The sequence below is a fragment of the Halorubellus litoreus genome, assembly GCF_055378595.1.
The window spans coordinates 288,358-346,028 of sequence record NZ_AP043835.1 but is presented as its reverse complement, the minus strand read 5'-3'; the positions used below and the strand labels follow the sequence as shown (position 1 = coordinate 346,028).

48 protein-coding genes (2 of these 48 only partly in view) are annotated in these 57,671 nt (G+C 66.4%); 24 read left to right on the top strand and 24 right to left on the bottom strand.

The window, feature by feature from the left end; genetic code table 11:
- Positions 1-1,107, top strand: the 3' end of a protein-coding gene (locus ACZ48X_RS04165; RefSeq protein ID WP_336351937.1) for an FAD-binding and (Fe-S)-binding domain-containing protein. The gene continues 2,097 nt to the left of window position 1, outside the view; the window shows 1,107 of its 3,204 coding nt (coding positions 2,098-3,204); its start codon lies beyond the left edge, outside the window; it ends in the stop codon at positions 1,105-1,107.
- 43 nt (positions 1,108-1,150) lie between these two features.
- Here ACZ48X_RS04165 and gdhB read toward each other — a convergent pair whose 3' ends face one another.
- Positions 1,151-2,449, bottom strand: a complete 1,299-nt coding sequence (gene gdhB, locus ACZ48X_RS04160; protein WP_336351938.1) for a glutamate dehydrogenase GdhB — start codon at positions 2,447-2,449, stop codon at positions 1,151-1,153.
- Positions 2,450-2,475: 26 nt separating this feature from the next.
- Complete coding sequence (locus tag ACZ48X_RS04155; RefSeq protein WP_336351939.1) at positions 2,476-3,654, bottom strand: M24 family metallopeptidase; 1,179 nt, start codon at positions 3,652-3,654, stop codon at positions 2,476-2,478.
- A 541-nt stretch (positions 3,655-4,195) separates the two neighbouring features.
- Here ACZ48X_RS04155 and ACZ48X_RS04150 point away from each other — a divergent pair.
- From ACZ48X_RS04150 to ACZ48X_RS04135, 4 genes are all read left to right on the top strand, one after another.
- Positions 4,196-5,578 carry an NAD-dependent succinate-semialdehyde dehydrogenase gene (locus ACZ48X_RS04150; protein ID WP_336351940.1) on the top strand — a complete coding sequence of 461 codons (1,383 nt, stop codon included), beginning with the start codon at positions 4,196-4,198 and terminating at the stop codon, positions 5,576-5,578.
- 1,243 nt (positions 5,579-6,821) lie between these two features.
- The gene (locus ACZ48X_RS04145) at positions 6,822-8,270 is read left to right on the top strand and encodes a cytochrome ubiquinol oxidase subunit I (RefSeq protein WP_336351941.1); all 1,449 of its coding nucleotides are present in this window, start codon (positions 6,822-6,824) and stop codon (positions 8,268-8,270) included.
- Entirely contained in the window at positions 8,263-9,258 is a 996-nt protein-coding gene (locus ACZ48X_RS04140; RefSeq protein WP_336351942.1) for a cytochrome d ubiquinol oxidase subunit II, read from the top strand. The genes ACZ48X_RS04145 and ACZ48X_RS04140 overlap by 8 nt, the downstream gene beginning before the upstream one ends.
- A 126-nt stretch (positions 9,259-9,384) precedes the next feature.
- The gene (locus tag ACZ48X_RS04135) at positions 9,385-10,077 is read left to right on the top strand and encodes a metallophosphoesterase family protein (protein ID WP_336351943.1); all 693 of its coding nucleotides are present in this window, start codon (positions 9,385-9,387) and stop codon (positions 10,075-10,077) included.
- A 118-nt stretch (positions 10,078-10,195) separates the two neighbouring features.
- Here ACZ48X_RS04135 and ACZ48X_RS04130 read toward each other — a convergent pair whose 3' ends face one another.
- The 4 genes from ACZ48X_RS04130 to ACZ48X_RS04115 all read right to left on the bottom strand — a co-directional run bounded on the left by ACZ48X_RS04130 (position 10,196) and on the right by ACZ48X_RS04115 (position 12,886).
- The gene (locus ACZ48X_RS04130) at positions 10,196-10,999 is read right to left on the bottom strand and encodes an energy-coupling factor ABC transporter ATP-binding protein (protein WP_379762818.1); all 804 of its coding nucleotides are present in this window, start codon (positions 10,997-10,999) and stop codon (positions 10,196-10,198) included.
- A 68-nt stretch (positions 11,000-11,067) separates the two neighbouring features.
- Positions 11,068-11,880 (bottom strand): cobalt ECF transporter T component CbiQ, encoded by an 813-nt coding sequence (cbiQ, locus tag ACZ48X_RS04125; RefSeq protein WP_336351945.1) that lies wholly within the window; start codon positions 11,878-11,880, stop codon positions 11,068-11,070.
- Positions 11,881-11,882: 2 nt separating this feature from the next.
- The gene (locus tag ACZ48X_RS04120; protein WP_336351946.1) at positions 11,883-12,206 is read right to left on the bottom strand and encodes a cobalamin transport operon protein; all 324 of its coding nucleotides are present in this window, start codon (positions 12,204-12,206) and stop codon (positions 11,883-11,885) included.
- Positions 12,206-12,886, bottom strand: a complete 681-nt coding sequence (locus ACZ48X_RS04115; RefSeq protein WP_336351947.1) for an energy-coupling factor ABC transporter permease — start codon at positions 12,884-12,886, stop codon at positions 12,206-12,208. Before ACZ48X_RS04115 ends, ACZ48X_RS04120 begins: the two co-directional genes overlap by 1 nt.
- A 195-nt stretch (positions 12,887-13,081) precedes the next feature.
- Here ACZ48X_RS04115 and ACZ48X_RS04110 point away from each other — a divergent pair, with 195 nt between their 5' ends.
- The 6 genes from ACZ48X_RS04110 to ACZ48X_RS04085 all read left to right on the top strand — a co-directional run bounded on the left by ACZ48X_RS04110 (position 13,082) and on the right by ACZ48X_RS04085 (position 24,256).
- Entirely contained in the window at positions 13,082-14,503 is a 1,422-nt protein-coding gene (locus ACZ48X_RS04110; RefSeq protein ID WP_336351948.1) for a PAS domain S-box protein, read from the top strand.
- A gap of 157 nt (positions 14,504-14,660) precedes the next feature.
- On the top strand, positions 14,661-15,872 hold the full coding sequence (locus ACZ48X_RS04105) for a CBS domain-containing protein (RefSeq protein ID WP_336351949.1): 1,212 nt from the start codon (positions 14,661-14,663) through the stop codon (positions 15,870-15,872).
- Positions 15,873-16,065: 193 nt separating this feature from the next.
- Positions 16,066-16,854: an HpcH/HpaI aldolase family protein gene (locus ACZ48X_RS04100; protein ID WP_336351950.1), complete on the top strand. Its 789-nt coding sequence runs from the start codon at positions 16,066-16,068 to the stop codon at positions 16,852-16,854.
- A 193-nt stretch (positions 16,855-17,047) separates the two neighbouring features.
- Positions 17,048-17,287, top strand: coding sequence for a PRC-barrel domain containing protein (locus ACZ48X_RS04095; RefSeq protein ID WP_336351951.1), 240 nt, complete (start codon positions 17,048-17,050; stop codon positions 17,285-17,287).
- A gap of 270 nt (positions 17,288-17,557) precedes the next feature.
- Entirely contained in the window at positions 17,558-20,077 is a 2,520-nt protein-coding gene (locus ACZ48X_RS04090) for an efflux RND transporter permease subunit (protein WP_336351952.1), read from the top strand.
- A 90-nt stretch (positions 20,078-20,167) separates the two neighbouring features.
- Positions 20,168-24,256: a PAS domain S-box protein gene (locus tag ACZ48X_RS04085; protein ID WP_336351953.1), complete on the top strand. Its 4,089-nt coding sequence runs from the start codon at positions 20,168-20,170 to the stop codon at positions 24,254-24,256.
- A 1-nt stretch (position 24,257) separates the two neighbouring features.
- Here ACZ48X_RS04085 and ACZ48X_RS04080 read toward each other — a convergent pair whose 3' ends face one another.
- Positions 24,258-25,415, bottom strand: coding sequence for an FAD-dependent oxidoreductase (locus ACZ48X_RS04080; RefSeq protein ID WP_336351954.1), 1,158 nt, complete (start codon positions 25,413-25,415; stop codon positions 24,258-24,260).
- 494 nt (positions 25,416-25,909) lie between these two features.
- Between ACZ48X_RS04080 and ACZ48X_RS04075 the strand changes: the two genes are divergently transcribed.
- Positions 25,910-26,293: an ArsR/SmtB family transcription factor gene (locus ACZ48X_RS04075; RefSeq protein ID WP_336351955.1), complete on the top strand. Its 384-nt coding sequence runs from the start codon at positions 25,910-25,912 to the stop codon at positions 26,291-26,293.
- Positions 26,294-26,374: 81 nt separating this feature from the next.
- Positions 26,375-26,599 (top strand): DUF7511 domain-containing protein, encoded by a 225-nt coding sequence (locus ACZ48X_RS04070; RefSeq protein ID WP_336351956.1) that lies wholly within the window; start codon positions 26,375-26,377, stop codon positions 26,597-26,599.
- A gap of 402 nt (positions 26,600-27,001) precedes the next feature.
- On the opposite strand, the gene ACZ48X_RS04065 is transcribed toward ACZ48X_RS04070, so the two are convergent.
- Positions 27,002-27,412: an ArsR/SmtB family transcription factor gene (locus ACZ48X_RS04065; protein WP_336351667.1), complete on the bottom strand. Its 411-nt coding sequence runs from the start codon at positions 27,410-27,412 to the stop codon at positions 27,002-27,004.
- A 219-nt stretch (positions 27,413-27,631) separates the two neighbouring features.
- On the opposite strand from ACZ48X_RS04065, the gene ACZ48X_RS04060 reads away from it, so the two are divergent.
- From ACZ48X_RS04060 to ACZ48X_RS04050, 3 genes are all read left to right on the top strand, one after another.
- A complete protein-coding gene (locus tag ACZ48X_RS04060) occupies positions 27,632-28,528 on the top strand; it encodes a metallophosphoesterase family protein (RefSeq protein WP_336351668.1) in 897 nt (298 codons plus the stop codon).
- Between the two features lie 556 nt (positions 28,529-29,084).
- The gene (locus ACZ48X_RS04055; protein ID WP_336351669.1) at positions 29,085-29,978 is read left to right on the top strand and encodes a ParA family protein; all 894 of its coding nucleotides are present in this window, start codon (positions 29,085-29,087) and stop codon (positions 29,976-29,978) included.
- Positions 29,979-29,980: 2 nt separating this feature from the next.
- Positions 29,981-30,583 carry a DUF7970 domain-containing protein gene (locus ACZ48X_RS04050; RefSeq protein ID WP_336351670.1) on the top strand — a complete coding sequence of 201 codons (603 nt, stop codon included), beginning with the start codon at positions 29,981-29,983 and terminating at the stop codon, positions 30,581-30,583.
- A gap of 142 nt (positions 30,584-30,725) precedes the next feature.
- On the opposite strand, the gene ACZ48X_RS04045 is transcribed toward ACZ48X_RS04050, so the two are convergent.
- The gene (locus ACZ48X_RS04045) at positions 30,726-31,490 is read right to left on the bottom strand and encodes a pirin family protein (RefSeq protein ID WP_336351671.1); all 765 of its coding nucleotides are present in this window, start codon (positions 31,488-31,490) and stop codon (positions 30,726-30,728) included.
- 176 nt (positions 31,491-31,666) lie between these two features.
- Between ACZ48X_RS04045 and ACZ48X_RS04040 the strand changes: the two genes are divergently transcribed.
- Positions 31,667-32,812 carry an oxidoreductase gene (locus ACZ48X_RS04040; RefSeq protein ID WP_379762807.1) on the top strand — a complete coding sequence of 382 codons (1,146 nt, stop codon included), beginning with the start codon at positions 31,667-31,669 and terminating at the stop codon, positions 32,810-32,812.
- Between the two features lie 701 nt (positions 32,813-33,513).
- On the opposite strand, the gene ACZ48X_RS04035 is transcribed toward ACZ48X_RS04040, so the two are convergent.
- From ACZ48X_RS04035 to ACZ48X_RS04015, 5 genes are all read right to left on the bottom strand, one after another.
- Positions 33,514-35,181 carry a thiamine pyrophosphate-binding protein gene (locus ACZ48X_RS04035; RefSeq protein ID WP_336351673.1) on the bottom strand — a complete coding sequence of 556 codons (1,668 nt, stop codon included), beginning with the start codon at positions 35,179-35,181 and terminating at the stop codon, positions 33,514-33,516.
- A gap of 137 nt (positions 35,182-35,318) precedes the next feature.
- On the bottom strand, positions 35,319-35,801 hold the full coding sequence (locus ACZ48X_RS04030) for a metal-sulfur cluster assembly factor (RefSeq protein ID WP_336351674.1): 483 nt from the start codon (positions 35,799-35,801) through the stop codon (positions 35,319-35,321).
- Positions 35,798-36,871, bottom strand: a complete 1,074-nt coding sequence (locus tag ACZ48X_RS04025; protein WP_336351675.1) for an amidohydrolase family protein — start codon at positions 36,869-36,871, stop codon at positions 35,798-35,800. Before ACZ48X_RS04025 ends, ACZ48X_RS04030 begins: the two co-directional genes overlap by 4 nt.
- 137 nt (positions 36,872-37,008) lie before the next feature.
- On the bottom strand, positions 37,009-37,830 hold the full coding sequence (locus ACZ48X_RS04020) for an enoyl-CoA hydratase/isomerase family protein (RefSeq protein WP_336351676.1): 822 nt from the start codon (positions 37,828-37,830) through the stop codon (positions 37,009-37,011).
- 60 nt (positions 37,831-37,890) lie between these two features.
- Complete coding sequence (locus ACZ48X_RS04015; protein ID WP_336351677.1) at positions 37,891-39,174, bottom strand: MFS transporter; 1,284 nt, start codon at positions 39,172-39,174, stop codon at positions 37,891-37,893.
- A 221-nt stretch (positions 39,175-39,395) separates the two neighbouring features.
- On the opposite strand from ACZ48X_RS04015, the gene ACZ48X_RS04010 reads away from it, so the two are divergent.
- Positions 39,396-40,181 (top strand): IclR family transcriptional regulator, encoded by a 786-nt coding sequence (locus ACZ48X_RS04010; RefSeq protein ID WP_336351678.1) that lies wholly within the window; start codon positions 39,396-39,398, stop codon positions 40,179-40,181.
- A 36-nt stretch (positions 40,182-40,217) separates the two neighbouring features.
- Here the strand turns inward: ACZ48X_RS04010 and ACZ48X_RS04005 are convergent, their stop codons facing one another.
- The 5 genes from ACZ48X_RS04005 to ACZ48X_RS03985 form a co-directional block, all read right to left on the bottom strand.
- A complete protein-coding gene (locus ACZ48X_RS04005) occupies positions 40,218-40,943 on the bottom strand; it encodes an ABC transporter ATP-binding protein (RefSeq protein WP_336351679.1) in 726 nt (241 codons plus the stop codon).
- Complete coding sequence (locus tag ACZ48X_RS04000; protein ID WP_336351680.1) at positions 40,943-41,650, bottom strand: ABC transporter ATP-binding protein; 708 nt, start codon at positions 41,648-41,650, stop codon at positions 40,943-40,945. The genes ACZ48X_RS04005 and ACZ48X_RS04000 overlap by 1 nt, the downstream gene beginning before the upstream one ends.
- A 238-nt stretch (positions 41,651-41,888) precedes the next feature.
- Complete coding sequence (locus ACZ48X_RS03995; RefSeq protein WP_336351681.1) at positions 41,889-42,860, bottom strand: branched-chain amino acid ABC transporter permease; 972 nt, start codon at positions 42,858-42,860, stop codon at positions 41,889-41,891.
- Entirely contained in the window at positions 42,853-43,731 is an 879-nt protein-coding gene (locus tag ACZ48X_RS03990; protein ID WP_336351682.1) for a branched-chain amino acid ABC transporter permease, read from the bottom strand. Before ACZ48X_RS03990 ends, ACZ48X_RS03995 begins: the two co-directional genes overlap by 8 nt.
- A 10-nt stretch (positions 43,732-43,741) precedes the next feature.
- A complete protein-coding gene (locus ACZ48X_RS03985) occupies positions 43,742-45,052 on the bottom strand; it encodes an ABC transporter substrate-binding protein (protein WP_336351683.1) in 1,311 nt (436 codons plus the stop codon).
- A 927-nt stretch (positions 45,053-45,979) separates the two neighbouring features.
- On the opposite strand from ACZ48X_RS03985, the gene ACZ48X_RS03980 reads away from it, so the two are divergent.
- From ACZ48X_RS03980 to ACZ48X_RS03955, 6 genes are all read left to right on the top strand, one after another.
- Positions 45,980-47,011 (top strand): NAD(P)-dependent oxidoreductase, encoded by a 1,032-nt coding sequence (locus tag ACZ48X_RS03980; protein ID WP_336351684.1) that lies wholly within the window; start codon positions 45,980-45,982, stop codon positions 47,009-47,011.
- 57 nt (positions 47,012-47,068) lie between these two features.
- Positions 47,069-48,772, top strand: a complete 1,704-nt coding sequence (locus ACZ48X_RS03975; protein WP_336351685.1) for an AMP-binding protein — start codon at positions 47,069-47,071, stop codon at positions 48,770-48,772.
- Positions 48,773-48,973: 201 nt separating this feature from the next.
- Positions 48,974-50,227, top strand: coding sequence for an acyl-CoA dehydrogenase family protein (locus tag ACZ48X_RS03970; RefSeq protein WP_336351686.1), 1,254 nt, complete (start codon positions 48,974-48,976; stop codon positions 50,225-50,227).
- A gap of 134 nt (positions 50,228-50,361) precedes the next feature.
- Complete coding sequence (locus ACZ48X_RS03965; RefSeq protein ID WP_336351687.1) at positions 50,362-51,156, top strand: electron transfer flavoprotein subunit beta/FixA family protein; 795 nt, start codon at positions 50,362-50,364, stop codon at positions 51,154-51,156.
- On the top strand, positions 51,153-52,109 hold the full coding sequence (locus tag ACZ48X_RS03960) for an electron transfer flavoprotein subunit alpha/FixB family protein (RefSeq protein WP_336351688.1): 957 nt from the start codon (positions 51,153-51,155) through the stop codon (positions 52,107-52,109). The genes ACZ48X_RS03965 and ACZ48X_RS03960 overlap by 4 nt, the downstream gene beginning before the upstream one ends.
- A gap of 78 nt (positions 52,110-52,187) precedes the next feature.
- Entirely contained in the window at positions 52,188-52,601 is a 414-nt protein-coding gene (locus tag ACZ48X_RS03955) for an acyl-CoA thioesterase (RefSeq protein WP_336351689.1), read from the top strand.
- Positions 52,602-52,619: 18 nt separating this feature from the next.
- On the opposite strand, the gene ACZ48X_RS03950 is transcribed toward ACZ48X_RS03955, so the two are convergent.
- The 5 genes from ACZ48X_RS03950 to ACZ48X_RS03930 all read right to left on the bottom strand — a co-directional run.
- Positions 52,620-53,399, bottom strand: coding sequence for an enoyl-CoA hydratase/isomerase family protein (locus ACZ48X_RS03950; RefSeq protein WP_336351690.1), 780 nt, complete (start codon positions 53,397-53,399; stop codon positions 52,620-52,622).
- Between the two features lie 66 nt (positions 53,400-53,465).
- Positions 53,466-53,825, bottom strand: coding sequence for a nuclear transport factor 2 family protein (locus ACZ48X_RS03945; RefSeq protein ID WP_336351691.1), 360 nt, complete (start codon positions 53,823-53,825; stop codon positions 53,466-53,468).
- Positions 53,826-54,602: 777 nt separating this feature from the next.
- Positions 54,603-55,250 (bottom strand): helix-turn-helix domain-containing protein, encoded by a 648-nt coding sequence (locus tag ACZ48X_RS03940; RefSeq protein ID WP_336351692.1) that lies wholly within the window; start codon positions 55,248-55,250, stop codon positions 54,603-54,605.
- Positions 55,251-55,335: 85 nt separating this feature from the next.
- Positions 55,336-55,590: a hypothetical protein gene (locus ACZ48X_RS03935; RefSeq protein ID WP_336351693.1), complete on the bottom strand. Its 255-nt coding sequence runs from the start codon at positions 55,588-55,590 to the stop codon at positions 55,336-55,338.
- Between the two features lie 338 nt (positions 55,591-55,928).
- Positions 55,929-57,671, bottom strand: the end of a protein-coding gene (locus ACZ48X_RS03930) for a 3-keto-alpha-glucoside-1,2-lyase-like domain-containing protein (protein ID WP_336351694.1). The gene runs 5,322 nt beyond the window's last position; only the last 1,743 of its 7,065 coding nucleotides appear in the window; its start codon lies off the right edge, out of view — the gene reads right to left on this strand; it ends in the stop codon at positions 55,929-55,931.

Genomic DNA, 57,671 nt, shown 5'->3' with positions numbered 1-57,671 from the left:
TGCAAGCACGACTGCCCGAGCGAGGTCGACATGGCGAAGCTCAAGGCCGAGGTCGAACACGCCCACCACCAGCAAGAGGGTGCGAGCCTCCGCGACCGGCTCTTCGCGGAGGTCGACCGCCTCAACGCGGTCGGCTCCGCGCTGGCCCCGTTCTCGAACTGGGCGGCGCAGGTGCCGGGGGCCGACCTCGTCACCGAGACGGTCCTCGGCATCGCCGGCGAGCGCGACCTGCCCGACTTCCACCGGGAGTCGCTGGAGGACTGGTTCGAGTCCCGCGGTGGCTGTCGCGTCTCGGCGTCCGAAGCCGAGGGGAAGGTGCTGCTGTTCCCCGACACGTACACGAACTACAACCACCCGGACGCTGGCAAGGCCGCGGTCAGGGTCCTCGAAGCCGCCCAGATCCACGTCGCCATCCCCGACGACGTCACCTCGACCGGCCGCCCCGCTCACTCGAAGGGATTCCTCGACCGCTCTCGCGAGCGCGCCGCGACGAACGTCGACACGCTGGCGCCGCGCGTCGACGCCGGCTGGGACGTCGTCCTGGTCGAACCCTCCGACGCGGTGATGCTCCAGTCCGATTACCTCGACCTGCTCGGTGACGGCGACCACGGCGTCACCGCCCGGGCAGCCGAGGCCGTCGCGGCGAACACCTACGGCGTCATGGAGTACCTCGACAGCGAGCGACTCGTCGCCGACCTCCCGACCGACGCGACCGACGCGACCGACGCGACCGACGCGACCGACGCGACCGATGCGACCGATGCGACCGATGCGACCGACGAGCACCTCACGTACCACGGCCACTGCCACCAGAAGGCGACGCGGAAGGACCATCACGCGGTCGGCGTGCTGCGCCGGGCGGGCTACCGGGTCGACCCGCTGGACTCCGGCTGCTGCGGGATGGCCGGGAGCTTCGGCTACGAGGCAGAGCACTACTCGATGAGCAAGGCCATCGGTGACATCCTCTTCGAACAGGTCGACGAGAGCGAGGGCGACACCGTGGTCGCCCCCGGTGCCTCCTGTCGGACCCAGCTCGGCGACCGCGACGGGGACGCCCCGGAGCCGCCCCATCCAGTCGAGAAGCTCGACGCTGCTCTCGAGCACTGAGCGGTCCGTCGAAACAGAAACTCCCCGCGGTCGAACCCCGGCCTCAGGGCCAGAGCCCGCGGGTCTCCTTCGCGTTGCCGATTCGCGACAGTGCGACCGTCAGCGCGGCGTCGCGCCACGTCAGGTCCTGTTCGTCGACCTGCGTCCGCACCGCCTCCCACGCCTCCAGCATCTCCTGCTCGAGCTCCTCGTGGACGCGCTCCAGCGACCACTTGCGCCGATTGATGTCCTGCAGCCACTCGAAGTACGAGACGGTGACGCCGCCCGCGTTCGCGAGCACGTCCGGGATGACCGGGACGCCCTTCTCACCGAGGACGGTGTCGGCCGCGAAGGTGGTCGGGCCGTTCGCGCCCTCGACGATCATGTCCGCCTGGATGGCGTCGACGTTGTCGGTCGTGATGACCTCGCCGACGGCGGCCGGGATGAGCACGTCGACGTCGAGTTCGAGGAGGTCCGCGTTCGAGAGCGTTTCCGGCGCGTCGTAGCCCGAGACCATCCCGGGCCGTTCGTCGTGGCCCTCGACGTCCTGGGTGTCGAGGCCATCGGGGTCGTAGATGGCGCCGTCGACGTCGGAGACGGCGACGACGTCCGCACCCCAGTCGTCGAGCAGGCGCGCCGCGTTGGCCCCGACCGATCCGAAGCCCTGTACGGCGACCGTGGTGTCCTCGATGTCCCAGTCGTAGTAGTCGATCGCCTCGCGCGTGACGATCGCGACGGAGCGCCCGGGTGCCTCCTCGCGACCGTACGACCCGCCGATGACCGGCGGTTTCCCCGTGACCACACCGGGCGTCGTCTCGCCCTCCTGCATCGAGTAGGCGTCCATGAACCACGCCATCTCCTGCGGGCCGGTACCCATGTCCGGCGCCGGGACGTCCTGGGTCGGTCCCACGACGTCGCGCAGCTCCTCGGCGAAGCGACGGGTGAGGCGCTCGCGCTCGTCCTCCGAGAGGTCCTTCGGGTCGACCGCGATGCCACCCTTGCCGCCACCGAAGGGCAGGTCCATGACGGCGCACTTCCAGGTCATCCACATCGAGAGCCCGATGCACTCGTCCGCGTTCACCTCCGGATGGTAGCGCAGGCCGCCCTTGTACGGGCCGCGGACGTCGTCGTGCTGGGCCCGGTACCCCGTGAAGACCTCCAGCGACCCGTCGTCGCGGCGAAGCGGGACGGACACCTGCTGGAGCTTGGTCGGGTGCCGCAATCGCGTGATGACGCCGGCGTCGACGTCGACGTTGGCGGCGGCCCGCTCAAGCTGTCGGCGGGCGGTCGCCAGCGCGGTCTCCGGTTCGGTCCCCTCGCCGTCGGGAACCGCTTCACCGTTCGATTCGTCCGGTCCGTCCATGTCGTCGTGTGTCGTCTTCGACATCGTCAGGCTTTGAAGAGGCGGCGAGGGAAGTCCGCCAGCGTTTCGGCGCCGTCCGAGGTGACGACGAAGGTCTCGCTCAGTTCGACGCCGAAGTCGTCGAACCAGAGTCCCGGAATCATGTGGAAGGTCATGTTCTCCTCCAGGACCGTCTCGTCGCCCGGCCGCAGGCTCGCGGTGTGCTCACCCCAGTCCGGCGGGTAGCCCAGGCCCATGGAGTAGCCGATGCGGTCCTCCTTCTCGAGGTCGTACTTCGCGATGGTGTCGCGCCACGCCTTCTCGACCGACTCGGCGGTCACGCCCGGCTCGGCCGCGTCCAGCGCCGCCTCGATCCCCTCGACGACGATCTCGGCGCGGTCCTGCATCTCCTGGGGCGGCTCGCCCACGTACGTGGTCCGGGCGAGCGGCGAGTGGTAGCGGTGTCGACAACCCGACAGCTCGATGATGACCGGGTCGCCGTCCCGGAACTCCTCGTCCGTCCAGGTGAGATGGGGGGTCCCGGTGTGGTCGCCCGAGGGCATCAGCGGGACGATGGAGGGGTAGTCTCCCCCGTAGTCAGCCGTCCCATTGATGAGTTGCGAGTAGATGGCCTCGGCGGCCTCGTACTCGGGGACGCCCTCCTCGATGGCGTCGAGCCCGGCCTGCATCGCGTTCTCGGAGATGCGAGCCGCCTCGCGCATGTACTCGAGTTCCGCGTCGGACTTCTTGATGCGGACCCAGTTGACGAGGAGCGTCGTGTCTTCGAACGACGCCTCGGGGAGGTTCTGCTGGAGGCGCGTGTAGGACTTCGCCGTGAAGTAGTAGGCGTCCATCTCCAGCCCGATGTCCCCGTCGGAGACGCCGAGGTCGTCGAGCACGGTCGCCACGAAGTCCATCGGGTGGAGGTCGTGGGGCGACTGCACGTGGTCGTCGCTGTAGGGACGGATGCTCTCCTCGGAGAGCGAGGTCGTCGCGCGGCAGCCGTTCGCGTCCATGTCGCGACCGACCCACACCGGCTCGTCGCGGTCCTGTGTGACGACGACGCCCTGGTGGACGTAGAACGACCACCCGTCGTAGCCGGTGAGGTAGTTCATGTTCGCGGGATCGCTGACGAACAGCGCGTCGAGTCCGCGCTCCGCCATCCGTTCTTTCGTTCGCTCGAGTCGCCTGTCGTACTCGCTGCTATCGAAGACGGCGCTGGGCATGTGGTTCTCTCACGTAACCTATCGAAAACCGGCTGTAAAAACCTTATTGTGTATCCCAGATACGAAAACTGTGTATCCATCTCCCCGTGGCCCCGGAATTCGTGCGTCCTTCGCCGGGCTCGTCAGCGACTACGCCTCGACGGTGACCTGTTTCTCGTCCGCGACAACCCGCGACCGTTCCACCATCGGCGAGTCGCTCGGGATGTCGGCGTCCGCACGTTCTTTCAAACCCCTCGATTTTCCCGGCTACGCGTGCTCTGAGCTGGTCCCGATTCGAGTCGTGGCAGTACACGAGACGGTAGCAAGAATTAAGCGGCTCCGAGGCAACCTTCCGCTGGGTAGAAACGAGACGAACGGGTCGCCCGAACCCCAACCAACAGGAGCCGATAGCTGGTGGCTCGGGTGCCCGAGGGACGCTCCCTGGCGTGCCATCCACAGCGTTGCACGCGTCGACTGCGCAGTCGCGTCCCACCCGACGTAGCGTCGAAACGCGACCCGTCGCGAACCGACAAGTCCACCGAGACAGACACACCACACCGTAATGCAGACAGTCAATCCAACTACAGGCGAACCCATCGAGACGTACAGCGAACACGACGACGAGACGGTCGAGAACCACGTCCAGCGTGCAGCTGACCGCTTCGAATCGTGGCGGGACCGCCCGATCACCGAGCGGCAAGCGCTCGTTGCGTCCATCGCCGACGTCCTCCGAGAGAACGAGGAGGAGTACGCCACGCTGATGACCCGAGAGATGGGCAAACCCATCGAGCAGGCTCGCGCCGAGATCGAGAAATGCGCGTGGGTCTGTGAGTTCTACGCCGAACGCGCAGCCGAGTTCCTCCAGGACGAACGCGTCGGCGTCCACCCCCAAGCGCGCACGAAGGTGTCCTACGACCCCCTCGGGCCCCTGATGGCGGTGATGCCGTGGAACTATCCGTTCTGGCAGGTCCTCCGCGTCGCGGCACCCACGCTGGCCGCCGGGAACACGATGATCCTGAGTCATGCACCGAACGTCACCGGGTGTGCAAAGGCCGTCGAACAGGTGCTCGCTGACGCCGGCTTCCCCGACGGCGTCTTCACGACGCTCCTCATCGACACCGAGACGATACACGACGTCGTCGCTGACGACAGAGTCGCGGCCGCGACGCTCACCGGGAGCGTCGGTGCGGGGCGTGCCGTCGCGGAGACCGCCGGCAGACACCTCAAACCGACCGTCCTCGAACTCGGCGGGAGCGACCCGTTCGTCGTCCTCGACGACGCCCAGCTCGACCGAGCGTGCGAGGTGGCCGCCCAGGCCCGCGTGAACAACAACGGACAGGCCTGCGTCGCCTCGAAACGCTTCATCGTCGTCGACGACGTCTACGAGGAGTTCCGCGACGGCTTCGTCCGCGAGATGGAATCACTAACCGTCGGCGATCCGACCGACGAGGCGACGGACGTCGGCCCGATCTCGCGAGCGGACTTACTCGACACCCTCGAGACGCAGGTCCGGGAGACCATCGACGCCGGTGCCACGGTGCTGACCGGCGGCGAGACGCTCGACCGGCCGGGGTACTTCTTCGAGCCGACGGTCCTGGAGGACGTGCCGGACGGGAGTCCCGCCGCCTGCGACGAACTGTTCGGTCCCGTCGCTTCGCTCTTCCGCGTCGAGGACGAAGCCGAGGCCATCGAACTCGCGAACGACTCCGATTACGGCCTGGGTGCCAGCGTCTGGACGCAGGATCTCGACCGCGGCGAACGCATCGCGGAGGCGTTCGAAGCGGGCTGTACGTTCGTCAACGAGATCGTGCAGTCGCACCCGAGACTCCCGTTCGGCGGCATCAAGAACTCCGGGTACGGGCGCGAACTCGCCGCGAACGGAATCCGCGAGTTCACGAACGAGAAGACCGTGTGGGTGTCGCCTTCGGACGGACTCGACGAGTAGCAACACACAGTCGCGATATATCGCTGCTTCCCGCCTTTTCGGAAACGAGCGGGGACCCGATGGAAGCGGGGTAGTCATCGACGAGTTTCGAGGCCATCCACCCGCCGTTCAGGCCGGGGATACAGCGGAAGCCACCATTTCTGCAGTAGCTAGTGGACATCTCGACGACGTCGTCGTCGAAGCGCTGGGAGATGATCTCGACAACGTCGGGATAAAGAAGCCAACAGAGCGGGTGTTCGCTGGCAGCGCACACGAGGACTGAATCGCGCAACCCGAGCTAGCTGCGTGGGACGACGTTCAGAGACGGACGAAGTACAACTGGAGCAAGAGACTCGACACCGACTAGTCGATTGAGGAGGTCGTTTCGAATGATAAACAAAGAGGTAGGAAATAGGAATAGTAAGAATGATGAATAGAAGGCCCTGCGGAAACGTTCGGGAATCGCCCGTTCAGGTCGGCATTCTCGGCCGGGCGTGGATGCCGGCGCTCGCCCAGGAGTCTCTCGAACACACGAACGGCTTCGAGTATTCGATCCCGAGTTCCAAGCGGTAGCCGAAAGACGTAAACGCGAGTGACGAAACCGCAGCGTTCAGCCCCCGGAACCGATGGAAGAACCAAGCGGAGTTCCATGATGGTATCAAAAAGGAGGGTAGGGCCGCGCGACACGCTGCTCTCCGTCAAACTCCCAGAGCAACGCGGACAGGACGTGATTATTGGGCGCGAACACCGAAGACAGTGCCCGCCTTCTCTCCTGGTTCGAAGAGTACACGACGCCAAACACGCGAAGAATGGAGAACATATGACTATACTATGTTATTGACATGATTTGGTTGTGGTGATGGGTCGAGCACCGCATTTTCAGACGTCGACCGTCACGGAGTTGGCGACCCGTGCTGGCCTCGCGCTCGTACCGTTGCCGGCGGATTCGTTCGAGGGGGCTCTTGTCCGTCCCGTTCGTCGCGGATTCGAGCGATACCAGTGAGGTCGTCGGAGACGAGTGGCGACCCCGGAGACGATAGCAGTAGTTCCCCGGCGAGAGACATCCCCATACCGTTGCGTATCCCGCGATCAACCCTCCTGCGAGCGCATGTGACGCTCGCTCGGACACTAGGGACACAGGTTCGAACCGAGACGCTGAGCGGCCGGGGTACTATGGTTTCGCGCGTAAAATAGTGGCGGGCAAATGCTGGACATCTGGAATCGAGTGGCCACTCACTACCTCCTGAGCCATACCGCGAGGCACATGCATCCAGCCACAGCCCTGAGTGCCCTCGACCCGGGATGGCTCGCGTTCCTCTCCCCGGAGGTCGCGAGCCGCATGCAGTTCGGATGGACGATATCCGTCCACATCATCTTCGCGTCCCTCTCCATCGGCCTCGCACCGTTCATCGTCTACTTCACCTGGAAAGACGTCCGCACGAACGAACAGCGGTACGAACGATTGCGGTCGTTCTGGGTGAACGTGTTCGCCGCCGGATTCGTGATGGGAACGGTCACCGGCATCCCGATGAGTTTCCAGTTCGGGACGAACTTCCCGCAGTTCGCCGAGGTCGCCGGTGAACTGATCGGCGGGCCGCTCGCGTTCGAGGCGAAGATGGCGTTCTTCCTGGAGGCCGTCTTCCTCGGCGTGTTGCTGTACGGCCGCGAGCGCGTCACGGACCGAACGTACGTCCTCTCCTCGGTGCTCGTCGGCGTCGGTGCCTGGCTGTCGGGGTTCTGGATCCTCGTCGTCAACGCGTGGATGCAGACACCTCGGGGCTACGAGATGGTCACCCGTAACGGGATGGAGGTCGCCAAGCTCACCGACCCCGTCGCCGCGTTCCTCACCCCGCGGCTGCCGTGGATGTACGTCCACATGATGAACGCGTCGGTGATCTCGGTCGCGCTGCTCGTCGCGGGCGTCTCGGCGTACATCGTCTGGAAGAAGCCGGACGCGGACGCCTGGAACTCCGCGCTGAAACTCGCCGTGGTACTGTTGCTCGTCTCGGCGCCGTTCCAGGCGATCCACGGCGACGCCTACGCTCGCCACGTCGAGGACACGCAGCCCCAGAAGTTCGCCGCGATGGAAGCGCACTACGAGACCGGGGCGGCGGACCTCCACCTGTTGGCGTTCCCGACGTCCCTCGACGCGCTCAACGACCCGCGGGCCGAGAACCTGTTCACGGTGAGTCTCCCAGGGATCGGGTCGTTCCTCGCGAGCGGCGGGGACCTCGACGCCGAGGTCGTCGGCCTGAACGAGTACGAGGAGAACCCGCCCGTGGCGTTCGTGTTCTGGTCGTTCCGCTTCATGGTCGGCCTCGGATTCCTGTTCATCGGGCTCGCGCTCTGGGGCGGGTACCTCACGTACCGCGGGCGGTTGACCGACAGTACGCGCTACCTGAAGGCGATGATCGCGGCGTCGCCGTTCGGCTATGCGGCGTTACTCACCGGCTGGTACGTCACCGAGATCGGCCGCCAGCCGTGGGTCATCCAGGACGAACTCCGGACGAGCGAGGCGGTCTCCTCGACGCTCACCGGAACGGAGGCGACCCTGACGCTGGTCGCGTTCGTCGTGCTCTACGTCGGGTTGCTATTGACGGCGCTGTACATCCTGAAGTGGCTGGTCCGGGACGAACTCCGGTCACTCGGCGTCAAAGAGTCGAGTGAGGGCCGCTGGCGTGGGCCGCTCCCGTGGGTGACCAGCGATGACTGACCCGCTGATCCCCGTCGACGCGTACCTCGTCGACGCGCTCCCGGAGATCTGGTTCGGCGCCGTGCTGTTCGCGCTGGGGATGTACGTCGTCCTCGACGGGTTCGACTTCGGCATCGGGATGCTGTACGCGACCCGGACGGACGAACACGAGCGGGAGACGTTCCTCGCGGGGTTCGGGCCGGTCTGGGACGCGAACGAGGTGTGGATCGTCGCGTTCGGCACGATGCTGCTGGCGGCGTTCCCGCGCGTGTACTCGCGGCTCCTGGCCGACAACTACTTGCTCGCACTCGGGTTCGTCGTCGCGCTCGTGTTCCGCGGCCTCGGCCCGGAACTCCGCGAGCAGCGCGAGGACGAGCGCTGGAAGCGCTACACGGACTACGCCTTCGTCGGCGGGAGCGTGCTCGCGCCGCTCCTGTTGGGGATGCTCGCCGGCCGGTGGCTGTTCGGCCCGGCGACGCTCCCAGTGGTGTTGACGGGCGTCGGCCTGGTCGCCGTCTCGATAGTCACGGGGGCGGCGTTCCTCGCGGCGAAGACCGACCCCGGGCTGGCGTCGGAACTGAGTGCCTACGGCGTCGGCGCGACGGTCGCGTACCTCGGCGGCGTGGTCGTCCTGCTGGCGACCGTGGTCCTGACCGACGCCGGTGGCGCCGCCGACGCGGTGCTCTCGCTGCCCGTCGCTGCAGTCGTCGCGCTCTCCGTCGTCGCCGGACTGGGCGGGAGCGTGCTGGCCAGACGCGGCCAGTATCGGGCCTGGCTCGCGAGCGCGCTGGCGCTCCCCACGCTGCTGACGATACTGGTCGCACTGTTGCTGTACCCGACGATCTATCCGCCGACCGGCCTGCTGGTGAGCGAAGCCGTCGTCTCGCCGCTGGCGTTGAACCTCGTGACCGTCCTCGGGTTCCCGGTCCTGCTGCTGGTGCTGTGGTACTTCAAGTTCCTCTACGGCGTGTTCAGCGGCCCCATCGAGAGCGAGGGATACGGGGAGTGACCAGCCAGTACCTTGAGTACTTTCCCACTGGTGGACGGAACGCTCGACTGAGCAGATGAACTGGATGCCGTAGAGGATCCACCGAATCACAAGTTTTAGCATGCTGATGCGTCAGTTCGAGTGCTAGTGAAGGTGGGAGTGGTTGCGGACATTCACGGCAATCGTCCAGCGCTCGAGGCCGTCACCGAGTCGCTCGCGGCCCACGACGTCGACAGCCTCGTCTGCCTCGGGGATATCGTGGGCGTGCTCGGCGACGCCCAGTACTGTGCGGCGACGATCCGAGACGAAGCCGCGCACGTGGTCCACGGGAATCACGACGCCCGCGTGTTTCCAGACCGTGGCTGGCTCCCGACGCGCGACACCGAAGTCGTCGAATACGAGCACATCACCGAGGACCTGACGGCGACCACGTTCGACTGGCTCACCGGGCTCCCGGAGACGACGACCGCATACGACACCGTCTTCATCGCGCACGCAACGCCAGGCCCAGACGACCCCATCGGGTGGACGCGTGGCAACGCCGGCATCTGGCCGACGGACTTCGAACGAGTCGGGCGCGAGCATCTGGATACCTCCCAGATCCTCCTTTTGGGACATACGCACCACCAGCACGCAGCCGAAGTTCCGACTGCGAGTGGGGAGCCGGGGCTCGTCCTCAACCCTGGCGCCGTGGGCTACCCCCTGCAGCACGAGGACGACGAAACGGGGCGCGCCGACTTCGCGATAGTGGATACGGAAACCCGCGAGTTCGGGCTCGGAAGCGTCTCCTACGACTCCACGGCAGTCCTGGAGTTCCTGGAAGCTGCCGGTCTGGAATGACATCCGCGAACCGACGACTACGTTCGCACGAGGGTCGCTTCGGAGGTAGCGGACGGTTCGAGGGTCCGTGGAACGCCACTCGGTTCGTCCGGGTCGTCGTCGACTGTGAGTCGGTCGTTCAGTCGCGCCCGAACCCGTCTGGAACGGGTTGCTCTACGGGTTCGCTGCCGGTGGTGTCTGTGAGGACGGCGACGAGTTCCGCTTCCGTCACTGGTCGTGTCGTCGTCGCGAGTCCCGCGTCGCGGGCGACGCGGACTGCGCTCGGTGGGTGGAGGTTCGCGGCCGCCAGGAGCGCGTCGTCGTAGAACACCTCCCGTGGGGTGCCGCTCCCGGCGACGTTGCCATCGGCCATCACGCAGACGCGGTCGGCGACCTCGGCGGCGAACTCGAGGTCGTGCGTCGACAGGACGACGCTGATACCGTCCGCGTGAACCCGCTGGATGCGGTCGGCGACCAGCTGGGAGCGCTCGGGGTCGAGTCCGGCGAGTGGTTCGTCGAGGACGACGACGCTGGGTTCGAGGACGAGTACGCCGGCGAGGCCGACGAGGCGTTTCTCGCCGCCGCTCAGGTAGTGCGGGATGCGGTCCTCGAGGTGCGTCGCGTCGACGGTCGCGAGCGCCTCGCGAGCGCGCTCCCTGGCTTCGTCGACGGGGACGCCGTGGTTCTGGAGGCCGAACGTCACGTCGTCGAGGACCGTGGGCGCGACGAGTTGCGTGTCGGCGTCCTGGAAGACGAACCCGACCGCTTCGCGCGCGACCTCCCTGTTGTCTTCGGTGATCGGGGTACCGTCGACGACGAGGTCGCCGTCGTCGGGGACGAGCGTGGCGTTCAGGTGTTCCAGCAGCGTCGACTTCCCCGCGCCGTTCCCGCCGACGAGCGCGACGACCTCGTCGGGGTACACCGAGAAGTCGACGTCGTGCATCCCGACCGTCCCGTCGGGGTAGGTGTGCGCCTCGCACTGGAGGTCGACCAGCGGAGCGTCGGCTCGGGTCACAGTCCCGCCCCGTAGACCGCGAGCGCGGCGTAGCCGACGACCGCGGCGTACGACCCGGCTACGACGAGCAGTTCGTGGCGTGGTGGTCGCGAGACGTCGCCGTACAGCGTGATGTCGCCGTCGTAGCCGCGGGCTTCCATGGACTTGACGAGGCGTTCGGACTGCTCGATTGCGGACAGCATCGTCATGCCGAGAATTCTGGCGTACAGGCGCTTGTTCGACCAGAACTCCGAGAAGTTCGCGCCGCGGGCGAGCGCGGCTTTCACGAGGTCCTCGAGCGTCTCGAGCATGACGAACGTGAACCGGTAGGTCAGGAGCGCGATCTGGTCGATGGGGCGGGGGAGCAGTCGGCCGAGCAGGTACGCGACGTCGGTGTACTTCGTGGTCATCGACGCCGTCAGGGCGAACGTGACGACCGTGAGCGACCGACAGCTGAGTTCGCCGAAGAGGGTGAGGCCCGCCCAGGTGACCGAGAGGTCGCCGAGCGGCGTTCCGAGCGCGCCACCGATCGGGGTTCCCGGTTCGAGGAACGCCAGCGGGACGGCGACGGAGACGAGGAACAGCGCTGGAAGCGTGTACCAGCCGGCGAGCCGACGGTACGGGAGTCCGGCGAGGCCGTAGACGACGAGGACGGTCCCGTAGAGGCCGGCGAGGAGCACGAGGCGGTCGAACACCGTGACGGCGAGGACGAGTGCACCGACGACGCCGACCTTCGTCCAGGGGTTGACGCGGTGGAGCGGGCCGTCTCGTCGCTCGGCGAACGCGGTGATGAGTCGCGGGTCGGGGACGTGGTTCGAGAGCGTCGTCACGGTTAGCGAGCGGGACGTTCTCCGTCCTCGAAGCCGCCGTAGCGGTCGACGTAGACGTACAGTCCGACACCGAGCGCGACCATGACGAGGACGAGCGCGCCGAACTCGAGCAGCATGCCGCCTTTGCGGATTGGGCCGGCGACGACGATACCGCGGCCGAAGTCGATGATTGCGCCGCCGCCGTCCTGGACGCCGCGTTGGAGTGCTTTCGCGGAGCGCTTCGCCCACGGGAGGGCGCCGCCGGTCGCGGTGAAGCCCCAGTAGCCGGCCGCGAGGAAGGCCGCGACGAGCGCGGCGAGACCACCGTACTGCTTCCAGCGCTGCATCAGGCGGTCACCCCGGTCGGCTCCTCGTGGGTGTCGCGGTCGGCGAGCCCGAGGAGGTCGGGGCGGACGGACGCGAGGAACCGGACGATGAAGCCGGTGAGGAGGCCCTCGATGACTGCGACGCCGAGGTTGAGTCCGACGAGGCCGCCGACGGCGATGGTGAGGTCGCCGCGTGGCAGCGCGCTGCCGTTGACGCCGCTGACGACGATGACCGCGCCCATCAGGACCGCGCCGGCGGAGAGTCCGATGGTGGCGGCGCTGGCGCCGGCGGGGAAGACGTCCCAGTCCATCCGCAGCAGCGTCCTGAAGGCGTAGTAGGCGACGATGGCTTCGCTCGCGTTGACGAGCGTGTTCGCGCCGAGGAGGCCGACGGCGCCGTGGCCGAGGGCTGCCGAGAAGATGTTCACGACGAGCGCGATGAGCGCGCCGAGCAGCGGGCCAGCGATGATGCCGACGAGCCCGGTGAGGTTCATGTGGATGCCGCCCCAGACGGGGATGTTCAGCTGGAAGATCGCGAAGCTCGCTGCGGCGGCGATGCCGGCGAGCGCGATCTGGTGTGTCTCGATACCGCCCTTCCGGATGCGGTACACCGCTGCACCGACGATTCCGGCGCCGAGGAGTGTCCAGAGGACCAGTGCCCACAGCGGGAACGAGCCTTCGCCGAGATGAATGTGCGCCATACGTGATTAACAAATCTTGACCCGATTATAATAAACTTGCCGTATTAGAGAGTTCAAAATAATAATTTCTGCTTTCCGAACGCCCTGGATTGCTAGAGATGGATTGCCGGCAGGAACCCCTGCGAGCATCGCGACGACCACCGACCGCGTTGCAGTCCAGAGCCACTTTTGTAGCCGCTATCCCTACTGCGACCAATGGAAGACGACGTCACCCACGAAGAACGCGAGCCGGACCGGGCCGAGTGGTATCGCGCGCTCGTCGCGGAGGTGAACGACCTCGTTACGGTCACGGACACCGACGGCACGATCACCTACGTCACGCCTGCTGTCGAACGCGTATTGGGCTACGACCCCCAGGTGATGATTGGCCGCCAGGGATACGAGTTCGTCCACCCGGACGACCGGGACGAGAACCGCGAAGCGATGGAGACCGTCCTATCGAACCCGTCGGCGTCTACATCCGTCGAAGTCCGGTTCAAACACGCAGACGGCTCCTGGCGGTGGATCGAAGCCACGATCCGGAATCGCCTCGACGACGACACGATCGACGGCATCCTCCTCAGTAGCCGAGACGTCACCGAGCGGAAACAGTACGAGGTCGAAGCCAAGGCACTCACCGACGAGTACGACGCCATCTTGAACAACGTCGAAGACGCCATCTTCCTCATCAACGTCGAACAGGACGGTGCGGACGTCCGGTTCGAGTTCGAACGACTCAGTCCGTCCTACGAGAAACACACCGATATCACGACCGAAGAGGTACGCGGCCAGACGCCGCGAGAGGTATTCGGCGACGAAGAGGGCGCCACGCTCGAAGCAAACTATCACCGCTGTATCAATGCTGGCAAGCCGATCTCGTATCAAGAAGAACTACGGGTCACCGAACGGGCGCGCTTCTGGCAGACGAAGCTCGCGCCGGTGGTGACCGACGGCGACATCACGCGCCTCGTCGGCATCACCCGGAACGTGACCGACCGCGTCGAACGAGAGCGACAGCTCCGACAGCAGAACGAGCGCCTCGACGAGTTCGCAGGCGTCATCTCGCACGACCTACGGAACCCGCTCACCATCGCACAGGGCCGTGCTGCACTCCTCGCCGAGGAGTCGGACAGCGATCACCTCGACCCGCTCCGAGAGGCACTCGAGCGGATGGGAGCGATCGTCGAGGACACGTTGATGCTCGCTCGCCAGGGCGACACGATAAGCGAGACGAAGGCCGTGAGCTTGACGGACATCGTCGGCAAGTGCTGGGCGACGGTCGACACCGAGGACGCGACCATCGAGATCGTCGACGAGATGACCCTCCAGGGCGACCCGGACCGATTACGACACGTCTTCGAGAACCTGTTCCGGAACGCCATCGAACACGGTGGCGCCGACGTGACCGTTCGCGTCGGCCGGCACGACGAACGGGGACTCTACGTCGAGGACGATGGCCCGGGGATTCCCGTCGAGATGCGCGAGGACGTCTTCGAACCGGGGGAGTCGTCCGCGCCCGACGGGACCGGGTTCGGACTGACGATCGTCAAACGGATCGTGGAAGCCCACGGATGGGAGGTGAGCGTGTCCGACGGAACCGACGGCGGAACCCGGTTCGAGTTCGAGACGGCGGAGTAGGGAGAATGCGGCTCGTTACTGGGGACTGTGCGGATCGGACGAGACGGGTGCTGACACGAGCGTTGTATCCGCTTTTGCATCCACGTTACCTCCACTTCCAGATGTAAACGATGCGTAATTATAACCGTCTGGCTCCCCTCTTTCTATTGAATCACGCATGGACATTTCAGAGATACTTTCAACGAGATTCACCGAGTTCGATATCGGGGCACCGCTCTCGAAGGTCGCTGGTGCGTTCGAGAACCAGGAGCTCGATGCCGTCGTCGTCACGGACGGCGACGAGTACCGCGGCCTCGTCAGCCGACGACAGCTGGCGTCGTCGTCGAACCAGCCGTCTGCGAAGGTCGGCTCGCAGGTCCAGCACGTTCCCACGGTCGACCGCACGGAGGACGTCCGCGAAGTCGCCCGACTCATGATCGGTAGCGACGCCAAGACCCTGCCCGTCCTCGACGGCGACCAGGTCTTCGGCGTGGTGACCGGCGACGCCGTTCTCGAAGCGGTCCGGCCGTTCCTCGACGCGGCGACGGTCGAGGACGCGTACACCTCGGACCTGATCAGTGCGACACCCGAGACCACGATCGGGAAAGCACTCAACCTGCTCCGGGAAGCCGGCATCGCTCACCTCCCGGTCGTCGACGGGCCGGAGTTGGCGGGAATGCTGAGCCTGTACGACGTCATCGAGTTCACGACGCGCGGCGGCACCAAGAGCCAGGGCGGCTCGTCGGGCGACTTCGGTGGCCGCGGCCGTGGCGGCGGGCGGAACCGCAGTGGCGCCGGCGCACGCGAGGGCGATTCCGACCGGATGCTCGACATCCCCGTCCGGAACCTGATGTCCGACGAGGTGGCGACGGTCAAGCGGAGCGCACCGCTGGACACGGTCGTGGCGACGATGTTCGAACGGGAGATCTCCTCGCTCGTGGTCACCGACGACGACACCGGCGCCCCCATCGGTATCATCACGAAGACGGACGTCATCGACGCGCTCACCTGGGAGCGCGACGACCGGAACGCCGTCCAGGTGTTCGGCCTCGACCTGCTGGAGGGCATGAACTACGACGACGTCGCTGCGCTCATCGAAGGCATGACCTCGAAGTACGGCGAGATGACCCTCATCAAGGCCAGTATCGAATTGAAGGAACGAACGGAACAGACCCGCGGCGTCCCGCTCGTGGAAGCACGGATTCGATTGACCACCGACCGCGGGTACTTCACCGCCGATGGAGAGGGATACGGTGCCGCGCACGCGCTGCGGCTCGCAGCGAACGCGGTCGAACGACAGCTCCTCAAAGGGAAGACGTACGGGCAATCGAAGAAGCGACCGAGCGACGACGAGCAGACGGAACTGTACGGGTGGTGGCTCGGCGGCTGAGAGCCCGTGGTACGCGCCACCTAATTATGGGCGTGGCCGTGGTGTAGCAGGACCGTTGTGGTTGCATGAATGGACTCGAGCGGACCGAAGCGGGCAACGAACGACTCCAGCAGTCCGGCGCGGAGGAGTCGACAGGACGGGTCGCCGGCGGTCGAACGCGGGTTGAGGTCGGGGTTGCGGGGGCTGGAGAGCGATGACGGCGTCACAACCCGTGAACGACCTCGCCGCGACGCTGGACGCCGGAGACGTCGCGTTCGGAGTGCTCGACAACACGTACAGTCCGACGCTCGTGGAGTTCTTCGGCGAGCTCGGCGTCGACTTCATCTGGTTGGATCTCGAACACGGCGGGCCGGACCCGTGGGACGCCCGCCAGATGGAGGACCTGCTTCGTGCTGCGGAACGAACCGACGTCGAGTTGCTCGTTCGATTACCGGACACGGACCCGACGCTGGTCCGGAAGGCGCTGGACCTCGGCGCGAGAAACGTGTTCCTCCCGCGCGTCGACACTGCCGACGAGGTTCGCGCCGCGGTACGCGCTGGTCGATTCAGGTACGACGATGGTCCCGGTCATCGGGGGCTCGGGTCCCCGCGCGCTCGCCGCTGGGGACTGGCCGACGAGTACGTCGCCGTCGAAGACAGGGAGACGCTCGTCGGTGTCACCATCGAGACAGAGACGGCCATCGAGAATCTGGACGACGTCCTCGCGGTACCGGAGCTCGGATTCGTCTTCGTCGGGCCGCTCGACCTCTCGGTATCGCTCGGGTACCCGGGTGAGATCGATCATCCGAGCGTCGTGGAGGCGGAGGAGACGGTTCGATCGAAGGCGATCGAGGCGGGCGTACCCGTTGCAGGGCTTGGCTTCGGGATGGACGACGTCGCCGAGAAGGCGGCGAACGGCTATCAGCTGCTGAACCTCGGAAGCACGACCGGCGCGCTCGAACAGACCGTCACCGAGTGGCTCGAGGCGGCCCGGTCGAGCTAATCCGACTCCTGTGACGCGACGAGCGCACGCTGTTCGAGTGTGTCGCTCGCTCGCCGATGGTGCTGTTCGATGGATTCCTGCCGGCGAGTGCAGTGGTCGTGGCGGGTGGCTGTCGGGAAACGGCGTGTTACTGGGCTCCGGCGAGGATACGGGCCTCATACCAATCCCTGCGGGTTCCGTTCGGTGGGACGCGATGGAACGAACACACATCTCGGACGAAGACGAAGGAAAGCGGGTCGTGAACGCGAAGGGAGACAAGATCGGGATGATCAAGGAGGTCAGGAACGGGACGGCGTACGTCGACCCGGACGCGGGGATCACGGATTCCATCCGATCGAGACTCGGGTGGGGTGAGAAGGAGGCGGACGATTACCTGCTCGAATCCCGACGGATCGATAGGGTCACCGACGACGAGGTGCAACTCAAGGACTAGCTGCCCTCGGCGGGCGTATCGCGCCCCGGCGGGCGTATCGCGCCGGGAGTTGACTGACGCATCTTTCTGTCGTGTAGTGCTGGAACGGTCTCCTGTACGGGTACTCGATAATGGGAGACTCTGGCAGTGTGGGTGGCCGCTCGTGTTGAGTCGATGTGTTCTTGCATACCGGATGGTTACTCTACTTATATCTTCTGCGGGGTTGTCGGGTCCGCAACCCTGCCCGCATTGATACCTCGGGTGGGGGCGAACCCAGTGCTACAGCGACCGATGTCACGAGATAGCTTAGCCACCCTGATTGGGTTCGTCACCGAACACACCCGCATCACGCTCCTGGCGATGCTCCTGCTGTCGGGCGTCGTCGCGGCCGGCGTCCCGATGGTCGACACCGGGAGTCAGGCCAGCGCGGACGCCGACGCCTTCGACCACCTCGACCGCGTCCAGACCTCCCAGACCATCCAGGAGCAGTTCGCGGCGACCGACGATAGCCCGAATCGTACCGTTGAACCGGTCTACGTCCAGCTCGAGGACGGCAACGCCCTCTCGAAGGAGTCGCTCCTCGCCGGCCTCCGCTACCAGCGGGCGATACGCGAGAACGCGACCATCAGTCGCGCGCTCCACGACCGCGGAGTCGTCGGGTTCTCGAACCTCGTCGCCGTCCGCGCCGCCGAGAATCCGAACGCCTCGCTCAGCGAGCAGATCGACGCGATCGAGGCCGCGAGCACTGGCGAGGTCGAGGCGCTCGTCGAGCGCGTGCTCGCCGAGGACCCGCGAGCCAAGCGGTTCCTGCCCGCCGACCACGACGCCTCGGCGACGACCGCAAGCGACCGGCGGCTCCTCGTCACGCTCGACACCAGCGTCGGCGACCCCACGCTCGACAACGCGACTGGCGCGCTCTATCAGCAGGCCAGCGAGCGCTCCAGTGCGGGGTTCTTCGTGCTGAACAGTCACGCGTGGAACGCGTACAGCAGTCACTTCTTCGGCGAGATGCTCGAGCTCGTCGTCCCGGCGGCGCTCGCGTTCATCCTCGTCGTTCTCGGGTTCGCCTACAGGGACGTCGTCGACGTCGTCGTCGGCATGGTCGGGGTCGCGCTCTCCGTCCTATGGATGTTCGGCCTCCTGGGCTGGCTGGGCGTCGCCGCCGGCACCGTCACCGTCATCCCGGTCGTCCTCATCGCCGGTCTCAGCATCGACTTCGGGTTCCACGTCTTCAACCGCTATCGCGAACAACGCGCCGACGGCGAGGGCATCCGCGCACCGATGCATCGCGGCGTCATCCGGATCGCCACCGCGCTCGTGCTCGTCACCGTAACCGCCGCCATCGGGTTCCTCGCGAACCTCTCGAACCCGCTGCCGCTCATCCGGAACCTCGGGGTCTCCATCACGCTCGGCGTCGCCTCCGCGCTCGTCATCTTCGTCACCGTCGTCCCCGCGCTCAAGATCGGGATCGACGGCCTCCTCGAGCACGCGGGCGTCGACCGCCGGAAGGCTCCGCTGGGCCACGGCCGGTACCTGAAGCCCGTGCTCGGGCGACTGGTGACGCTCGCGCGCCGTGGGGCGCCGGTGGTGCTCGTCGTCGCCGTCCTCGTCGGCGCCGCCGGCGGCGCCGCGTGGCTCGGTCTCGAGGAGGAGAGCTACCAGCAGAGCGACGGCGACGTCGCCGAGTGGAAACAGCAGTTGCCCGGCCCGCTCGGGTGGGAGACGCATCCGGTCGCCGCACAGAGCGAGCACGTCGAGGACGTCTACCAGCCCGCGAGCGCCGACGCCGCGTTCCAGGAGCCGATACTCGTCGAGGGGGACGTGACGAGGGACGGGACGCTCGACGCCCTGCAGCGCGGCGTCGACGACGTCCGGGACCGTGACCTCCTCGTCGACGGAACGGGGAGTCGCGCGGTCACGTCGCCGGTGACGGTCATCCAGGCGGTCGCGGCGCGCGACGACGACGTCGCGGCCGTCGTGGCGGAGACGGACACGGACGACGACGGTGTCCCGGACCGCGACCTCGAGCGCGTGTACGACGCGCTCTACGAGGCCGACAGCGACCTGGCGAGTCGCGTCGTCGCTCGCGAGGACGGCGAGTACCAGTCGCTGCTGGTGTCGCTGTCGCTCGACGCCGACTTCGCGAACGCCGACGCGGTCGTCGCCGACCTCGACGAGAGCGCCGCCATCATGGCGGGCGACGAGAGCGGGCGGACCGCCACCGTCGCCGGGAGCTTCGCGCTGAACGAGGCGATACTCGGCGCCATCGTCGACGGCATCCTCACGACGATGACGGTCGCGCTCGCAGCCATCGCGCTCACGCTCGCGGGCGTGTTCCGGTACATGCACGGGAGCGCCACGCTCGGGCTCGTCGTCGCCGTCCCGATCGCGCTCGTGCTCGGCCTCGTCGTCGGCGGGATGTACCTGCTGTCGATCCCGCTGACGCTCCTGACGGCGCTCCTGATGAGTCTCGTCATCGGGCTCGGTATCGACTACAACATCCACGTCGGCGACCGGTACGCCGACGAGCGCCGCGAGGGCGCGAGCACGTACGAGGCGCTCGACGCCGCCGTCACCGGCACTGGCGGCGCGCTCCTGGGGAGCACCCTCACGTCCGTCGGCGCGCTCGCCACGATAACGCTCGTCCCGCATCCCCAACTGCAGAGCTTCGGCGCTATCGTCGTCGTCGCGCTGACCACCGCGTTCGCCGTGAGCGTGCTCGTGCTCCCGAGCCTCCTCGTGCTCTGGAGTCGCCACGCGCCCGGCGCCGTCACCACGGACGCCACTCCAACGGGCGTCGCGCAAGATTGATCCCGAACGGGTTTCCTGGGGTGCGGTCGGATTCGCCCCGCCGGGCGTCCACCGCCTGGGTTTTAGGGGGGTGGGCCGTGAGTACGTGATATGACCGCTGCGAGGGGGCCACCCATTCGGATCTGGGTCGTGGGCGCGGACCCAGTCGTCGAGGGAGTACGCGCGGGCAGTGCCGGCGTCGACCGCGAAGTCGACGTGCTTCGTCTTGCGGACGACGGGGGCGACGATGTGGACTGTCTCGTCGTCGACGCGCACGACTCGGTCGTGGACGTCGACGGTCTCGTCGACCGCTGGGGCGTCGGCGCGGAGTCGGTGCCGGTCGTGCTCCTCGTCGAGGACTGGACGGACGCGAGCGTCCTCGATGCGGTGGCGGCACCGACCGTCCAGACGCTGCCACGCGCACTCCTCGACCGCGACCCCGGCGTGCTCGTCGCACGGCTCGCGTCGGCCGTCGGCACCACGACAACGTCCGCCGTCGGCACCACGACAACGTCCGCCGTCGGCACCACGACAGCGTCCGCCGTCGACACCACGACAGCGTCGACCGATGCGGACGCGGCGGGTGCGACAGCGGCCGAACGGGAGCGGTACGCGCAGGTGTTCGACGAGGTCAACGACCTCATCCTCGTCTACGACCCCTGGGAGCGAGCGCTCGTCGACGTGAACGCGTCCGCGACCGCCGTCACGGGGTACGACCGCGAGCAGTTGCTCGACCGGGGACTCGACGCGGTCTCCGCGACCGAGGACGGCTACACGGCCGACCGCGCGTTCGACATCCAGCAGCGCGTCGCGGAGACCGGCGAGGCTGAGACCGTCGAGTGGGTCATCGAGACCGCCGCGGGCGACCGCCGGCGGCTCGACTGCACGCTCTCGCCGGCGACCATCGGCGGCGAGGACCGCGTGCTCGTCCTCGCAAGGGACGTGACGGAACGCCACCAGCTCGAGGCGACGTACCGCGGCGTGTTCGAGAGCGTCTCCGACGGCCTCGTCGTCCACGACCCCGAGACCGGCGAGATACTGGACGTGAACGAGCGGTTCTGCGAGATGAACGACTACGAGCGCGACGACCTCGTCGGTGACACCATCGACGTCGTCACCAGGCCCGAGAACGGACTGGAAGCCGCCCGGGAGAAGATTCGGGCCGCCCGCGAGGCGGGCCCCCAGCTGTTCGAGTGGCCGAGTCACCGCAAGGACGGCACGACGTTCCCAACCGAGATTCACCTGAGCGTCGTGGAGATACGCGGCGAGGAGCGCGTGCTCGCGAGCGTCCGCGACGTGACCGAACGCGAGCGCCGCGAGCGCGAGTACCAGCAGCTCTTCGACGGCGTCACCGAGGCGATCGCCATCCAGGACCCCGAGACGGCGGAGCTCGTGGACGCGAACCAGTCGTTCGTCGACCGCCTCGGGTACGACGACCTCGAAACCGTTCTCGACCTCGGGTTCGGCGATCTGAGTGCCGCGGACGCCGGGTTCACGAAGGAGGAAGCGCAGGCGCTCTGTCAGCGCGTCATGGCGTCGGGCGAGTCGGAGACCGTCGAGTGGCAGCAGGAGACCGCCAGCGGGGAGGCGGTGTACATCGAGGCGACGGTGAGTCCGGCGGTCATCAACGGCGAGGATCGAGTCATCTCGATGCAGCGCGACATCACGGAGCGACGGCAGCGCCAGCGCGAGTACGAGCAGATATTCAACAGCGTGAACGACGCCATCGCCGTCTTCCACCCCGAGACGGGCGAGTTCGTCGACGTCAACGACACGTACCACGAGATGGTCGGGTACGACGACCTGGAGACCATCAAGGAGCTCGGTATCGAGGGGCTCAGCGTCTCCGAGGACGAGTACACGGGCGAGCGAGGCAGGGAGATCATCCGCGAGGTCGCCGAGACGGGCGAATCCCGGACCGTCGACTGGCGGGCGGTGACCCAGTCCGGTGACCGCCTGTGGATCGAGACGACGCTCACGCCGGCGACCATCGGTGGCGCGGAGCGCGTGCTCTCCCTCCAGCGCGACGTCACCCAGCAGCGGCTGACGGAGCGTCGCCTCCGCGCCATCGTCGACCGCATCGACGAGGCGATATTCATGACGCGAGCGGACGCCATCGCCGCGCCAGACCAGGAACCGGACTACGTGAGTTCCGGGTACGAGGCGATCTGGGGGCAGTCCCTGGCGGAGATAGACGAGAGCTACGAGGACGGGTTCTTCGGGACGCTCCACCCCGAGGACGTCGGGGAGTATCGCGCGTTCGTCGAGGGCATCGTCGACGACGTCCACGACGAGTGCGCGGACGACACGTACGCGATCGAGTATCGCATCGAGCGGCCGGACGGCTCGCAGCGGTGGGTGCATTCTGACGTCTATCCCATCGAGTTCGAGAGCGACGTGCCGCGCGTCATCGTCGTGACGCGGGACGTCACCCAGCGGAAGGCTCGCGAGCGCCGGATCGCGTCCTTCGAGGAGGCGACCGACGGGCTTGCGACCGCTGACACGCCCGAGGAGGCTGCCCGGACGGCTGTCGACGCGGCGACGGAGAGCCTGGATCTGCCGGCGGTCGGCGCGTTCCTCTACGACGACAGCGCCGGGGTGCTCGACCCCGAGGTCGACACCGAGACGCTCCCAGCGTCGGCCACGGCGACCCCGGTACGGCCGGGGGACGGTGCGCTCTGGCAGGCGTTCGCCTCGGGCGACGTCGTCGCACCGAGTGACGTCGCCGATGGCGGAACCCCGAAGGTCGAGGCCGGCAACGGCGACGATGCTGCGGTGGGCGAGGGGTCGGAATCGCCGAACGCCCTGGAGTCCCTGAGTGATTGGCGGGTGCTCGCGCTCGGGAATCACGGCGTGCTCCTCGTGGGGTCGCTGGCGGGGACGCTGCCGGCGGAGACCATCGACGCGGCGCACGTGCTCGCGGCGACGCTGGAGGCGGCCCTGAACCACCTCGAGGGCGAGCAGCGGCTCGCCGCGCAGGAGGCCGAACTCCGCACGCAGACCGAGCGCGCCGAGCGCCTGGACCGCATCGCGCGCCTCACCCGCCAGGTCGAGGCGGCGATCACGGACGCGTCCACGGCACGCGAGGTCGAGCGCGCCGTCTGCGAGCGCCTCACCACCTCGGGCCCATACGAGCTCGCGTGGATCGGCGGGCTGGAGGCCGGTGCGGACACGCTCACGGCGCGAGCGGTGGTCGGAGGGAGCGACAGGTACGTCGACAGCCTGCGGTTGGAGACGACGGGCGAGACCGCCGACCCGCATCCCTCGGTGCGGGCGTGGCAGGAAGACGCCGTGCACGTGACGGACTCGCTCGTAGATTCCGGGCCGGCGGGCGACTGGCGGCAGCGAGCGCTCACCGCGGGCTACCAGTCCATCTGTGCCGTCCCGATATCGTACGACGGCATCACGCACGGCGTGCTGTCGGTCGCGACCGACCGGCCGAACGCCTTCGGCGACCGGGAACAGGAGGTCCTTGCGCAGCTCGGTACGTCGATCGGTGACGCCATCGTCGCCATCGAGCGCCGGCGCGCGCTCGAATCCGACGAGACCGTCCAGCTCGAGTTCGGGGGGCAGGGCGAGTCGCTCGCGTTCGCTCGCGCTGCCCGCGAGGCGGGGTGTCGGGTGACGCTCGAGCGAACCGTCGCCAGACAGGATGGCTCCGTCAGCGTCTACTACAGCTTCGACCGCGGCGTCCCCGACGACGTCGCCGACGTCGCCGCGGACGCGCTCGACGGCGCGGTCACGGTCGTCGCCGAGGAGTCGGCGTCGACGCTCGTCGAGGTGCAGACCGACGACTGGTTCGGCTCCCCGCTCGCAGAGTACGGCGGCGTCCTCCGGACCGCGACCGCGGAGGCCGGCGAGACGACGGTCGTGGTCGAGGTCCCACAGCAGGCGGACGTCCGGTCGTTCGTCGACCGCCTGCAGGCGATCGCACCAACGCTGGACCTGGTCGCGCGCCGCCAGCATAGTCACCGGTCGAGCACGCCGGCGGAACTCGGGGACCGCATCCGCGAGGAACTCACCGACCGCCAGTTCGAGGTGCTCCGGACCGCGCTCGCGGCCGGCTACTTCGAGTGGCCGCGGGACAACGACGGGACGGCCGTCGCGGACCGCCTCGACATCACGCAGCCGACGCTCAACAAGCACCTCCGGCTCGCCCAGAAGCAGCTCTTCGGCATGCTCCTCGAGGACGACGCCTGAGTCACGCGCGGTCCGACGACGAGCCGAGGAACCGGTGGAGTGCGTGCGTCCGACGGACCGTGACAGCCTCGGTCGTCGGCTCCCCTCGCGGCATCTCGGTGGGTGAGCTCGCGGACTGGCGGTGTCGTGCCCGTCGATGGTGGGTGGCGACGGCTCGGCGGCGGGCGGTGGCGTAGGCCCCGATGGTGGCGGTCGTCGAGTGCTCGTGTCGGGCGAGTTCGGAGACGAACGCGACCGCGTCCCGGACGCCGAGCGAGAACCCGCTCCCGATAGCCGGTGCGAGCGGCATCGCCGCCTCCCCGCACCGAGCGATGCGGCCCGCACCCCAGACACCCGACTGCAACTCGTCGGCGCCCAGCCGGACCTGCTGGACGCGCGTCGACTCGCCGGACCGCACCACTTCCTCCACGACCTCGGGGTCGACGCCTGCGGCCGCCTCGAACGCCGGATGCGATGTGAGCCCGGTCGCGTCACCGCGGTTCGTCGTGACCCGCACCCACGACTCCGAGGCCGTCCCGTCGGGAATGACCTGGGCGAGCGCACCCGGCGCCCAGACCTCCCTCAGTACCTGCGATGCACTTTCTTCGCGGTCACAGCGCCCCACGTACTGGACGTAGTTCCGCGTGGGAACCGTCTCGGGAGCGCGGTCCTCGAGCGCCGGCGTGGCGGTCGTATCGACCACCGCGTCGAACGTCTCCCGGACGCCGTCCGCGAACGCGACCTCGATGCCATCTCCCGTCGTCGTGACGCCCCGGATCGAGCGGTCGGTTCGCGCTCGCTCGAGTGGCCACTCGACCGCGAGCGCCCGTCGCAGTTCCGTCGCGTCTATCACGCTCCCGGCCGCCGTCGTCGTTCGTTCCGTGGTCGACACCAACCGCCCCGTGCCAGCCGCCCACGTCTCGGGATGCGTCGCTTGGACGGAGTCGATGCGTGTCCCGCGGTCGCGGACGTGACTCGCCACGTCGAGCGCTTCGAGCGTGCGCATGGCGTTCGACGCCACCCGGACGACCACCGGTGGCGAGCGCTGCCTGTCGCTGACTGCCAGCACCGGCTCGTACCCGCATCGCTGTAGCATCGCCGTCACCGTCCGACCGACGAGTCCATCGCCCACCACGAGCACCTGCCGCTCGGGCCCTCGACCGAGGACGTCGTCACTCACCGTCCACGGTGGCACCGTCCCATCACCCCCGTCACCGGGTCCCGCTCACGCGCCACCACGTTCTCGGGGTCGAACGCTCCAGTCCCCGAGGTCGGCTCGAACGCCGCGCCGTCCGACTCCGCGCACGCTGTCGCACTCGCACTCACGGCTGACTGGCTTGGAGTGCTCGCCCGGTTCGGACTGATTGGCGACCTGTTCGACCCATGGCGGCCGGTCTGAGCTGGGGCAGTCGGACACCCGACTTTGGGACGGGGAGTGGGTCCGGTGGCGGCGTCGTCGGTCTCCGTCATCACCTCCGCAGTTCGCGTGCAGGTCACCTAAGCGACCGCGCGCTGTTTCACCCACCGCAACACGCGCCACCAGCGAACGGAGTCCCGACGCCACCCGGAGTGGGAGACGACGCAATACATCTAGCCCGAAGTGGTCGGCGACACGACGCTGATTGACAGCAGGGATAGGGGGGTCGCTTCCGACAGTCCCAATCGAGACGAACCATGGCATCTGATCACCCTCCATTCCCGGACGCCACACCCGACCAGTCCGCTCCACCAGTCGACGTCCTGACGCTGCTCGCCGCTGACCACACCCAGAAAATCCTGGGCCACATCCACGACTCGCCCACCCCGGCACGCGCGGTCGTCGAGGTCTGCGACGCCTCTCGTACGACCGTCTACCGACGCCTGAACCGACTCGTCGACGCCGGCCTCGTCGACACCCGGATGACATTGGACCCCGACGGCCACCACCGCACCGTCTTCGAGACCACCATCGACGAGATCACGCTCGACTTGACCGACGACGGCTACGCGCTCGACGTCCACACCGACTGCTCGAACGTCGACTCCCCCTCGACGCCCCACCCCCAGCCGAGCGACTGACGACGCGACACGCACCGTTCGGCCAGTCGAATCACTCGCGACGACGACCACCCAACTCGCACCACCACACCCCAGGAACGCATGAACCAGAACGACGACGCGGACACCACCCCCCGCGACCAACAGCCGACCGAGGACCACCACTCCACAGCCACGGACACCGCAGCCCCCGCACTCGAAGTGCTCCGCGACCCCGAATCCGGACGAGTGACGTTCACCATTCGAGACTGCGACGACTCCCAGAAACTCACCGAGTGGATAACCATCGACAGCGAACACGTCGTCCACCCCGACGACATGCAGTAGTACTCAAGGGCGTACCGGAAGATTCGGGTCTCCTGAAACCCTCAGACGATGACAACAGGTGCGTGTTAAATTCGGAGCGTGAGTTCAGCACGACGAACAGGTTCTATCCACGGACGACGGTCTGAAACCACTGTTCAGTAGGGATGCGAGTTGAACACCGGTCGCAGCCGGGCATACGCCGAGCGCAGCGAGGCGTTTCACCGCCGGAGCCGTCGAAGACGGCGGAGGCGGCCTTTTTCACCCATGTTTTTGCCGCGAGCGGTTCGCGCGGAGCGCGAACCCGAGCGGGAAAAAGATGGTCTGTCTCTACCACTTCGGAGCGCCGTGGTCGGGAGGGTTCTTGTGGCCGCTTCGTGCGCTGCATTCAGCACGGCTCCACCAACCGATCAGGACGGTGCCGAGTCAGTCGCCGACGGTCGACGTCGGCCCTGAGAGATCGAGGAGGTCGATGGCAGTGCGAGTCTGCTCGGTCTGGGCGGCGTCACCGCCGACGACGACGAGGGGGCCGTTGCTAGGTGCGTAGACGTCCATCTCGTTGCCCTTCTCGGAGTACCACTGGTCGACGACGGTGACGAGGCCCGCATTGTGGAGCTTGTCGACGTGGTACGTGACGTTCTGGATGGACGTCTCCACGCGGTCCGCGAGCTCGGATTGGGTGCCCGGCGATTCGTAGAGTTCGTTCAGAATCGAGCGGGCGGTATTGGACGACAGTGCCGCGAACACCGCGCTCGTATCGGTCTCCTCGAGCCCGACCACCTCGGGCTCGGTTGCCTCAGCGTCGGTCGGCACGTCCTGGGGCACCAGCTGGCTCATGTCTCGAGACACGAACGCTACCCGCTCAAGCGCTCTCACTATACGCATGGCCGTGCGGCGACGGTGAGGCTAGATAGATAGCCTCAGCGTCGAATTCGCAGGTTGAGAGGATGAGCGCGGCCTTCCAGAGCGCGTTCCGCCCCATCGCCATCGGAGAGCGAGTGGCGGGATGGCATACACCCGGTAGGCTCATGTCGACGTGTGTGGTGGATTGCAAGCATGCGGCTGCTCGTCTGCAACGACCTGCACCTGAAACCCGATGCGAGCGACCACGACGTCGACGCCATGTCGGTTCCCGACGGCCTCGACGCCGTGCTCGTCGTCGGCGACCTCACGCACCGAGACGGCCCCGACGACGTCCGGCTCGCGCGCGAGTTCGTCGAGCAGTTCGACACGGAGTGTCCGGTCTTCTACGTCCCGGGGAATCACGACCACGCGCCGATGCCGACCAAGGTCGTCGACGAGGTACCCACCGCCCAGTCCGGCCACGAAGCGATCCTCGAACTCGAGGGCCTGACCGTCGTCGGCTGGGGCTGCGAGCAGCGGTCGCTCACGGACGCGCTCGACCAGACCGAGTTCCCCGCTATCGACGCCCGGACCTCACCACGCGGCGAGCGCCGGTACGCGGCCGACCAGGCCGCCGCCGACATCGAAGCCGCCTGTTACGACGTCGTCACCGGCACCGAAACAGTGGCTGGCGTCGCCGAGCGACTGGGCATCGAGTCGGAGAATCACGGCGCGTTTCACCGTGCACTCGACGATATCGCGGAGACCTATAACTCACTCAGCGAACTCCTCGATGGCCGGAGGGACGTGCTATTGGCGTCCCATCTGTCGCCGTTCAACACGTCGTTCGACCGGCATCACTCCAAGGGGACGCGCGAGGAGGACCTCGAGGAACTCCACACCGGGTCGATCGCGCTCAAGCTCGCCGTGCGAACCCACGACGTCTACGGGACCGTCACCGGGCATTCCCACGCGTTCGGCTACGATACCGGCGGCGAGGACGGCGGCCGACCACACTACCTCAATCTCGGATATCGTGGGATGAGCGTGGTCGACGTCGACCCCGATGCAGGCGTGTTCTCGTTCACGCATCCCGACGCTATCCGCTGATACGTCGGAGCGTCGCGGTGTCGGTGCTGTGCGGTTGCCGTGTCGAGGCTGGTTTTGTTCCAGGTCGTCGTCCGTGGGACCGAGTTTGTTTGTGGCGACCGAGTGTCTCTGGCGCGTGCGGTCGTGCTGTCGCCGACTTCGATCATCTAGCTCCAATACCCCAACCAATTACAACCAGCCGTTTGCAACAGCCGTTTGAATCAGACGTTTGCAACAAAAGCAGGTGATAGCTGGAGTCTGCTCCAAAGCGGCCACGACAGCTTGCATCGCCGGTAGCTGCACGTTCCGCCGTTTCGTTCCTATCCAGCGTTCGAATCGTCCGTTCGAGTCATATGCGTGAATCAATCGCCGAAAACAACCGATTGAAGCACTTGCCACAAACTATTAGCACAAACCACCGATACAAACAGCGAGGACAAACAGCTGTTTGAAACAATTGAGCCAAACAACCGTTTGTACCGACTGTTACAAACAGCTATTGCAAGTAATTGGTTGCAGCAATTGGTTGGTTCGACTGAGTGAATTATTTGTAGCAGTAGTTTGTAACAGGTAGCAAATGCTCCCGTATACCGTCTACAGCGAAGCCGGCGGCGTCGGCAAGACGACGCTCGCCGCGAACCTCGCGGTCGCCCACGCCCGCGCGGGCCTCGACGTGCTCGTCATCCCGCTCGACCCGCAGGACGGCGACCTCAGTCACCTCTTCGACATCGACCACGACCGCGCCGACGCCGACGCGGATCACATCGTCCGCCACCTCGTCGAACGCGAGAAGGGGCCCTTCGACGAGCTCATCCACCACGACATCGACCACCCGGGCGTCGACATCATCCCCGAGCACAACATGCTCGACGACCTGGAGGACGTCCTCCAGCGCGAGGCCGACTCCCGGTCGGACTTCGGCGAGAGCTTCCCGAAGTACACCCAGCTCCTGCGGGTGCTTCGCGAGAACGAGGTGAACGAGGAGTACGACGTCGTGATCATGGACCCCCAGGCGTCCCCCGGTGCGGGCGTCTACAACGCCATCGCCGCCAGCGGGAACCTCGTCCTTCCCATCGAGCCGAGCGCGAAAGGCCAGGCGTCCGTGAACGGCCTGGAGGACCTCGTCAGTGGCCTCAGCGAGCAACTCGAGATCGGCGTCGGCGTCCTTGCCGCCGTGCCGAATGGGTTCAGCGGGACGAACGACCAGACAGAGATCCTCGAAGCGGTGCGCGAACTCGGGTACGACGTGCCGGTGGTGTTCCGGCAGCGGAGTTCGCTCTTCGAGGGCTGCTGGCGCCAGAACTGTAGCGCGTTCACGTACGTTCGCGAGCATCGGGACCGCCAGCGGGACCACGAGATGGATACGCTCGCGAAGTTCGACGAGCTCGCCCGGCACATCGAACGGCAGGGCGGCATCGAGGCGCCGAACCCGCCGGAGCCGGGTGAGATAGAGGAGCTCGCGGAGGTGTGACGATGGGGGGCATGAAATCCGGGACTGGTGACGTCTGGGGGAGCGACGACGAAGACGAGGATGAGTCCGTCGAGGACGCCGACGTGGCGGACGCCTCGACGGAGCGTGGTGCAGGTGAACGAGACGCCGAGGAGCGTGACGGAGAACCGGTCGCAGCGGATAGCAATGCATCGACGGACGCGCCGAGCGCGTCGTCGTCGGGCGATTCCGGGGAATCACGTTCGAAGACCACGGCCACCTCGGAAAATGATATAGCGACATCCAGTTCATCGAGGGGCGAGAGCGCCAGCGAGGGCACCACCGAGGGCACCAGCAAGGACACCACCGAGGGCACCAGCAAGGACACCACCGAGAGCGGACAGCCGTACGTGGTGCGGCGGATGCTCAAGGACAAGTCCGTGCAGTTCGAGCGCGACGAACGCCTCACGTTCTTCGTGCACGACGACGTCAAGACCGGCGAGCAGGAACTCGAAGCAGAGACTCAGGGTCGCTTCGGTCGCGACATCCCCGTCTTCGACATCCGCGAAGCCGTCTACCGCGCCGCCCTCCAGAACCGCGAGGACGTCATCAGCGAACTCGAGTCGATGGGCTACACCCGCGACTAGCAGCCCTGTTGTACGTTGGCGACGCCCTCGAACCGAGACCCCGTTCAGTATCCTGGTTCGATGCGGTCGACGAGACTATCGAAGATAAGTTCGAACCTCAATTCCGGATCGAGACCGCGTGATGGCGGCACCGAGTCGTCGGTCAGCGCCCGATGGTGCCCTGCCGCGTGATGGGGGCGTCGGGGTTGATGGTGAACGCGACGATGGTGGCGTCCTCGGTGGCGGTGACCGAGTGGTCCCGGGCGTCGGTGACGAGCGCGCTCTCGGTGTACCCCACGGGCTCGCCGTCGACCTCGACGGCACCGTCGAACACGTAGAGGTAGGTGTGCCAGCCGGGTCGCGACGGGAGTCTGGTCGAGGTACCTGCGTCGAGTCGACAGTCGTGGAGCTCGACGTCGTTGCGGACGTAAAGCGGTGCGTCGGTGCCTTCGGGGCCGAACAGGTGCCGCCATTCGCCGGCGACCGGGTCGGGGATCGGCTCGTGCTGGATGTTCGGTTCGAGGTCGAGCGTGTGCGGGCGGACGAATATCTGGAGCATCCGTAGCGGCGGGTCGTCGGCGAGCGTCTCCTCGGCGTGCCAGAACCCGCTCCCGGCGCCCATCACCATGAGGTGCTCGGGGTCGGTGACGAGGTCGTTGCCGTGGCGGTCGTCGTGCCGCATCACGCCCGCAGGGACCCACGAGATGATCTCCTCGTTGCGGTGCTGATGCATCCGTATCAGGGTCCCGGGGTCCATGAAGGACTCGACGACGGTTGCCAGAGGGCCGTACCCGTGGTCGTCGTGTCCCGGGAGGACGCGGCCGGGGAAGTTGAAGTGGATGCGGAACTGGCCCTGGTGCTGGGAGATATCCGTCCGTGGCGCCGTGTGCAGCCCCGACAGGGCCCCGGTGCGAGAAGCGTCGTCCATGGGGTCGGTACGGGGTGGACTCGTATGGCACCTCGCCTCCCGGCGAAGTCGTGTCAGTGCGCACGGACCCGGCCCGCGATGGAGCACGTCCCGTTCGCGTGGAGGTGCACTGACACGGAGCGCAAGCAGTGGCTTCGGCGGCGATGGGGGTGAGTGGCGTCTGAATCCGAGCGATTATTCGGGGTGGGCTCGTAGTTCGGCGTAACGTGCTATTCGATTCGACGTCTCTTGGGAAGTTGCAGTTCGATAACCGGGTCGGTCTGGCGCCGATGACGCGGGTGAGTGCGACCGAGGACGGCCGGGCGACCGAGCGGATGGCCCGATACTACGCGAAGTTCGCGGAAGGCGGGTTCTCGTTCCTCGTGACCGAGGGCGTCTACACGGACGACGCCTACAGCAAGGGGTACCGGAAGCAGCCCGGACTCGTCACGGACGACCACGTCGACGCGTGGACGGGGGTCACCGACGCCGTCCACGACGAGGGCGGCGCGATCTTCGCGCAGTTGATGCACAGCGGCGCCCAGAACCAGGGGATTCCATCGAGTGCCGAGCAACACACCATCGCGCCGTCGGCGGTCCAGCCCGAGGGCGAGAAGAACGAGGCGTACGGTGGCGACGGCTCGTACCCGAAGCCGAAGCAGGCGACCAAGGCGGACCTGGAGACGGCGCGCGAGGGGTTCGTCGCGTCGGCCCAGAACGCCGCCGAGGCCGGGTTCGACGGCGTGGAGTTGCACGCCGCGAACGGCTACCTCCTCAACGAGTTCCTCTCGGACAAGATGAACCGGCGCGACGACGAGTACGGCGGCGGGCCGGAGAACCGCGTGCGGTATCCCGCCGAGGTCGTCTCGGCCGTCGCCGACGCGGTGCCGGAGGACTTCGTGGTCGGCGTGCGGGTGTCGCAGTCGATGGTGACGGACTACGGCTACGTGTGGCCCGAGGGCGAGGAGGCGGCGGCGGTGTTCTTCGAGGCGCTCTCGGACGCTGGCGCGGACTACGTCCATACGACCGAGCGGTACGCCACGGAACCGACGTTCGGCGAGGACGGGCCGTCGCTGGCGGAGGCTGCCGTGGAGTACGTCACGGACGACACGGTCGTCATCGCCAACGGGTCCCTCGGGACGCCCGAGGCGGCGCGCAAGGTGCTCGCGGACGGCGCCGACCTCCTGACGCTCGGGACGAGCGCGCTCGCCAACCCGGACTGGCCGACGCGCGTCGCTGCAGGCGAGGCGCTCGCGGAGTTCGACCGGTCGACGCTGCTCAAACCGAAGGCCACCATCGGCGACGAGGAACTCTCGGTCGACGCGTCACCGTTCGACGACTGAATCGTTCACGCTTCACGGGGTTCGACGGTCCTTCTACGCAGGGTGACTGACCGCGTGTTCGGACTCCTGTTAAGCTCCAGTGAGTACCGGTGTATAACCGCCTGAGTGACATTTTATTGCTGTCCACACTAACGTGGTGGATCCCTCGAGGTCGGAGGCAGAGCCGATGGGATGTGGTTTTCGAATGGTCCGCACCATCGACGGATACGGCGACGTCGGTGAGACCCTGTCACTCCGTGCGGTCACGAAGGGACAGCACGGAGCGTGGCGTCGATAGCTCGAAGAGCGCCGTGCTGGAGGGGTTGGTTGGTGTAGGGATCGAGGGGCGCGTACCGCCAGTGGCACCGGGCGTTGACGCGAACACAGTGTCGTCGAAAGTGTTCTGGTTCGGGTCCACGTCGCTGTCAGGCTGTAGATCGGGTTGCTGCATCCAGTCGTGAGCCGGCGTTCGACTTCGCCCACCGTTCCGTGACAATATTCTGTACTGTGTTTAGATATGGTAATTCTGTGCGAGGAGGTTGGATGCCGATCTGAATCACGGACCCCTGGCCGTCCGTTCTTGCTCCACCCTGGTCGACCCACTCGATAGGTTCGCCTTGGCGTGATTGTCGGCGATTCTGTGTTCGGTCCGAACGGAACAGCGCCTGGTTCCGCGATCGACGCCCTTTCGGAGGTATCCGCTGGAGGTGGGAGTCGGTGTGTCAGTCCCAGCGTCGGTGTCTGACCTCGCGGTCGATCTTGCAGTCGAGGACAACTGGGGCGTCGGGGCGGTGGCTGATGCTGTCGAGGGCGTCGTCGAGGTCGTCGAGGGTGGTGACGGTGTGGCTCTGCGCGCCGAACGCGGTTGCGACGGCGGTGAAGTCGGGTGCGGGGACGATTCCCGAGTCGGTGTGGCCGCCTTTGCCGTGTAGTTGTGCGTATTCGGCGCCGAGCGCGTCGTCGTTCATGGCGACGAGGACGAGTGGGGCGTCGTGGCGGACGGCGGTCTCGAGTGCTTGAATGGACATCATGAGGCCGCCGTCGCCGCAGAACGCGACGGTGGTCTCGGCGTCGGTGGCGGCGAGTGCGGTGCCGATACCGGCGGGGAGGCCGAGGCCGATGGAGCCGAACTGGATTGGCCAGACGAGCGAGTCGGGGTCGGGGACGGTGATGCCGTCGAACACCCAGTACGCGAAGTGACCGGCGCCGACGACGACGTTGCGGTCGGCTGGGAGTGCGTCGTCGAGTCTGGGGAGGAGGTCGCGGGGGTCCATGCGTCCAGGGGTCTGTGGGTAGTCGCGGTCCGGGAACCGTGGGGCGTCGGCGATGCGACGGCGGAGATTCTGTGTCCAGAACGTCTCGGAGAAGTCGACGTCTAGCTCGGCGAGTGCGGTCTCGAATCGGTCGACGGTGAGGCGAGCGTCGCCGGGGATGGCGACGTCGACTGGCGTGTGCTTCCCGATGTGGCTGGGGTCGGCGTCGATGTGCGCGATGGTGGCGTCGTCCGCGAAGACGTGGCCGTCGTCGGTGGTGTAGTCGGTGAGGCTCGCGCCGACCGCTAGGACGAAGTCGCTCTCGACGACGAGTTCGTTCGCGAGCGGCGCGCCGATGTTCCCGACGAACCCGGGCGCGTAAGGGTGGTCGTCGAACGGTCCCTGGCCGCGGAGGGTGGTGGCGATGATGGCGCCCATGCGTTCGGCGAGCGTTTCGATGGCGTCGACGGCGTTCGCGGTGTACGCGCCGCGGCCGGCGAGGATGGTCGGTGGGTTCGTCGCGCCGGAGTCCAGGTACGCGTCGACGAGGGCGTCGACGTGCCCGGGGTCGGGAGCGAGCGGCGGCGCGGCGGTGCGTTCGCGTTCCCCGGGTGCGGGCGTCGTCGGCCAGTCTCCGTGGCCGACCGTGGCCTCGATGACGTCCCAGGCGATCTGGACGGCGATGGGGCCGTGGCCAGCCCGGAGGTCGTGGAAGGCGTCGTCCAGCGTCTCGACGACGGCGTCTGTGTCGCGGACGCTCCTGGCGTCGCCGACGGTCGCCTCGAGGAAGGACTGTTGACTGAACCCTTTGAGGTCGCTCGTGGCGGTCGTCGGCGTCTCGGCTGTGACGACGAGCAGGGGTGAGTCCTGTTTGGCGGCGGTGACGAGCGCGGTGCCGGTCTGGGCGAGTGCTGGCCCGCGGCCGACGACGGCGACGGCGACCTCGTTCGTGGTCTGCGCGTAGCCGTCCGCCATCGCTATCGCGAGCTGTTCGTGCCGGCACTCCACGACCTCGACGTCGTCGTACGTGGCCTGGATACCGGACGTGATGTCCATCACGTCTTCGGAGAGCAGCGTGAACACGGTGTCGACGCCCTGGGTGTGGAGGTACTCGCCGATACCGTCAGCGACGTGCATCTGACTCCCTCCTCGTCGCGGTCGGTTCGCTCAGAGACAGCATTCGTTGAGTGTGTGTCCCACACACGCTTAACGTTTGTAGTGCGGACGGGGGGCGAGAGCGGGTCGACCCCGTGTGGGTTTTGCGGGAGTCTCGCTCATTCGCTTTCGGACGAGTCACGATAGAGTGCCTTCTTTCGGTGTCGTTCCACGTACGCCTGGCGGACCTCGTCGCGGCGACGCTTCGCGGCGTCGGTCATCATCGTCTCGGTCCACTCGAACCCGTTGTCGGTGCGGACGTCGACGGTGTCGACGCCTTGGAGGTCGCCGACGTGGGTCTCGATCGCTTCGTGGAAGTACGCGACCATGTCACAGGCCGGTGTCGTCAGCATCAGGTCGACTATCACGTGGTCGCCTGCAACCTGGATGTCGTCGACGAGCCCCATCTCGACGACGTCGAGGTTCGACCCGTTCGCGCCACTGCACGGGTCGACGACCGCCCGGAGCGCCGCTTCGACGCGGGCAACGCGTGGCCTCTCGCTGCCGTCGAAGTCCGCGACCACCTCGATCGGGTCCTCCACGTCGACGGTAGAGGAATCGTTCGCGCCACCCCCGCCGTTGCGGTCGTCGAGCGTCGTCATGCGTCCACCTTCTCGAACGTCGTCGTCGAATACGGCTCCTCGGGGGCGCCGCGGTCGGCGAACTCGTCGTCGGCCTGCGCCGCCTGGATCGCGTCTATGTCGAGGCCGTGTGCGTCGGCGAGGTTCTCGCCGAGCATCTTCCGCTTGTCCTCGTCCGTGATCTGGTAGGTACCGCCCATCCACTCCATCTCCGGGAAGTCGAAGTTCCAGAACGCCTCCAGGAGGAGTTGCGGGTGGAACTGCGGGACGCCGCTCCCCCACATGATCTTCTCGATTGACTTCTTCCCGCCCATCCAGAGCAGGTCTCGCATCGTCTCGACGAACGAGTTCGGCGAGAGCGCCGCCTCGATGGCCGTAATCTCGAGGTTGACGTAGATGTTCGGGTGGAAGGCCAGTTGCGTGCCGGCCTCCTCGGCGAACGTCAGGCCGCCGTGGACGATCTCGAAGTTCAGGTCCGGGAAGCTCGACGCGGCCTCGTCGACGTCCTCGATGCGGTACGGGTCCATCGGGACGGAGCCGAGCGGCACCGACTTGTGGACGGCGATGACGTCGAGCCCGAGATCGGCGGCGTGCTCCCAGAGCGGGAACGCGAGGTCGGCGTCGTTCATCCTGAAGTCGCGGAGGCTGTCGCCCTCCCAGTAGGACGGGTAGACCTTCACGCCATTCGGGTCGAACTCCTCGACCTGCCGCGTGAGTTCGGCCTTCGGGTCCTCCATCCCGAAGAGGTCGACGCTCGCCATCGCACCCGTCCGTGTGGGGTGTGCGTCGTGGAACGCCCTGGCCTTGTCGAGGCCTGTGAGACCGTCGTGGAACACGGATATCGTCTGTGGGTGGAAGACGGTGTAGTCGACCTGGCTCTCGCGGAACAGCATGTTCGCGGAGTCCTCGGCGCTCATGTCCGTCTTCACGGACTCGGCGGTGCGTCGGTAGTCGACGGGCATCGAGGATTCGAGTGCAGCGATGTTGTCCGCGAGTTTCTCTGCGTGTCGTTCGATTCGGAAGTTCGATGGATGGAGGTTGTAGGCGTGCGACACACCGTCGGCTACGAACACCTCGTCCAGAGAGGCCATGCAAGAGACTCACAGGCAATGTGCATAAACCTTGACCCGGGCATACCAATCGCCGTGCACATCGCAGGCATACGTAGCCAACAGGTCGCTCGCCGACATACAGCCAACTGGTCACTCGCCGACACACGGTCGGCAGGTCAGTCGTCGTCATCGCGGGCGGACGGAAATTCGGGGTCGCGGTCCTCGATTATCGCCCGCACGCCCTCGGTGTGGTCGGGGTTGCTCGCCGCCATCGCCTCCAGCGCGTTCGCCTCGCCGCGGAACTGCGTCATCGAGAACTCCACCCACCGGTTCAGGACGAGCTTCGTGTACTGGATGGCGTACTGGGGGCCGCTCGCGAGCTTGTCGATCATCTCGTCGACCTTCGCGTCGAGCTCGTCGTGTGGAACGACGTGGTTGACGAGCCCGTACTCCTTGGCCTCCTCGGCGTCCAGCAGTTCGCCGGTCATGAGGAGTTCCTTGGCCTTGTAGAGGCTCATCGAGTGCGGCCAGAGGATGCTCGTCGTCGGGACCGACAGGCCGACGTTGACGTGCGTCGTCCCGATTCGGGCCTCCTCGCTCGCGATGATGATGTCGCCGAACCCCGCTATGACCGCGCCACCGCCCGCGGCGACGCCGTTCAGGCGGACGATGAGTGGCTGTCTGAGGTCGAGGATGCTCCGGTAGAGGAAGTCGCCGGGTTCGTTGTTCCACCAGTCGTGGGGGTCCTCGCGCTCGTCCTCCCAGTCGTCGAAGTCGCCGCCCGCGGAGAACGCCTTCCCGTTCCCGGTGAGGACGACGACGCGAGCGTCCGACTGGTTCGCGTCGATGAACGCCGACCGCATCTCCGCCATCAACTGGTGGTTCCACGCGTTGTACTTCTCGGGGCGGTCCATCGCGATGCGGTAGACGTCCGCGACCTGTTCGGCCTGGACGTGCTCGTACTCTCCCTCTACGTACTTCTGGGCGGGTCGAACCATACTGAGTCATCCCGCGATGCGATGTTAACTCTTTGGGAGATAATGACGCACAGGGTGCGTTCAGGCGTCGTCTCCCGGGACAGAGCTCGCTTCGTCGTCCCAAGCCTCGGCGTCGACTGGGGGCGAGCGACTCGCGACGAGGAGACACGCGACGCCGCCGAGGCCACCGACGACTGCGGTGCCGATGCCCGCGAGCCGTATCGCGCCGGTGAACCCGAGCGTCGGCGTCAGGAACGTGATGAGTGCCCCCATCGCGAGCGGCGTCGCGGTGTCCATCACCCGCCCGCCGCTCTCGGCGACGCTGACCAGGCCCGCTCTGAGTGATTCCGGGGCGACGCCCGTCAGGAGGCTCCGGTAGAGCGACAGCACCACGCCGAATCCGAGTCCGAGCGTCGCGATGCCGACGGCAGCGACGGCGAGCCCGGGGGCGTACAGGACCACCAGGAAGCCACCGCCCAGGGAGAGGTTCGCCACGATTAGCGGGACGAGGCGGCTGTCGTAGACGGAGGTGATGCGGCCGGCCTGGCTGGCCGCGGTGGCGAAGCAGACGCTCCCGATACCGGCCAACACGCCGGCCTGGACGGACGTCCCGCCGAGCAGTCGGACGACGATGAGCGAGTTGTAGGTGAGGAACGCGATCCAGACCATCGTCCCGAGGGCGCGGGCGACGACGAACATGAGGACGCGGCGTCGGCGGACGAGCGAGAGCATCTCGCTGGCGTACGCTCGCGCGGACTGCGAGGACTTGCCGACGGCGTCGGACGGTTCCGTGAAGTAACGGTGGACGAGCGCGGCGATGGGGATGGCGAGCGCGTACAGGAGGAACGGGAACTGCCACGCGATGGCGACGAGGACGCCCGCGGCGACGGGGGAGAGCGCAGAGCTGACCCCCGAGCCAGTGAACCGGAAGCCCTGGCCGGCTGCCTCGGTCGTTCCGTCGTAGAGGTCGCCGATGCTGGTGATGATTATCGGGATGAGGCCGCCCCACGCCGTCCCCTGGACGACGCGGAGGACGAGTGCGACCTCGAAGTCGGTCGTGAACGCGATCGCGGCCCCGGTGGTTCCGAAGAGCAGCAGGGAGTAGACGAGGACGCGCTTTCGGCCGATGCGGTCGGCGAGGACGCCCGCGACGACGATCATGACGATAGCGGGTGCGGTGAACGCGGACATCATCAGCCCGATGTTGCCCGGGGTGGCGCCGAGCGGGTCGATGAGGGATTCGAGGATGGCCGCCATGACGGCGACGCCGAGTGGCGCGGTGAGGTTCGCGAGGAGTAGCAACTGGAAGTCGGTCTCGCGAAGGAGGGTTGCCTCCTCGCCGAACAGCGTTCTGAGCGGTTCCACGTACTGTGGATAGTCGGTGCAGTTCGATTAAATACCTATGGTTTCGGCCGTCGGTTGCGAGCGCGGCCCGGCGGACGACCGAAGGGGGTGGTGAGGGACGGCCAGCCGGTGGGTCGCCGTCGCGTGGGCTACTGGCCGGTATCGAACCGGGATACGGTAGCGCCCTGAACGGGCGTTCACGAGACGCAAACGATAAGCCCGATGACGCCCATTGCTAGCGCATGTCGCAGCCAGGCCACATCCGGGGCGAGGGCGGGTCCGACGAGGTCCAGTCGGTGAAGACCATGTTCGACGTCCTCGAAGCCATCCAGGAGAACGGCCCGATGGGCGTCACCGAACTCAGCCGCGAACTGGACATGTCCAAGGGCGGCGTCCATCGCTACCTCAAGACGCTCGTCAGCGAGGGCTACGCGGTCAACGACGACGGCCGGTACGACCTCGGCCTCAGGTTCCTCATGCTCGCCGGGCACGTCCGCCAGAGCTTCCCCCACAACGACCTCATCGAGGAGAAGGTCAAGGAACTCGCGAACGACACCGGCCAGCGCGCGCAGTTCCTCGCCGAACAGCACGGCTACGGCATCTACCTGTACCGCGAGCGCGCCACCCGCGCCGCGAAGTTCGAGGCCGCCATCGGGAAGACCGTCCACCTCCACACGACCGCCGCCGGGAAAGCGATCCTCGCACACATGCCGCGCGAGGAGGTCGAGGCCATCATCGAGCGCCACGGATTGGTCGCGAAGACCGAGAACTCGATCACCGACCGCGAGACGCTGTTCGAATCGCTCGAGGAAGTCCGCGAGCAGGGGTACGCCCTGAACGAGGCCGAACACCTCACTGGACTGCACGCCGTCGGCGTCCCCGTCTTCGACTCCGACGACACAATCCTCGGGGGGATGAGCGTCTCCGGCCCCAGTCACCGCATCAAGGAGCTGATGACCGACGACTCCATCCAGCAGACCATCCTCTCCGTGGCCGAAGAGGTCGAACTCGGCATCAAGTACTCCTGATCAAGCCCAGACGGAATCCGGCCGCCGCGGGCTGGTTCAGACCTCCTGTTCGGACCCGCCGAGGTAGGCGGCACCGAGGTCCTCGTCCTCCAGGAGGCGGCGACTCTCGGCCTCCAGTCTGACGCCGCCGTCGCGGATGACGTACGCGCGGTCGCTGTTCTCCAGGAGCTTCGGGACGTTCTGTTCGATGATGAGCAGCGAGATGTCGCGCTCCTCCTGGATCTGGCGGACCTTCCTGAAGATGTCGTCGACGTACTTCGGCATCAGGCCCGCGCTCGGTTCGTCGAACAGGACGAGGTCGGGCGCGGTGACGAGCGCCCGGGCCACGGCGACCATCTTCTGCTCGCCGCCACTCATCTTGTACACCTTCTGCGACAGTCGCTCCTGGAGCTTCGGGAACAGTTCGAGGAGTGGCTCGACGTTGCGCTCGTACTCGTCGTCGGTGACCGTGAACGCGCCCATGCGGAGGTTCTCCTCGACGGTCATCTTCGGGAAGACGTTGTCGTTCTGGGGGACGTACCCGATACCCTCCTTCACGAGGTCCGAGGACGCGGTACCGCCAATCTCTCGGCCCTGGTAGCGGATCGAGCCGGACCACGGCTCCAGGTAGCCCATGATGGCTTTGAAGATGGTGGACTTACCCGCGCCGTTCGGGCCGACGACGCCGACGATCTCCTCGTCGGCGACCTCGAGGTCGACGCCTTCGAGGACGGGAACGTCGCCGTAGCCCGTGTGGAGGTCCTCGATCTCGAGGAGCGCCATCACATCGCACCTCCGAGGTAGGACTCGACGACGCGTTCGTCGGTCCTGACGTCGGCGGGTTCACCCCTGACGAGGAGTTTCCCTTCCGCCATGACGATGACGTCGTCGCAGAGCGCCGCGATCTCGTCGATCTCGTGGTCGATGAGGAACACGGTGGCTTCCTCCTCGTCGCGGAGTTGTCGGAGGAGTTTCGCGATGTCGCTCACGAGCCCCGGGTTGACGCCGGCGAACGGTTCGTCGAGCATGATGAGGTCGGGTTGGAGCATCAGCGTCCGTGCGATACCGAGGAGGACTTGCTGACCGCCCGAGAGTTCCTCACCGAACGCGTTGCGGTGCTCGTCGAGTTCGACGAGCGAGAGGAGTCTGTCGACCTCCGCGGCGGTGTCGGCCGCGGGGCTCGGGACGACCTCGAGGTTCTCCTGGACGGTCATCTTGTCGAAGATTCGAGCGTGCTGGAACGTCCGACCGATGCCGCGCTGGGCGACCTCGTAGGACTCCAGGCCCGTGATGTCGGTGTCGCGGAATCGGACCGTGCCGCCGTCCGGCCGTATCAGTCCCGTGATGAGGTTGAATGCGGTCGACTTCCCGGCGCCGTTCGGGCCGATCATTCCCGTGATCGAGCCCGCTTCGACGTCCATGGTGAGACCGTCGACTGCGACGACCGCCCCGAATGACTTCTTGAGGCCGTCGACTTCCAGGATGGGCATGTGTGGTATACACACCCACCAGTCACTTAAATTGAACGTATGGGACGTGTCACGTTCGCCACTGAACCGTCACCACCGAGTCCCGGGACACCCGGTCGACCACCAACATGCATCGCTAATCGGCCTGTGAGGGCGTCCGCTATCGGGGCGGGACGATCCGAAAGAAGGAGGTGGGAGACGACAGCACTGGCGGCGGGAATCGAGGCGCCGACCCGGAGTCGTCCGGGCCGGCACCCGCTCAGATCTGGCGTGTTCGAGGCAACACCTCCATGTCTTTGAGTTTGCTGATGATGCCCTCGGGCATCTGGACGATGACGAGGACGAGGAACAACCCGAGCAGTATCAGGTTGAGGTTCGGGAACTCCAGCCAGAGGAGTTCCTGCATGGGGATGAGGACGAGCGCGCCGAGCACCGGCCCCCAGACGGTCCCGATACCGCCGAGGATCGCGATCAGGATCAGCGTGATCGTGATGTCGACGGAGAAGACGGTTCCCGGAAAGACGAACCCGAGGCTCAGCGCGAACGCTCCGCCGGTGAGCGTCGTCAGGAGGCCGTGCACGCAGAACGCCGACATCTTGTACTTCAAGGGGTTCACGCCGACCGCCCGCAGCGCCTCCTCGTCCTCGCGGATCGCGAGCATCCGCAGCCCGAACGTCCGCGTCGCCGTCTCGTAGGTGACGACGATGCTCACGAGCGCGAGCGCCGCGAACAGCAGGTACGTGACAGTCAACGACGTCCCCGAGAGGTTGACACCACCGGATCCGCCGAGGAGGTTGTCCTCGATGAGGATGGCCTCGTGGACGGCCTCCGCGAACAGGAGCGTCCCGATCGCGAAGTAGATGCCGTTCAGTCTGAGGAGAATGAATCCAGTGATGGCGGCGGCGACGACGCCGACGATGGCCGCACCCGCGAGCGCGGCGTACCACGGGAAGTTCATGTGTATCGAGAAGAACACCGTCCCGTACGCGCCGATACCGATGAACATCATCGGCCCGAACGTCGGATAGCCGGTGTACCCGCTCAGGTAGTTCCAGGCCGCGGCGAGCGCGACGAACATGTAGAGGCTGTACAGGACCTTGATCCAGAACGTGTTGACGAGGAAGGTCACGCCCCAGATGAGGAGTGCGCCGACGACGATCGCTGCGTAGAACAGCGTCCGGTCGGTCGGGTTCCCGACCGCGTCCAGGACGGTCTCGGTGGAGCTAGCCATGGCGTGCCTCCGGTTCCCCGAGCAGTCCCTCCGGTCTGACGAGCAGTATCACGGCGACGCTGAGGTAGAGCACGAAGAACATCTCGTGCGACCCGACGTAGAATATGGTGAACACCTCGAACAGCGCGACGACGACGCTCGCTATCATGGTGCCCGCGAGACTCCCCATGCCACCGAGGACGATGATGACGAACAGGAGGAGCAAGATCGGTTGGGCACCGATGGGGGAGATGCTGTACACCATGAGGTACGCGACGCCGGCGATGCCCGCGAGCGTTGCGCCGATACCCATCGTGATGGCGCGGATCTGCTTCGTGTTGATACCGCAGGCTTCGGCGAGGTCGGGCTCCTGGGCGGTCGCGCGGATCGCGCGCCCGTACGTCGACCGGTCGAGGAACACGAGCAGGCCGACACCGAAGACGAGCCCGAGGACGCCGGCGACGAGCCGGTTCAGGCCGACGGTGGCCGTGAGGATCTCGATGGACTCGTTCAGGTACGGGATGGAGCGACTGATGCCAGTGAACTGCTGGAGGAGTGCGCCCTCAAGCATGAGTGCGATCCCGAACGTCAACAGGAGGCTGTATATCTCGTTGTCGCCGATGACGTACTCGACGGCGAGCACGTGCATCAGGTACCCGAGCACGAACATTGCGGGGATGACGGCGAAGATGCTGAGGACGGGGTCGACGCCGAATTCGGTGAACGCGTACCAGCTCATGTAGCCGCCGAGCATCACGAACCCGCCGTGGGCGATGTTGACGACCTCGAGCACCCCGAAGATGAGGGAGAGGCCGAGGGACGCGAGCACGTAGATGCCCGCCAGTAACAGGCCGCTTACGATGAGCGCGAACGTGGTGGTGGCGAGACTCATCAAGTCTCACCTACGGCCAGGGCTTGGGGTACTGGAGGTCCGTCTCTTTGACGTCCTCGGGTGCGACCAGCGGTTTCTCGTTGCCCTGCCACTGGGTCTCCTTCCAGTCGTATCCCTGCTGGATGCCTCTGTCGTTGAACTCGGAGGTCCCCAGGATGGTCTGGACGCTAGAGTCGAGGAGCCACTGGCGGAGCGTGTCGCCGTCCTTGGCGTCGTTCCCGAGGCTGCGAATGGCTTCGCCGAACACCTGGACGGACCCCCATCCCATCGCGGCGTGTTCCGCGAGGTTGAGGTCGGATTGCTCCTGGTACAGGCGCTTGAACTCGTCGTTGCCTTCGAGTTCGACGTTCGCGTTCCAGACGACGGGCACGCACGTCCAGTCGAGGAGTTCCTGCCCGAGTGCGTCCTGGACGTCCTGCACGCCCGCAGTGACGGAGGATACCAGGGTGGGTTCCCAGCTGGAGTTGTTGATGGCGCGCATCTGTGCGATCACGGAGTTCGGGTAGTTGAACGACACCAGCGCGTCTGCGCCCTGTTCTTCGGCGCGGAGGACGAACGAGGAGAAGTCCTGCTGGTCGTTCGAGTGGGTGTCGTTGTACACGATGTTCAGGTCGTGGTCGGGTGCGACCTCGTTCACGAAGTTCCCCTTGCTCTGGCTGGTCCAGTCGAGGTCGACGCCCCAGGTTGCGACGTCGGTGACGCCGGCCTGGTTGAGGAGGCTCGCGGTGGTGTTGCGTGCGAGCGTCGGCTGGAACTGGAACGCGTAGTCGAACGAGCCGTGCATCTCGAAGTTGACGCCCGAGGAGTTGATGATGGGGATGCCGGCGTCCTCGGCGGGGGGTGCGGCGGCGCGCATCATCGGGGAGCTGTACGCGCTGATGATGAAGTCCTTCTCGTCGCTGACGAACCGGCTGGCGAGCCGGTTCGCACGGGCTTCGTCGGACTCGTTGTCCTCTATCTGGAAGTTCACCATGTGGCCGTTGATGCCGCCAGCGTCGTTGACCTTCTTCTCCCAGGCCCTGTAGGACGGGACGAACAGCGAGCCGGCGCCGGAGAAGCGGCCGGAGAGCGGGACCGAGACACCGATGTTGAACTCTTCGGGCTCTTGTTCGGTGGTATCCGTTCCGTCGCCGCCGTTGCCGCCGTTGCCGCCGTTGCCGCCGTCGCCGCCGTCGCCGCCGTCGCCGCCGTCGCCGCCATCACCGTCGTTGCCTTCGTTGATGCCGGTACATCCCGCGAGACCGATCGCGACGCCCGTGCCGCCGATGGTACGGAGTATCGTCCGTCGGTCCGTTCCCTTACTGTGGCTGTGTCTCGTCATACGCTAACCTGACCCATGCCCCCCAAGTATTAAACGTTAAGGTTAGCTCTCGGCCGGCATACATTTTCAGCGTCGCGTGCGCCGGTCGTCGACGGCGCTACCCGGATGGAACTGCGGCGCGCGGTGCGCTTTGGCGGTATCCCTTAGCTCTGGGATGCGAGTACCAGGAAAGCTGACGTTTTACCCCGAACGGACGTTCGCGATGCATGAACACATCGGCCACGATACTTCCGTTACAGCACTATGGGTGTAACGTATGGCAGTCTCTCGACCCTCGACCGGACTCACAGGAAGGGCCAACCGGCTGCAGAGACCGCCCTTCAGGCGCAGGGACGGCAGAGAAGCGCCCTGACGCAGCGATACCGGGTGCAAACAACGAGAGAGCTGTTCGGGTATCGCGAACGGACGCGACCGTCCACGACACAACCACCTTATACGGGACACCACGGTCGAAGGCGTGAAACCTCCGCTAGCGGGTTCTCCACCGGGCCAGGGGCCATCGTTCGCATCTCGTGAACGCAACGGCCTCCTATCGCAGGCCATCCATCTCGCGTCTTCCACTGGCAGCACCTCGGCGCCCGTCGAATCCACGCATCATCAAGGCTTCCTGACAGCAAGCGCCTGGCGACACTCTGTCACTACCTAGCACACCTCGTTCTGGAATCGTGAACCGCTGAGAACCACGACCTCACACCAATCAGCGCCCCAAACACCACCACCGCCGCCGGCGCGCGCACCCAACCCCCGGCCCGCCGAACGCGCTCTCAGCCGACACAGCACCGACGCATCACCACCGGCCCACAACCGCCAACAACTCACAACCGCCACCGACTCACAGCCACCACCCTCACCATCGGTCTATTGCAGCGACACTGATAGCCTGGCAGGCGAACTACTATGCGCGAGCCAACCGAACGCTCCTCCCGGATGCCATCCTATACCGTCTACGTTCCACGGGCAGACGATAGCGTTCCCGAACGCGACTTCCGACGCGGATTGGACCCACTCCTCGACCACCCCGACGTCGAAGTCACCTACTGCCCGGGACGCGACTACGACGCCATCGAACCCGACGAGGTCCCCGGCGCGAACGCCATCATCGCCATCCAGGAACGCGTGACCGCCGACCTCGTCGCAGCACTCCCCACGCTCGAGATCGTCGCCGCGTTCGGTGCCGGTCTCGACCACATCGACGTCCCGGCTTGCACCGAGCACGGCGTGACCGTCGTGAACGCCCCACAGCCCGTCCGGGACGCCGTCGCCCAATCGACGCTCGGGATGCTCCTCTCGTGCGCGAGCAACCTCCACGGGTTCGACGCGCGCATCCGCCGGGACGGCTTCGACGGCCGATACGAGAACATGGGCGTCACGCTCTACGAGAAGACCGTCGGCATCGTCGGAATGGGGCTCATCGGCACGCGCCTCCTCGACCTCCTCGACCCGTTCGACGTCGACGTCCTCGTACACGACCCCTACCTCGAGGAGCGCAACGCGGACCGCCTCGGCGTCGACCGCGTCTCGCTCGACGCGCTCCTGGCGCGCGCGGACTTCGTCTCCCTGCACTGCCCGCTCACGGACGAGACCCGCGGCATGCTCGGCCCGGACGAGTTCGAACGCATGCAGGACACCGCGTACCTCGTCAACGCCGCCCGCGGCGGCCTCTACGCGGACGCGGACCTGACGGCCGCCCTCCGGGCCGGGGAGATAGCGGGCGCCGCGATCGACGTGTTCGAGGACGAACCCGACGTCGACGACAATCCACTGCTGGCCGTGGAGGACTGTCTCCTCACGCCGCACACGTCCGGCCTCCTCATCGAGACGACCACCGAACAGGGGAACCTCGTCAGCGAGTCGATACTCCAACGGTCCCGGGGGGAACCCCCGAACAACATCGTGAATCCGGAAGCCTACGACGGTCCCGTTGCCGGATCCCTGCACTCTCCGACCTACCGGTCGTGAACGGCGAGTTCACCCCTCAGGCGTAGGTTTAAATAACTGGGCGCGGTTTCAGATGCTATGGCCGAGCAGTCCGTCGTAGACCCCCCTGGGCCGCTCAAAGAGCGCACCATCAACGACTTCCTCACCCATCGGGCGACACACCAGGCGACCACTCCCTACGTCATCTACGGGAACGCGGGGCGGACCGTCACCTATCGGGAGATGAACGACGTCGCGAACACCATCGGGCACAACCTACGGGCGCTCGTCGACGGCACCGACCAGCGGAACGTCGCCGTCATGATGCAGAGCCAGCTGCCGATACTCCAGGCGTTCCACGGGATCCTGAAGGCCGGAATGGTGTACGCGCCGGTCCACCACGAGTACAAGGGCGAGAACCTCAGCTACCAGCTCACGGACTCCTCGGCCGCCGTCGTCGTCATCGACGACCGCTACGTCCACCGCCTGAACGAGGTCCAGGCAGACCTCAGGGACGACCTCCGAGTCATCGTGCGGACGACCGACGACGAGAGCGAACCGCTCGCGGACGGGTTCGACCGACTGTCCTTCGACGAACTCACGACGGGACCAACGGCCGAGCCGGACGCGGACGTCGCGTGGGAGGACATCGCGACGATCATCTACACGTCGGGTACGACCGGTCGACCGAAGGGCGTCCTTCACTCGCACCGGCAGGTTCTCGTGTTGTTCGGTGCGCTCAAGGCGACGTTCATGTCCGCCGAGGACATCGTCCACAACAACCTGCCGTTGTTCCACGTCGGCGGCCTGTACGGGAACGTCGTCGCGACGCTACTGGCCGGGGCGACGGTCGTCTGCTGGGACAAGTTCAGCACGAGCGAGTTCTGGAACCGCGTCGACGAGTACGGGGCGACGCGGGCGGTCATCTTCTCGTCGATGATAACGTGGCTCGACAACCAGCCGCGGACGGACACCGACCACCACAACACGCTCAACAAGGTCACGTTCGTCCCGCTCGTCGACGAGTACGAGGCCATCGCGGAACGGTTCGGGTTCGACATCGTCGATACCTACTACGGGCAGACCGAGATCGGATTGAGCGTTGCGGGCGCCATCCGTGCGGCGACGGGCGAGCACGCGACGCCGGCCGAGTACAGGCAGGGACGGTCGCCGGATGCGGTCGTCCGGGCGGCCGAGTCGAAGGGCATCCCAGTGGTCGACGAGGCACCGGGGACGAACTGGGCGGGGAAGCCGGCGAGTCCGGTGGAGGTCGCGCTCCTGAACGAGCACGACGAGCGACTCGGGGCCGGGGAGGTCGGCGAACTCGCCGCCCGTCCGGAGGAGCCGTCGATGATATTCCAGGGGTACGTGAACAGTCCGGCGGAGACGCTCGAGACCTGGGGGAACCTCTGGCATCACACCGGGGACGCGCTCGAACGGGACGCCGACGGTCACTACTACTTCGTGGACCGCATCGACGACGTGATCCGGCGGCGCGGCGAGAACATCGCGACCGCGCAGATCGAGGAGCCCCTGAAGAAGCACGCGTCCATCGAGAACGTCGCCGCGTTCTCGGTGCCGGCGGTCGACGGGGCGGAGGACGAGGTGGCCATCGGCGTCGTGCTCGCCGACGGCGTCGCGCTCGACGAGGCAGCCATCCGTGCCATCGCTGCGGACCGTCTGCCGCGGTTCATGGTGCCGCGGTACGTCGAGATCGTCGACGAGATGCCGAAGACGGACACGGCGAAGATAGAGAAGTACAAGCTCAGGGACCAACTGATAGCGCGAGAGGGCCTCGAGTGAGGGGGTGTCGCGGTCGCGAGTGCGAGACCGCCGAGGCGGCGAGTCGCAGTCCGCGTCGTGCGCGGACCGCTCGTATTGGCATGCGTTGAGAGGCGAGCGGGTTGCGCTGGGACGCGGGGCGGACCTGTCAGGTCCGCGTCTTGTGGTGAGGTATCGCACCCCAACGTATATCGTGATGGTCCCGCAAGTGAAGGTAGAGCTATGAGTGACAGCGCTGCGCAGGGAATGCATTTCGAACCTTCTTCCGAGTACAACATCATTCGGAAGCAGCTGGACGAGTTCATCAAACAAGAGGTCGAACCGCTCGAGGACGAGTACGAGCACTTCCTCGGCGCGGACGGCGAGGAGAACCGGGCGGCGGAGGACGGCCGGATGGACCCGGAGTTCTTCGAGTTGACGAAGGAGATCAGGAAGAAGTCCGCTGAGGCCGGCTACCTGACGATGCACATCCCCGAGGAGGCGGGTGGTGGTGGCGTCAGCACCCTCCACTACTGCATGCTCCTGGACCACGTCTACGACCGGCACCCGGACGGGTTCCACGGGTACGTGCTCGCGCACGGCCCGGAGGGATTCCAGGGTCCGAACCCGTCGCTGATGAGCGCGTACCACGACGAGTACCAGCGCGAGAAGTACTTCGAGCCGATGATGAACGTCGACAAGGAGTTCTCGTTCGCGCTCACCGAACCCGGGCACGGGAGCGACGTGACGTGGATGGACTCCAACGCCGAGCAGGACGGCGACGAGTGGGTTCTCAACGGGTCGAAGTGCTTCATCTCGAACGCGCCGATGGCGGACTTCTTCGTGGTGAGCGTGCGGACGTCCGGCGAGGACGGGAGCGCGTACGGCATCTCGTCGTTCTTCGTCGACGCCGACAATCCCGGTATCGAGGTCGGGAAGTACCAGCACAACATGGGCGAGGCGCTCGCCGAGCACGCGTTCGTGCACCTCGACGACTGTCGGGTGCCCGATAGCCAGATGATCGGCGAGGAGGGGAAGGGGTTCTTCGAGACCGCGATCAACTACGTGGGCGTGGCGCGGTTGACGCTCGCGGCGTTCTGCTGTGGGTACGCGCAGTGGATGTTCGACGCGAGCATCGAGTACGCGGAGGACCGGAAGACGTTCGGCGAGCCCATCGGGTCGAACCAGTTCGTGCAGGGGATGCTCTCCGAGCTCCGTATCGACCTTGAGTTCGTGCGGTGGCTCTACCGGCACGCGGCCTGGAAGATCGATCAGGGCGAGAGCGAGCGGTGGTTGGCGAGTGCCGCGAAGTGGAAGGGGTCGGAGCTCTGGAACGACGCGGCCGACACCGCCGTCCAGATTCACGGTGGCTCCGGCGTCATGGACTCGCTGCCGTTCGCGTACCAGTACAAGAAGTCGCGGGCGCCGCGCATCTACGACGGGACCAACGAGATACAGAAGCGCAACATCGCGCGCCAGTTCCTCGACCTCGACTGAGGGTCGAACGTGGGCAGCGTCGTCGCCGCGAGCACCCCCGGTGTCGCGGTGGGGACGTCAGCGGTGCGTAGGCCGCCACCACCGGTGTGTGCATTGGGAACGCTTATCGAGGATGCGATGAAACTAGTTGCCTGATGAAGATACTCACGACGGTCAGCGAGGTCCGCATCCTCGACGACCAGTTCGAGGTAGACGGACTCGACGTCAAGAACCGCTACCTCACGTACGAGTTGAACGAATGGGACGACTACGCGCTCGAGGAGGCGGTGCAGTACGCGGAGGCGAGCGACGAGGACGTGGAGGTCGTGACGGTGACCGTCGGTCCCCAACGCGCTGAGGAGACGATCCGGCAGGGACTCGCGAAGGGCGCTGACCGCGCGATCCGCGTCTGGGACGACGCACTCGACGCCGAGTCGGTGCTCGGTCCGCGTTCGAAGGCACAGGTGCTCGCTGCGGTCGTGGCCGACGAGGACCCCGACCTCGTGCTGACGGGCGTGCAGACGGGCGACGCGGCGTGGGGCGCGACCGGCGTCGCGCTCGCCGCCGCGGTCGACTACGCGTGGGCGGCCGTCGTGAACGACCTCGACCTGGACGCGAGCACCGGACAGGCGTCCGTTCACCGCGAACTCGAGGGCGGACTCGCGGAGCTCACCGACGTCGACCTGCCCGCGGTCCTCACCATCCAGACCGGTATCAACCAGCCGCGGTACGCGAGCCTCAGAGGTATCCGGCAGGCACAGCAGAAGCCACTCGACGTCGAGACCCTCGACGATATCGGCGTTGACGCAAGCGTGCTCGACGACGGGCTCGAACTCACGGCGCTCTACGAACCGGAGTCCGAGGGCGAGGCGACCGTGTTCGAGGGGAGCACGGAGGAGATGACCGCGGAACTCGCCGCGCTCCTCCGCGAGAAGGGGGTGGGGGCATGAGCGACGTGCTCGCCGTCGCCGAACACCGCCGCGGCGAACTGCGGGACGTGAGCCTGGAGGTCGTCACCGCCGGGATCGAACTCGCGGCCGCGGTCGGCGGCGACCTCCACGTCGCCGTCGTCGGCGGCGACGTCGACGCGTTCGCCGGCGAACTCGCCGTCGAGGGGGTCGCGACCGTGCACACGGTCGCGTTCGGCGAGGACTACAATCACGACGTGCACGTCCAGGCGCTGGGCGCGCTCGTCGACGCGCTCGACCCGGGGTACGTTCTCGCGGCGAACTCCGTGAGCGCGCTCGACTACGCGCCCGCGCTGGCGGAAGCCCTCGACGCACCCCTGGTGACGGATGCCATCGCGTTCGACGCGGCCGACGACGGCATCGCGGTCACGCGCGAGTTCTACGGCGGGAAGACCGAGGGCACCCTCCACGTGACCGGGACTCCAGCCGTGGTGACGACCCGCCCGACCGAGTGGCCAGCCACGACGGCGACGGGCGACGCCGACGTCGAGGCGTTCGACGCCACCATCGACAGGGACGCGATCAGGACGGACGTCACGGGCTACGAGGAGGTCCTCGCGGGCGACGTGGACATCACCGACGCGGACGTCATCGTCTCCATCGGGCGCGGCATCAAGGAAGAAGAGAACCTCGACCTCGTCGAGGAACTCGCGGACGCCCTGGACGCGACGCTCGCGGCGTCCCGCCCCATCGTCGACAACGAGTGGCTCCCGAAGAACCGCCAGGTCGGCCAGAGCGGGAAGGTCGTCACGCCCGAGATCTACATCGCCATCGGCATCTCCGGTGCCACCCAACACATCGCCGGCATGAAAGGCGCCGACACCATCATCGCCATCAACGACGACCCGTCCGCGCCCATCTTCGACATCGCGGACTACGGTATCGTCGACGACCTCTTCGACGTCGTTCCACTACTGACGGAGGCGTTCAGCTAGAGGCAGTCCGACGCCGCCGAACCCACGTCACACGCGGGCGAGGACAACAATCAAGGCTGTGCCGGTCGTGTGTGTCGTATGGCTTTCGAGTTCGAGACCATCGTCAGAGCCGGCGATACGGACGTCACCGGGTCGATATACACGCCGCAGGTCGTCGACTGGCTCGCCCGCGGCCTCCACGACATCCGGTCGGCCGCCGGGTACTCCTACGGCGCGTACGAGGAGATGGGTATCGCGTCCGCGGCCGTGAACGTGAACGTCGACTACCTCGCCCCGATACGCATGGAGGACACCGTCACGGTCGCGATGACGCCCGACGTCGGCGAGACGTCCATCAGGTTCGACTCGACCGGCACCGTCGAGGACACCCGCGTCTTCCAGGGCTCGATCACGCTCGCGTTCATCGACGCGGAGACCCGCGACGCCGTCCGCATCCCCGACGACCTCCGGGCGGCGTTCGAAACCTTCGCGGCCGACACCACGACCGACTGACTCACGACGGGATCTGCCTCACTCGTCTTCGCTGAACGAGCGGAGTCCCTCCTTGCCCTCGTCGGTGAAGAAGTGCGCGGTGGAGACGAACTTCTCGAGTTCGATCCCCGTGTCGAGGTCCGCGGACTGACTCTGTTCGACGAGGTACTTCGCGGTCTTCAGCGTCCGCCGGCCCTTGCTGGTTATGTCCTCCGTCCAGCTGTCCCGCGTCGCCTCCAGCTCGTCGGCAGTCACCGCTTCGGTCGCGAGTCCCCAGTCCGCGGCCTCAGTGCCGGAGATGCGTTTCCCGGTGAATATGAGTTCCTTCGCGCGCTGCTGGCCGATGCGTCGCGGGAGCCGCTGGGTGGACCCACCGCCCGGCACGAGGTTGCGGTTGATGTGCTGGTCGCCGATCTGTGCGTCCTCGACGGCGATGATGAAGTCCGTGAGCAACAGCACTTCGAGCCCACCGGCGAGCGCGTATCCCTCGACGAGACTGAGCGAGGGCAGCGAGCAGTCCGCGAGCGTCTCGAAGCAGTCCTCGATCTGTGCTTCGGCGTCCCGGAGGTCGTCCATCTTGCTGTCCTTGACGAACTCGTGGATGCCGTCGATGTCGACGCCGGCACAGAAGTTCCCGCCCGCTCCGCGGATGGTGAGCAGGCGGACGGTGTCGTCCCGTTCGAGTTCCTCGACGACGGCCGCGAGCTCGCTCGCCATCTCGGGGTTGATGGCGTTGAGCTTGTTCGGTCGGTTCAGCGTGACGTGTGCGGCCTTATCGTCGTGACTACGCGTCACCGTTACGAGTGACTCCTCGGACATACTACTACACTCGACAGGTGGTGAGTTAAACGTTCGCACGCCCCGTCGAGACGGGCCCTGAATGCGCTACTTCTCGTTGATGTAGACAGTGAGCGCCGCGAGCGTTCCGTCCTCCTCGTCGAACTCGAAGACGTCACAGAACCCGACCGCGATCTTGTCGCCGCCGGGGCCGGTCCCCGAGACGGTGCCCTCGGCGAACGACGCCGAGTCGCCGTGAGCGAGATGCTCGATCTCGTGGTGAGTGTCGGCGAGACTCCGCACCTCCTCGATGTACCGGTCGATCGCGTCCTCGCCCACGAACGTCGTTCCATCGCCCGCGACGTACGTGAACTCGGCCGCGAGCAGGTCCCTGACCTCGCTCGTGTCGGTGGTATCCATCGCGTCGAAGTACGTGTCGATGACTCTCTCTCGCTCTGCGTGCTCCATGTAACGTCCTGTGACGCGGACGCACAAATATCTAGCTGGCTCCGTCGGTCCCCGCTCGGCTGAACAGGTCACCCTCGAGAGCATCCATACCAGGAGGACCAATCAATATTCTGTGTATATATAGTATCAGTCAGTTTCGTGTTTGTGGATGCAGGTGGGTGAATCGGGTGTCGCTCGAGTGGCGACACCAGCGAACCGAAGCGGGTGATCTCGTATCGGCCACAACGCGACGATGTGGGCGGTTCTCGCGTCCGGGTGGGTTTCGAACGCGAACCCTGGTGGCCAACGAACGACGTCGACCCAGCCTGCGCTCTCAAACTATTCGTGGTGCGAATCATCAGTTCCTCGCCGATGGCGACAACGCCGTCGAAAGCCAGGTTCCCGCCGGCGGGCCGGGGTTTTCTATGCGAATCACAACTGCAACGGCGTCAAACCGGAGAGATAGAGTCACTTCGAAGGAGGTCGGGACGAGACGATATCGAAACACCCAAAATAATTACAACTATTCCATCATTCTCGCTAATAGTTCAGTCTTCATATAATTATCGTTGCGTCCGTGAGAATCCTTCGTCGAGGGGTACGCTCACTGAGACCCGCAGTACATCAGCCAACCGAATGCTCGGCTCGGCTCGGAGAGGTCTCCGTCGACACGCTCCGACTCCCCGAGAGAGACGGTGCGGGTGTCGGGATGGGTGGCTGGCCGCTGCTCACTCTCTGGATTGGGGCGGGAAGTTTACTGAACGAGCACATCAGACTGGTGTCCACCCAGCGGGACGGTCAGGAGTCGAGCGGGCGGTCGTCGGTGGCGAGCAGGAACCAGTCGACGATACGGTTCGTCGCTCGTCGCAGCGTCACGCTCACCGTGGATTTGCCGACGCCGAGTTCGTCGGCGATGTCGGCGAGCGTGGACTCCCGAGGCACCTCGAAGTACCCGCCACGGAGTGCGACGTCCAGGCACTCGCGCTGGCGCGCCGTCAGGACGCCGTCGGCGGACTCGCTGTGCGTGACCGAGAGCAACTCGTAGCGGAGCGGGCTCGCGTCGAGTCGCTCGCCGAGCGCGGTGAACTGCTCGCGGGACGCAGTGACGTTGAATTCCATGGCGCCCTGCTGAACGGTCAACGGGAACTCCGGCGGGAGCGACGTCTCCCCGAGGAACGTGAACAGACCCTGCTCGGTGGTCTCGTACTTCGTCAGGCCGCGGTCCGCGTCGACGTACAGTCGCTCGAGGGAGACGATGCTGTCGTGGGCGGCGAGCGCCTCCAGCGCCGCCTCCGGGTTCGGCCCGACGACCTCGCCTAGCTCAAGCGTCCGCGACTCCAGGGGTGCGCCAGCGAGCAGCCGGAACGTGGTGTCGGGGAGCGATTGCGAGACCTCCGCGACCCAGATATCGCTCGGGCCTTCCATCCGGAACCGCGGCCGAATCATCGCCCACCACTCTGTCCGTGGCTACTACCGACACCTTGGTGGCTCATGCCCGGACCTTCGCGAGTGTGTGACTCAATCGTTCGGGTCACTGCAGTGTCGTCGACCGCTGGTACCAGAGTGCGAGCGAGTAGGCGGCGCCGGCGAAGACGACGGCGATGAGGGCGAGCAGGACGGCGAAGGCGACGTACCCGAACGCGTGGTTCGCGTAGGGGAGGCTGACGTCGCCCGGTGGTTCGGCCGCCCACGGGCTGAGGTGGACATTTCTTTGTCCAACGTGTTGGACGTATGTGTCTGGGCGGCCACGTTCCTCATGGCGACTGGAAACCGAACGGCTCAGCATCGCTACGAGAGGAGCCCAGTCTGTGGGTGTTGGCGAATAGCCTCGTTTCTGGTGGTTCAGTTCTGAGAAAGCCACAGATTTCGATACGAATCTTCCGAACGCTGGTAGTCACACAACGATACGACTAGCCTTCAGCAAGCGACGAGCGCGGTAACCGGTCAGAACGCCAGTAGGGAGTGGTCTCGCTCGGCAACGCCACTTTCGGCGGCGTTCCCTCTCTTGTGCTCAACAGAGTTCGTCGAGAGACGTTACTAAACTCATCACGAAACCGATCAAATGGAGAGGTTCAGCTCCGAGAACGATTTGATTCGGCGTCTATCATAAAGGGCGGGGGGATGTCACTCTTGGAGATCCCAGGGGAGGTCGAGCGTGACGGGGCTCTCCAAGGTGTTGTCGGTGCTCGTGGGCGCCACGGTGAGCCGGTACGCGCCGGGGGTGAGGCCGGTCGCGTCGTACAGGAGGAGGCCCGTGCCGTCGCCGCGCCGTAGCGCATCGAGAGTCTCCGTTCCGTAGCGTGCGTCTCGGAACTGTCGGACGTGCTCGACGGCGTCCTCCCGAGAGCGAACCCGGAGGAGGACCGACTCCGACGGGAGATCGGTTCCGGAGCTGGGCTGGCGGTGCGCCGCCAGCGCGTCCTGCGCCCACGACGGAGTGGTGTCCGCGAGTGAGAGGCGCGTCCCGGCGGGGAGCGGTGGTTCGTCGGCGAACTCGTGGTAGGGCTGCCAGGTCGTCGCCGGCGCCGTCACTCGGAGGTCGTGGAAGTTCGCGTCGCGGTTGGCGCGCGTGTAGGTTCCGACGCGACCGGTCCGGTGGGTGTCGTCGGTCACGTCGAACAGTAGCTCGCCGTCGAGGTACCCTCGGATGCGGTCGTCGACGCATTCGATGGTGACGAGGTACTGTTGCCCGGCCTGGAACCCGGTCGTTTCGTCGCTCCAGAGGAGCTCGACGTCGCCATCGGTCCGGGCGACGAGTCGGCGGTAGCTCCGCTGGTCGTCCATGGAGAACCGATAGCAGTTCCCGTCGGACTGATAGCGGAACATGAGACCGATCGCGTCGTCGTCTCCCGCGGCGACCCGAGCGGTCAGGCGGTAGTCGGTCCAGTCGTCGCCGGTGATGGCGTACGTGCCGGGTGCGTTCACGTCCCCGCCGACGAACCCGTAGATGTTGCTCGTCTGCCGGAGCCGGCCATCCTCGATACGCCAGTCGGACTCCTGGGTCGTGTACGGTGGCTCGTCGACGATGGTCCAGTCGTCGACGTCCCCGCTCTCGAACGCCCAGTGGTCGAGTTGCGTCTCGACTGCGCCCCCGGCGGCCTGTAATCGCTCGACTTCCGTTCGGCCGTCGGTGACGACGACGCCCGTGCGGCCGAGTGACTCGCCCGCGTCCGGGTCAGGCACGTCGAACGCGGGCACGGTATCGATGGCGCCGCGGAGTCGCCCGTCGGCGACTTCGACGCGGAGCGTCCGCTCTTCGTCCGTGGGGAGTCCAGCAGCGTTCGACCAGAGGACGGTCTCGGTGCCGTCCGCGCGGACGAGCTGGAGGCCGTCCGCGTCGCCGACGAGACGGTAGTGCGTGTCCGCGTCCTGATAGCGGAACGTCAGCCCGACGGTTCCGTCGCGTCTGGCGAGGTCGGCCACGAGGACGGTGGCGTCTGCGTCCGCGCCAACCAGCGCGCTCGTCGTGTCACTCGCCCCCTCGATGGCGTCGTCGACGGTCCACTGCCCCGGGCCGTCGCGCCGCAGGCTGTCCCGTAGGGATTCCCGACCGTCGGTCAGGGTCGGCGCGAAACCGTCGCCGGGGCGGCGGTACTCGACGGCGGTCCCGCTGAGGTCGGTGGTCTCGCGGAGCAACGCCGTCACGTTCGCGCTGCCAGGGGTGGCGTCGGTGAGCTTCAGTGCGCTCGGTGGCGAAGGCTGGTGGTCGAAGTGTGGCCCTCGTTCGACGTCGATGTCGACGGTCGACCAGTCGATTGGCTCCGGTGCGTTCACGGCGAACCCGTAGGGGGTGCCGTCGGCGTCGAGGCGGCTGACTTCGAGACGGTCGACGTCGCCCGTGGGAAGGTCGTCGACGAGCGACCGGAA

What these genes read in the sequence shown, in the direction of transcription:
- gdhB (WP_336351938.1), bottom strand. Translation starts at nt 2,449, where the DNA reads ATGGACGGACCGGACGAATCGAACGGTGAAGCGGTTCCCGACGGCGAG.
- ACZ48X_RS04155 (WP_336351939.1), bottom strand. Translation starts at nt 3,654, where the DNA reads ATGCCCAGCGCCGTCTTCGATAGCAGCGAGTACGACAGGCGACTCGAG.
- ACZ48X_RS04150 (WP_336351940.1), top strand. Translation starts at nt 4,196, where the DNA reads ATGCAGACAGTCAATCCAACTACAGGCGAACCCATCGAGACGTACAGC.
- ACZ48X_RS04145 (WP_336351941.1), top strand. Translation starts at nt 6,822, where the DNA reads ATGCATCCAGCCACAGCCCTGAGTGCCCTCGACCCGGGATGGCTCGCG.
- ACZ48X_RS04140 (WP_336351942.1), top strand. Translation starts at nt 8,263, where the DNA reads ATGACTGACCCGCTGATCCCCGTCGACGCGTACCTCGTCGACGCGCTC.
- ACZ48X_RS04130 (WP_379762818.1), bottom strand. Translation starts at nt 10,999, where the DNA reads ATGCACGACGTCGACTTCTCGGTGTACCCCGACGAGGTCGTCGCGCTC.
- ACZ48X_RS04120 (WP_336351946.1), bottom strand. Translation starts at nt 12,206, where the DNA reads ATGCAGCGCTGGAAGCAGTACGGTGGTCTCGCCGCGCTCGTCGCGGCC.
- ACZ48X_RS04115 (WP_336351947.1), bottom strand. Translation starts at nt 12,886, where the DNA reads ATGGCGCACATTCATCTCGGCGAAGGCTCGTTCCCGCTGTGGGCACTG.
- ACZ48X_RS04110 (WP_336351948.1), top strand. Translation starts at nt 13,082, where the DNA reads ATGGAAGACGACGTCACCCACGAAGAACGCGAGCCGGACCGGGCCGAG.
- ACZ48X_RS04105 (WP_336351949.1), top strand. Translation starts at nt 14,661, where the DNA reads ATGGACATTTCAGAGATACTTTCAACGAGATTCACCGAGTTCGATATC.
- ACZ48X_RS04100 (WP_336351950.1), top strand. Translation starts at nt 16,066, where the DNA reads ATGACGGCGTCACAACCCGTGAACGACCTCGCCGCGACGCTGGACGCC.
- ACZ48X_RS04095 (WP_336351951.1), top strand. Translation starts at nt 17,048, where the DNA reads ATGGAACGAACACACATCTCGGACGAAGACGAAGGAAAGCGGGTCGTG.
- ACZ48X_RS04090 (WP_336351952.1), top strand. Translation starts at nt 17,558, where the DNA reads ATGTCACGAGATAGCTTAGCCACCCTGATTGGGTTCGTCACCGAACAC.
- ACZ48X_RS04085 (WP_336351953.1), top strand. Translation starts at nt 20,168, where the DNA reads ATGACCGCTGCGAGGGGGCCACCCATTCGGATCTGGGTCGTGGGCGCG.
- ACZ48X_RS04075 (WP_336351955.1), top strand. Translation starts at nt 25,910, where the DNA reads ATGGCATCTGATCACCCTCCATTCCCGGACGCCACACCCGACCAGTCC.
- ACZ48X_RS04070 (WP_336351956.1), top strand. Translation starts at nt 26,375, where the DNA reads ATGAACCAGAACGACGACGCGGACACCACCCCCCGCGACCAACAGCCG.
- ACZ48X_RS04065 (WP_336351667.1), bottom strand. Translation starts at nt 27,412, where the DNA reads ATGAGCCAGCTGGTGCCCCAGGACGTGCCGACCGACGCTGAGGCAACC.
- ACZ48X_RS04060 (WP_336351668.1), top strand. Translation starts at nt 27,632, where the DNA reads ATGCGGCTGCTCGTCTGCAACGACCTGCACCTGAAACCCGATGCGAGC.
- ACZ48X_RS04055 (WP_336351669.1), top strand. Translation starts at nt 29,085, where the DNA reads ATGCTCCCGTATACCGTCTACAGCGAAGCCGGCGGCGTCGGCAAGACG.
- ACZ48X_RS04050 (WP_336351670.1), top strand. Translation starts at nt 29,981, where the DNA reads ATGGGGGGCATGAAATCCGGGACTGGTGACGTCTGGGGGAGCGACGAC.
- ACZ48X_RS04045 (WP_336351671.1), bottom strand. Translation starts at nt 31,490, where the DNA reads ATGGACGACGCTTCTCGCACCGGGGCCCTGTCGGGGCTGCACACGGCG.
- ACZ48X_RS04035 (WP_336351673.1), bottom strand. Translation starts at nt 35,181, where the DNA reads ATGCACGTCGCTGACGGTATCGGCGAGTACCTCCACACCCAGGGCGTC.
- ACZ48X_RS04030 (WP_336351674.1), bottom strand. Translation starts at nt 35,801, where the DNA reads ATGACGACGCTCGACGACCGCAACGGCGGGGGTGGCGCGAACGATTCC.
- ACZ48X_RS04025 (WP_336351675.1), bottom strand. Translation starts at nt 36,871, where the DNA reads ATGGCCTCTCTGGACGAGGTGTTCGTAGCCGACGGTGTGTCGCACGCC.
- ACZ48X_RS04020 (WP_336351676.1), bottom strand. Translation starts at nt 37,830, where the DNA reads ATGGTTCGACCCGCCCAGAAGTACGTAGAGGGAGAGTACGAGCACGTC.
- ACZ48X_RS04010 (WP_336351678.1), top strand. Translation starts at nt 39,396, where the DNA reads ATGTCGCAGCCAGGCCACATCCGGGGCGAGGGCGGGTCCGACGAGGTC.
- ACZ48X_RS04005 (WP_336351679.1), bottom strand. Translation starts at nt 40,943, where the DNA reads ATGGCGCTCCTCGAGATCGAGGACCTCCACACGGGCTACGGCGACGTT.
- ACZ48X_RS04000 (WP_336351680.1), bottom strand. Translation starts at nt 41,650, where the DNA reads ATGCCCATCCTGGAAGTCGACGGCCTCAAGAAGTCATTCGGGGCGGTC.
- ACZ48X_RS03995 (WP_336351681.1), bottom strand. Translation starts at nt 42,860, where the DNA reads ATGGCTAGCTCCACCGAGACCGTCCTGGACGCGGTCGGGAACCCGACC.
- ACZ48X_RS03990 (WP_336351682.1), bottom strand. Translation starts at nt 43,731, where the DNA reads ATGAGTCTCGCCACCACCACGTTCGCGCTCATCGTAAGCGGCCTGTTA.
- ACZ48X_RS03985 (WP_336351683.1), bottom strand. Translation starts at nt 45,052, where the DNA reads ATGACGAGACACAGCCACAGTAAGGGAACGGACCGACGGACGATACTC.
- ACZ48X_RS03980 (WP_336351684.1), top strand. Translation starts at nt 45,980, where the DNA reads ATGCCATCCTATACCGTCTACGTTCCACGGGCAGACGATAGCGTTCCC.
- ACZ48X_RS03975 (WP_336351685.1), top strand. Translation starts at nt 47,069, where the DNA reads ATGGCCGAGCAGTCCGTCGTAGACCCCCCTGGGCCGCTCAAAGAGCGC.
- ACZ48X_RS03970 (WP_336351686.1), top strand. Translation starts at nt 48,974, where the DNA reads ATGAGTGACAGCGCTGCGCAGGGAATGCATTTCGAACCTTCTTCCGAG.
- ACZ48X_RS03965 (WP_336351687.1), top strand. Translation starts at nt 50,362, where the DNA reads ATGAAGATACTCACGACGGTCAGCGAGGTCCGCATCCTCGACGACCAG.
- ACZ48X_RS03960 (WP_336351688.1), top strand. Translation starts at nt 51,153, where the DNA reads ATGAGCGACGTGCTCGCCGTCGCCGAACACCGCCGCGGCGAACTGCGG.
- ACZ48X_RS03955 (WP_336351689.1), top strand. Translation starts at nt 52,188, where the DNA reads ATGGCTTTCGAGTTCGAGACCATCGTCAGAGCCGGCGATACGGACGTC.
- ACZ48X_RS03950 (WP_336351690.1), bottom strand. Translation starts at nt 53,399, where the DNA reads ATGTCCGAGGAGTCACTCGTAACGGTGACGCGTAGTCACGACGATAAG.
- ACZ48X_RS03945 (WP_336351691.1), bottom strand. Translation starts at nt 53,825, where the DNA reads ATGGAGCACGCAGAGCGAGAGAGAGTCATCGACACGTACTTCGACGCG.
- ACZ48X_RS03940 (WP_336351692.1), bottom strand. Translation starts at nt 55,250, where the DNA reads ATGATTCGGCCGCGGTTCCGGATGGAAGGCCCGAGCGATATCTGGGTC.
- ACZ48X_RS03935 (WP_336351693.1), bottom strand. Translation starts at nt 55,590, where the DNA reads ATGCTGAGCCGTTCGGTTTCCAGTCGCCATGAGGAACGTGGCCGCCCA.